54 protein-coding genes and 1 tRNA gene (2 of these 55 running past the window's edge) are annotated in these 57671 nt (G+C 44.3%); 34 read left to right on the top strand and 21 right to left on the bottom strand.

Going from position 1 to position 57671, the window contains the following annotated elements:
* The 9 genes from F8C82_RS11290 to F8C82_RS11250 form a co-directional block, all read left to right on the top strand.
* Positions 1-2609 carry the 3' portion of a CusA/CzcA family heavy metal efflux RND transporter gene (locus F8C82_RS11290; protein WP_151693692.1) on the top strand. It extends 1804 nt beyond the left edge of the window, so only the last 2609 of its 4413 coding nucleotides appear in the window; its start codon lies beyond the left edge, outside the window; its stop codon occupies positions 2607-2609.
* Between the two features lie 27 nt (positions 2610-2636).
* Complete coding sequence (locus tag F8C82_RS11285; RefSeq protein ID WP_151693691.1) at positions 2637-3851, top strand: efflux RND transporter periplasmic adaptor subunit; 1215 nt, start codon at positions 2637-2639, stop codon at positions 3849-3851.
* Between the two features lie 282 nt (positions 3852-4133).
* Positions 4134-4469: a P-II family nitrogen regulator gene (locus tag F8C82_RS11280; protein ID WP_010528133.1), complete on the top strand. Its 336-nt coding sequence runs from the start codon at positions 4134-4136 to the stop codon at positions 4467-4469.
* A gap of 123 nt (positions 4470-4592) precedes the next feature.
* Positions 4593-4949 (top strand): SpoIIAA family protein, encoded by a 357-nt coding sequence (locus F8C82_RS11275; protein WP_151693690.1) that lies wholly within the window; start codon positions 4593-4595, stop codon positions 4947-4949.
* Positions 4934-6310 carry a Na+/H+ antiporter NhaA gene (gene nhaA / locus F8C82_RS11270; RefSeq protein ID WP_151693689.1) on the top strand — a complete coding sequence of 459 codons (1377 nt, stop codon included), beginning with the start codon at positions 4934-4936 and terminating at the stop codon, positions 6308-6310. The genes F8C82_RS11275 and nhaA overlap by 16 nt, the downstream gene beginning before the upstream one ends.
* A 121-nt stretch (positions 6311-6431) precedes the next feature.
* Complete coding sequence (locus tag F8C82_RS11265) at positions 6432-8936, top strand: heavy metal translocating P-type ATPase (protein ID WP_151693688.1); 2505 nt, start codon at positions 6432-6434, stop codon at positions 8934-8936.
* 193 nt (positions 8937-9129) lie between these two features.
* Positions 9130-9507, top strand: coding sequence for a four helix bundle protein (locus tag F8C82_RS11260; RefSeq protein ID WP_151693687.1), 378 nt, complete (start codon positions 9130-9132; stop codon positions 9505-9507).
* A gap of 78 nt (positions 9508-9585) precedes the next feature.
* On the top strand, positions 9586-10380 hold the full coding sequence (locus F8C82_RS11255; RefSeq protein WP_188477385.1) for a cation diffusion facilitator family transporter: 795 nt from the start codon (positions 9586-9588) through the stop codon (positions 10378-10380).
* Between the two features lie 7 nt (positions 10381-10387).
* Positions 10388-10756 carry a SpoIIAA family protein gene (locus tag F8C82_RS11250; RefSeq protein WP_151693686.1) on the top strand — a complete coding sequence of 123 codons (369 nt, stop codon included), beginning with the start codon at positions 10388-10390 and terminating at the stop codon, positions 10754-10756.
* 1052 nt (positions 10757-11808) lie between these two features.
* Here F8C82_RS11250 and F8C82_RS11245 read toward each other — a convergent pair.
* From F8C82_RS11245 to F8C82_RS11230, 4 genes are all read right to left on the bottom strand, one after another.
* Positions 11809-13041 (bottom strand): site-specific integrase, encoded by a 1233-nt coding sequence (locus F8C82_RS11245; RefSeq protein WP_151693685.1) that lies wholly within the window; start codon positions 13039-13041, stop codon positions 11809-11811.
* 298 nt (positions 13042-13339) lie between these two features.
* Positions 13340-13413, bottom strand: a tRNA-Ala gene (locus tag F8C82_RS11240).
* 122 nt (positions 13414-13535) lie between these two features.
* Positions 13536-15224 carry a LamG-like jellyroll fold domain-containing protein gene (locus tag F8C82_RS11235; RefSeq protein WP_151693684.1) on the bottom strand — a complete coding sequence of 563 codons (1689 nt, stop codon included), beginning with the start codon at positions 15222-15224 and terminating at the stop codon, positions 13536-13538.
* A gap of 70 nt (positions 15225-15294) precedes the next feature.
* On the bottom strand, positions 15295-16044 hold the full coding sequence (locus tag F8C82_RS11230) for a penicillin-insensitive murein endopeptidase (protein WP_151693683.1): 750 nt from the start codon (positions 16042-16044) through the stop codon (positions 15295-15297).
* A gap of 882 nt (positions 16045-16926) precedes the next feature.
* On the opposite strand from F8C82_RS11230, the gene F8C82_RS11225 reads away from it, so the two are divergent.
* From F8C82_RS11225 to F8C82_RS11190, 8 genes are all read left to right on the top strand, one after another.
* Complete coding sequence (locus F8C82_RS11225; protein ID WP_151693682.1) at positions 16927-17121, top strand: hypothetical protein; 195 nt, start codon at positions 16927-16929, stop codon at positions 17119-17121.
* A gap of 3 nt (positions 17122-17124) precedes the next feature.
* Positions 17125-17499 carry a hypothetical protein gene (locus F8C82_RS11220; protein ID WP_151693681.1) on the top strand — a complete coding sequence of 125 codons (375 nt, stop codon included), beginning with the start codon at positions 17125-17127 and terminating at the stop codon, positions 17497-17499.
* A gap of 49 nt (positions 17500-17548) precedes the next feature.
* Positions 17549-18202, top strand: a complete 654-nt coding sequence (locus F8C82_RS11215; RefSeq protein WP_151693680.1) for a hypothetical protein — start codon at positions 17549-17551, stop codon at positions 18200-18202.
* A 49-nt stretch (positions 18203-18251) separates the two neighbouring features.
* Entirely contained in the window at positions 18252-18758 is a 507-nt protein-coding gene (locus F8C82_RS11210) for a hypothetical protein (protein WP_151693679.1), read from the top strand.
* Positions 18719-19795 (top strand): RHS repeat-associated core domain-containing protein, encoded by a 1077-nt coding sequence (locus F8C82_RS11205; RefSeq protein ID WP_151693678.1) that lies wholly within the window; start codon positions 18719-18721, stop codon positions 19793-19795. The genes F8C82_RS11210 and F8C82_RS11205 overlap by 40 nt, the downstream gene beginning before the upstream one ends.
* Before the next feature lie 783 nt (positions 19796-20578).
* A complete protein-coding gene (locus F8C82_RS11200) occupies positions 20579-20797 on the top strand; it encodes a hypothetical protein (protein ID WP_151693677.1) in 219 nt (72 codons plus the stop codon).
* Between the two features lie 133 nt (positions 20798-20930).
* Positions 20931-21362 (top strand): hypothetical protein, encoded by a 432-nt coding sequence (locus F8C82_RS11195; RefSeq protein WP_151693676.1) that lies wholly within the window; start codon positions 20931-20933, stop codon positions 21360-21362.
* Positions 21363-21647: 285 nt separating this feature from the next.
* On the top strand, positions 21648-22136 hold the full coding sequence (locus tag F8C82_RS11190; RefSeq protein ID WP_151693675.1) for a T9SS type A sorting domain-containing protein: 489 nt from the start codon (positions 21648-21650) through the stop codon (positions 22134-22136).
* 124 nt (positions 22137-22260) lie between these two features.
* On the opposite strand, the gene F8C82_RS11185 is transcribed toward F8C82_RS11190, so the two are convergent.
* From F8C82_RS11185 to F8C82_RS11155, 7 genes are all read right to left on the bottom strand, one after another.
* On the bottom strand, positions 22261-22788 hold the full coding sequence (locus F8C82_RS11185) for a hypothetical protein (protein ID WP_151693674.1): 528 nt from the start codon (positions 22786-22788) through the stop codon (positions 22261-22263).
* Positions 22752-23273, bottom strand: a complete 522-nt coding sequence (locus F8C82_RS11180) for a hypothetical protein (protein WP_151693673.1) — start codon at positions 23271-23273, stop codon at positions 22752-22754. The genes F8C82_RS11185 and F8C82_RS11180 overlap by 37 nt, the downstream gene beginning before the upstream one ends.
* Before the next feature lie 53 nt (positions 23274-23326).
* Positions 23327-23800: a GNAT family N-acetyltransferase gene (locus F8C82_RS11175; protein WP_151693672.1), complete on the bottom strand. Its 474-nt coding sequence runs from the start codon at positions 23798-23800 to the stop codon at positions 23327-23329.
* 168 nt (positions 23801-23968) lie between these two features.
* A complete protein-coding gene (locus F8C82_RS11170; protein ID WP_151693671.1) occupies positions 23969-26371 on the bottom strand; it encodes a TonB-dependent receptor family protein in 2403 nt (800 codons plus the stop codon).
* The gene (locus F8C82_RS11165) at positions 26361-27686 is read right to left on the bottom strand and encodes an HTTM domain-containing protein (RefSeq protein WP_151693670.1); all 1326 of its coding nucleotides are present in this window, start codon (positions 27684-27686) and stop codon (positions 26361-26363) included. Before F8C82_RS11165 ends, F8C82_RS11170 begins: the two co-directional genes overlap by 11 nt.
* A 5-nt stretch (positions 27687-27691) precedes the next feature.
* Positions 27692-28762, bottom strand: coding sequence for an imelysin family protein (locus F8C82_RS11160; RefSeq protein WP_151693669.1), 1071 nt, complete (start codon positions 28760-28762; stop codon positions 27692-27694).
* 45 nt (positions 28763-28807) lie between these two features.
* Positions 28808-29944: a DUF4856 domain-containing protein gene (locus F8C82_RS11155; RefSeq protein ID WP_170266239.1), complete on the bottom strand. Its 1137-nt coding sequence runs from the start codon at positions 29942-29944 to the stop codon at positions 28808-28810.
* Positions 29945-30095: 151 nt separating this feature from the next.
* On the opposite strand from F8C82_RS11155, the gene F8C82_RS11150 reads away from it, so the two are divergent.
* From F8C82_RS11150 to F8C82_RS11135, 4 genes are read left to right on the top strand one after another with little or no spacing between them, the layout of a single operon-like run.
* On the top strand, positions 30096-31301 hold the full coding sequence (locus F8C82_RS11150; protein ID WP_151693667.1) for a GAF domain-containing sensor histidine kinase: 1206 nt from the start codon (positions 30096-30098) through the stop codon (positions 31299-31301).
* Positions 31302-31308: 7 nt separating this feature from the next.
* Complete coding sequence (locus F8C82_RS11145) at positions 31309-31647, top strand: Hpt domain-containing protein (protein WP_170266238.1); 339 nt, start codon at positions 31309-31311, stop codon at positions 31645-31647.
* On the top strand, positions 31644-32540 hold the full coding sequence (locus F8C82_RS11140) for a lysophospholipid acyltransferase family protein (protein WP_151693665.1): 897 nt from the start codon (positions 31644-31646) through the stop codon (positions 32538-32540). Before F8C82_RS11145 ends, F8C82_RS11140 begins: the two co-directional genes overlap by 4 nt.
* Positions 32541-32598: 58 nt before the next feature.
* Positions 32599-33189 carry an outer membrane beta-barrel protein gene (locus F8C82_RS11135; RefSeq protein ID WP_170266237.1) on the top strand — a complete coding sequence of 197 codons (591 nt, stop codon included), beginning with the start codon at positions 32599-32601 and terminating at the stop codon, positions 33187-33189.
* A gap of 60 nt (positions 33190-33249) precedes the next feature.
* Here the strand turns inward: F8C82_RS11135 and F8C82_RS11130 are convergent, their stop codons facing one another.
* From F8C82_RS11130 to F8C82_RS11105, 6 genes are all read right to left on the bottom strand, one after another.
* Positions 33250-34146: a cupin-like domain-containing protein gene (locus F8C82_RS11130; RefSeq protein ID WP_151693663.1), complete on the bottom strand. Its 897-nt coding sequence runs from the start codon at positions 34144-34146 to the stop codon at positions 33250-33252.
* 43 nt (positions 34147-34189) lie between these two features.
* Positions 34190-35629, bottom strand: coding sequence for an aldehyde dehydrogenase (locus F8C82_RS11125; RefSeq protein WP_151693662.1), 1440 nt, complete (start codon positions 35627-35629; stop codon positions 34190-34192).
* A 71-nt stretch (positions 35630-35700) separates the two neighbouring features.
* On the bottom strand, positions 35701-36174 hold the full coding sequence (locus tag F8C82_RS11120) for a hypothetical protein (protein ID WP_151693661.1): 474 nt from the start codon (positions 36172-36174) through the stop codon (positions 35701-35703).
* 48 nt (positions 36175-36222) lie between these two features.
* A complete protein-coding gene (locus F8C82_RS11115; RefSeq protein ID WP_151693660.1) occupies positions 36223-37011 on the bottom strand; it encodes an SDR family oxidoreductase in 789 nt (262 codons plus the stop codon).
* Positions 37012-37014: 3 nt separating this feature from the next.
* On the bottom strand, positions 37015-37812 hold the full coding sequence (locus F8C82_RS11110; protein WP_151693659.1) for an alpha/beta fold hydrolase: 798 nt from the start codon (positions 37810-37812) through the stop codon (positions 37015-37017).
* A gap of 5 nt (positions 37813-37817) precedes the next feature.
* On the bottom strand, positions 37818-39107 hold the full coding sequence (locus F8C82_RS11105; RefSeq protein ID WP_151693658.1) for an aminopeptidase P family protein: 1290 nt from the start codon (positions 39105-39107) through the stop codon (positions 37818-37820).
* Positions 39108-39222: 115 nt separating this feature from the next.
* On the opposite strand from F8C82_RS11105, the gene F8C82_RS11100 reads away from it, so the two are divergent.
* From F8C82_RS11100 to F8C82_RS11065, 8 genes are all read left to right on the top strand, one after another.
* Entirely contained in the window at positions 39223-39627 is a 405-nt protein-coding gene (locus F8C82_RS11100; RefSeq protein WP_170266236.1) for a response regulator, read from the top strand.
* 112 nt (positions 39628-39739) lie between these two features.
* Positions 39740-40423: a succinate dehydrogenase cytochrome b subunit gene (locus F8C82_RS11095; protein WP_151693656.1), complete on the top strand. Its 684-nt coding sequence runs from the start codon at positions 39740-39742 to the stop codon at positions 40421-40423.
* Positions 40424-40434: 11 nt separating this feature from the next.
* The gene (locus tag F8C82_RS11090) at positions 40435-42435 is read left to right on the top strand and encodes a fumarate reductase/succinate dehydrogenase flavoprotein subunit (protein WP_151693655.1); all 2001 of its coding nucleotides are present in this window, start codon (positions 40435-40437) and stop codon (positions 42433-42435) included.
* Between the two features lie 26 nt (positions 42436-42461).
* Positions 42462-43211, top strand: coding sequence for a succinate dehydrogenase/fumarate reductase iron-sulfur subunit (locus F8C82_RS11085; RefSeq protein ID WP_151693654.1), 750 nt, complete (start codon positions 42462-42464; stop codon positions 43209-43211).
* Positions 43212-43574: 363 nt separating this feature from the next.
* Positions 43575-44966 (top strand): type III PLP-dependent enzyme domain-containing protein, encoded by a 1392-nt coding sequence (locus F8C82_RS11080; protein WP_151693653.1) that lies wholly within the window; start codon positions 43575-43577, stop codon positions 44964-44966.
* Positions 44967-45004: 38 nt separating this feature from the next.
* A complete protein-coding gene (locus F8C82_RS11075; RefSeq protein WP_151693652.1) occupies positions 45005-45985 on the top strand; it encodes a deoxyhypusine synthase family protein in 981 nt (326 codons plus the stop codon).
* 18 nt (positions 45986-46003) lie between these two features.
* Complete coding sequence (locus tag F8C82_RS11070) at positions 46004-46309, top strand: hypothetical protein (protein WP_151693651.1); 306 nt, start codon at positions 46004-46006, stop codon at positions 46307-46309.
* A gap of 9 nt (positions 46310-46318) precedes the next feature.
* Positions 46319-46990: an outer membrane beta-barrel protein gene (locus F8C82_RS11065; protein ID WP_151693650.1), complete on the top strand. Its 672-nt coding sequence runs from the start codon at positions 46319-46321 to the stop codon at positions 46988-46990.
* Here the strand turns inward: F8C82_RS11065 and dprA are convergent.
* A complete protein-coding gene (dprA, locus tag F8C82_RS11060) occupies positions 46985-48073 on the bottom strand; it encodes a DNA-processing protein DprA (protein ID WP_151693649.1) in 1089 nt (362 codons plus the stop codon). The genes F8C82_RS11065 and dprA overlap by 6 nt on opposite strands.
* 398 nt (positions 48074-48471) lie before the next feature.
* Positions 48472-49230: an SDR family NAD(P)-dependent oxidoreductase gene (locus F8C82_RS11055; protein ID WP_151693648.1), complete on the bottom strand. Its 759-nt coding sequence runs from the start codon at positions 49228-49230 to the stop codon at positions 48472-48474.
* A gap of 33 nt (positions 49231-49263) precedes the next feature.
* On the opposite strand from F8C82_RS11055, the gene F8C82_RS11050 reads away from it, so the two are divergent.
* The 5 genes from F8C82_RS11050 to F8C82_RS11030 all read left to right on the top strand — a co-directional run bounded on the left by F8C82_RS11050 (position 49264) and on the right by F8C82_RS11030 (position 54210).
* On the top strand, positions 49264-51570 hold the full coding sequence (locus F8C82_RS11050) for a TonB-dependent receptor (RefSeq protein WP_151693647.1): 2307 nt from the start codon (positions 49264-49266) through the stop codon (positions 51568-51570).
* Between the two features lie 47 nt (positions 51571-51617).
* On the top strand, positions 51618-52265 hold the full coding sequence (locus F8C82_RS11045; protein WP_151693646.1) for a DsbA family protein: 648 nt from the start codon (positions 51618-51620) through the stop codon (positions 52263-52265).
* 124 nt (positions 52266-52389) lie between these two features.
* The gene (locus tag F8C82_RS11040; RefSeq protein ID WP_151693645.1) at positions 52390-53109 is read left to right on the top strand and encodes an HAD family hydrolase; all 720 of its coding nucleotides are present in this window, start codon (positions 52390-52392) and stop codon (positions 53107-53109) included.
* Between the two features lie 32 nt (positions 53110-53141).
* On the top strand, positions 53142-53957 hold the full coding sequence (locus F8C82_RS11035) for an FRG domain-containing protein (protein WP_151693644.1): 816 nt from the start codon (positions 53142-53144) through the stop codon (positions 53955-53957).
* The gene (locus F8C82_RS11030; protein WP_151693643.1) at positions 53935-54210 is read left to right on the top strand and encodes an acylphosphatase; all 276 of its coding nucleotides are present in this window, start codon (positions 53935-53937) and stop codon (positions 54208-54210) included. Before F8C82_RS11035 ends, F8C82_RS11030 begins: the two co-directional genes overlap by 23 nt.
* On the opposite strand, the gene F8C82_RS11025 is transcribed toward F8C82_RS11030, so the two are convergent.
* Positions 54211-55437, bottom strand: coding sequence for a cation:proton antiporter domain-containing protein (locus F8C82_RS11025; RefSeq protein WP_151693642.1), 1227 nt, complete (start codon positions 55435-55437; stop codon positions 54211-54213).
* A gap of 575 nt (positions 55438-56012) precedes the next feature.
* Positions 56013-57671: the 3' portion of a translational GTPase TypA gene (gene typA / locus F8C82_RS11020; RefSeq protein WP_151693641.1), read on the bottom strand. It continues 141 nt past the right edge of the window; only the last 1659 of its 1800 coding nucleotides appear in the window; its start codon lies beyond the right edge, outside the window; its stop codon occupies positions 56013-56015.

Here is a 57671-nt window from a genome sequence, read left to right as displayed (position 1 = left end):
ATAAAATTGAAAACCTCTTACTGGAGAATTTCCCGGAAATCAAAACCGTAACAGCTCGCATAGGTGTGGCCGACATTCCTACCGACCCTATGCCAATGGATATTGCCGATATGTACCTCATTCTGGAAAAAGACCGGGATAAGTGGACTACGGCAGAAACGAAGGAAGGGCTTATTGACGAAATCAAGGAACTGCTTGAAGAGCGGTTGACTGGTGTCAACCTTGTGTTCACACAACCTGTGGAACTTCGATTCAATGAACTTTTGGAGGGAGTGCGCGAAGACATTGCTGTCAAGCTCTATGGTGAAGACCTGGATGTATTGGCTACCAAAGTTCAGGAAATGGCCGATATTATTGAGACCGTGCCGGGTGCAGGTGATGTGAATGCCGAACGAACTTCGGGTTTGCCTCAAATGACCGTGCGCTATAACCGCAAGAAAATGGCACAATACGGGTTGGACATTGAAAAGGTGAACGCCTACATCAGTTCTGCTTTTGCAGGTGGAAAGGCAGGGGTGATTTTTGAAGGCGAAAAACGCTTTGATCTGGTCATCCGTTTTGATGAGGCCCACCGCCAAGGTATAGACGATCTGCGCACCCTGTATATCGACCTTGAGAACGGAACACAAATTCCCATCAAAGAAATAGCTGACATAAGTTACCAACCAGGCCCGATGCAGATTAGCCGCGACAATACCTACCGTAGGACTTACGTAGGTGTAAACGTGCGAGGCAGGGATGTGGAGTCGGTAGTAAATGACATACAGGCTAAATTGGATGATCAATTGGATTTACCATCTGGCTATTATATTACGTATGGTGGCGAATTTGAGAATTTACAGAGTGCCAAAAAACGGCTCACTATTGTAGTGCCCATTGCACTCTTTTTGATTTTCGTGCTGCTCTATTTTGCACTAAAGTCATTTTCGCAATCCATTATGATCTACATGGCCATTCCCCTGGCAGCCATAGGGGGCGTTTTTGCCTTGTGGATGAGAGATATGCCATTTAGTATTTCAGCCGGTGTTGGATTTATCGTGCTGTTTGGTGTAGCTGTATTGAATGGTTTGGTTCTGATCAACCGCTTCAATTCCCTCAAAGAAGAAGGGGTGACCAGCTTAAAGGATCGAATTTTGACCGGTACCAAAGAAAGGATTCGCCCCATCATGCTTACTGCAACCACGGATATATTCGGTTTCCTGCCTATGGCTTTCTCGGCATCTGCCGGAGCGGAAGTGCAACGGCCTTTGGCCACCGTAGTAATTGGTGGAATGCTGTCGGCTACACTTCTTACGCTGGTTGTACTGCCTGTACTCTATACCTTCGTTGAGAAACGCAGGGAAAAGAAAATCGGAAACCAGGGGCATAAAACAGCTCTGAACACCATCGTTCTACTCATTGGTTTAGGTAGTTTTCTTGGCTTTTCCCAATCTGCACACGCACAGGGAATAAACCCGGATACCTTGCAAAGCATTTCCCTTGAAGGTGCCCAAAATCGGGCTGTTGAGTATTTCCCGCAAGTGAAGGCCAAAAGGCTGCAAATAGAAAGTGAGGAAGCCTTGAAGAAAACCGCATGGGATTTTGGGAACACCCAAATTTTCACGGGAGCGGAAGAAGCAAGCAGCAATACTGATGGAGTTTATACGCGGATAGGGGTTCAACAACAAAATATTGATGTTTTTGGAATTGCTCCACGACTGCGCTTGCAAAAGGAACGGGTCGCCCTTGCCGAAAGCGCTCTCGACCTGTCATTAACAGAGCTTAAACGAGAAGTGAAGTTGGCCTGGGGCCAGGTTTACACCGCTAAAAACACCTACCAGGTGTACAACCGTTTGGATTCGCTCTTTACCGATATAGAACGAGCGGCAGATGTGAGGTTGGAAGTAGAAGAAACTTCTAAACTGGCCTATTTGGCCACTAAAAACCAGGCCAATGAAGTGCGCATCCAAAAGGAACAGGCCTATCGCGATTACCTGGGCGCTTTGCAGCGGCTCAACTTATGGCTGGTCAGCGATACCCTTTATACAGTACCGGATGTGCCCAGTGAGCAATTGACCGGGATCCTTAATTATGACTTGGATTCCCTAAGTACTCACCCTTTGCTTAATGTGTATCAACAGCAAATAAAAGTGGCCGATGCTCGAATAAAGGAAAGAAGATCGGAGTTTTTGCCCAAGTTACAAGGACAGTATGGCTGGCAAGAAGTTGGGGGGCAAACCGGGTTTTACACCTACCAAATAGGCATACAAATCCCCTTGTTTTTTGGGCCCGAGCTGGGCCGTACGCAAGAGGCTAAAATCCAGCGCGAAATTGCCACGGAAAATCTCAGGCAGAACCAGCTTCAACTCAATGCCGAGTACCAATCCATGCGGGAAGAATACCTGAAATGGCGTAACTCATGGATTTACTATCGTGACCAGGCATTGCCGCTGGCACGCGAGCAAAGACAAGGTTCGATAACGGCTTACCGAGAAGGCGCAATAGACTATGTAAGTTTTTTGCAAAACATAAGGGACGCTATCCGCATAGAAGTGGATTCATGGAATGCTTTGGGCAATTACCTGGACAGCCGCTATGAACTCGAATACTATTTACAAACAACAAACTAAAACCGGCAACGGATAAAAATAAAAGACATGAAAAATCAGATCATAAAATTATTTGTACTGCTATTTATAGCAGGTTTTGTTTCGGCCTGTGGCAACGAAGGAAATGGTGATGGGCACAATCACGAGGAAGGTGAGCAACACGAACCGTACGAAGGCCACGGTGAAGAAGGAATGGGCGAAGTTCATTTGTCCAACCTGAAATTTAAGAGCCTGGGAATGAAAGTGGACACTATGCCCACTCGCCCCATATCGGGCGTGGTAGAAGCCAATGGCCAGTTGGAAGTGCCACCCCAGCACGAGGCCACAGTTACAGCGATAGTTGGAGGTAACATTACCTCCATCAAGGTGATCGAAGGGGACAAAGTCAACAAAGGCCAGGTGCTGGCATACCTGTCTCATCCTGACCTTATTGAAATTCAAACCAAATACATCACGGCCTACAACCGCAGCGAATACCTGGAGCAGGAATACAACCGGCAAAAGAAGCTGTACGAGGAAGAGGTAGGTTCAGGCAAAACCTTTCAGGAGACCAAGTCTGACTATCAATCCATGAAAGGAGAAGTAAAGGGCTACGAAGCCCAACTGCGCCAGTTGAACCTGAATGTAGAGAAAATCAGGAATGGCGATGTATATGAGCAGGTGCCTGTGGTAAGCCCCATAGATGGTTATATCGAGAACGTTCTGATTCAGGTAGGTCAGTACATTCAGCCGCAAACGGGAATGTTCACAATTGTCAATACCAAACATATTCATGCTGACCTAATGGTATTCGAAAAAGATGTGTACAAAGTGAAAGAAGGGCAGAAAGTTTCTTTTACTGTGGAGTCCGTGCCCGGTTCCCGCCTTACTGCCAAAATTTATTCGGTGGGTAAACAATTTGAACAAAACCCAAAGGCGGTTCACGTCCACGCAGAAATTGAGCAAAAGAAAGAATTCCTGATCCCAGGGATGTACATCAACGGTAAAATCCACACAGAAAGTGAAGCTGTAAAAGCCCTGCCGGAAAGTGCTATTATCGAGGAAGAAGGCAAACCCTATATCTTCATTGCCGAACAGCACAATGAAGACGGTGAGACGGAATGGGCCTTTAAACCGGTGGAAATACGAACCGGTATTGCCGATGAGGGTTGGGTGGAAATAAACCTGTTGGAACCACTGCCCAAAGGAGCTAAAGTAGCCTGGAACAATGCCTATTACCTGATCTCAGAGATGAAGAAAAGCCAGACATCGCATAGTCATTAATTATCTTAAAATTAAATACATACCATTATGAAGACGAGTTTTTTAAAACTGTGGATTGCTTCTTTCATAATAGCCGGAGGCTTTATGGCTACCGGCTGTAACTCGAAGCAACAGGAAGGCACACACCAGCACGAAAATAGCGAGGAGCATGGGGAGTCAGAAGAAAACCATGAAGGCCACGACCATTGAGAAAGCCTCTTGAAATGAATTTAGCAGCGCATTGGCAGCAGGCCAATACCGGTTTTTTGCCAATGCGCTACAATCAATAAAAATAAAGGAATTATGAAAGAAATAAAAGCATTTATCAAGCCCAAGCGGGCACAGGTAGTCATTGAAGCCTTGAGCGAGGCTGGTTTTCAAAGCATGACTATCTCACAGGCAGAGGGTACAGGAGCCCACAAAGCAAAGGGCGCCTCACCCTCTCTTGATTTTCATGTTACCGATAGCCCGGTGGTAAAGCTGGAGCTGGTCTGCCAGAATGAAGAAATGGATAAAGCGGTACAGTTGATAATTGGCAAGGCCAAAACACCTGAGCCGGGAGATGGGATTATATACGTTTCGGAAATTGAGGATGCGTTTCGGATAAAAACGGGTGAGTCGATCCGAAAACAGGTCTAAAGCGATTTTAAGATGTTAATGCGTCCAGTTGAAATGAAACACCGGTATGTGGAGGAGGGACATGCTGCAAACAACAATGATTTGAACATAAACAGACTTAGAAACCCATGAACAATTAGTAAGATGATGCAGATAATGGAAACAAAAGAGGAAAACTTGATTGCCGCTAAAATCAGCGGTAAAATCTCCAAAAAAGACGTGGAAAGATTCCACCCGCTCATCCACAACACTATTGAAAAAGGCCAAAAGGTAGATTTCTACTTTGAACTGGAAGACTTTGACGGCTACGAGTTGGAAGGTTTATGGGAAGATTTAAAAGTAGATACCACACATCTATCAGATTATGGAAAAATGGCATTTGTTGGAGATAAAAAATGGCAGGAGTGGGCGGCCAAAGCCACTGATTTTTTTACGGATTCAGAAGTCAGATTTTTTCACCTTCAGGAGAAGAAAAAGGCAAAAGAATGGATCAGTCAGTAGAAAATAGTAACTCCCAATTAGCATATATCAGAGAGACTGCCCGTAAGTTTCTGGACAGGGAGACCACCGGAGGATTGCTTCTGATTGGCGCAACCATTATTGCCCTGGTGCTGGGCAATTCCCCTTGGGCAGATGCTTACCACCACTATCTTAAAGATGAATTTCTCTTTGAACTATCCGAACATTTTTCTTTTGGTCTGACCATCAAGGAATGGATCAATGACGGGCTGATGGCCATATTCTTTCTGGTGGCCGGCATGGAACTGAAGCGGGAAATAATGGTGGGCGAATTGTCGTCCTTCAAAAAAGCTTCTATGCCGCTCATGGGAGCAATCGGAGGAATGGTTTTACCCGCACTGATTTTCGTAAGTTTTAACTACGGTACCGAAAATATCAATGGCTGGGGAATCCCTATGGCTACCGATATAGCCTATTCTTTGGGCATCATTGGCCTGTTGGGGAAGCGGGTGCCGGCACAGCTTAAAATCTTTCTGGTGGCGCTGGCCATAGCGGATGATTTGGGGGCAATACTCGTTATTGCACTCTTTTACAGCAATGAGCTTAGTGGGCTGTACTTAAGCGCTGGTGGAGGTGTATTCATCCTATTGTTACTGTTAAACCGTTTTGGGGTAAAAAACCTCTTCTGGTACATTGTGGGAGGAGTCGCTTTATGGTATTGCTTCCTGAATTCAGGCATTCACCCGACCATAGCAGGGGTGCTTTTCGCGGTTACCATACCTATAAAACCCAAATTGGACAGTAAGGTATTAAAGGAGCGTACCGCTCATAATATCAAAGAATTAGAAGAAACAGATATTGAAAACCTTGACCCCATGCAGGATAAGCGTCAAGGACAAATACTGAAAACCATTAAAAAAGACACGGAAAACGCCAGACCACCGTTGCTCCGGTTAGAAAACAGATTAATTGATTTTAATGCCTTTTTCATTATCCCAATTTTTGCCATTGCCAATGCAGGTGTAAAACTGGATGTCGGGTTTATGGAAGTGGTTTCGGGCTCTCTTGGACTTGGTATTTTATTAGGGCTTGCCGTGGGTAAAGTTGCCGGTATTGGATTGTTTGCATTTATAGGTCAGAAAATAGGTATTGCAGAACTGCATCCTTCATTGAAATGGCGGCATATTATTGGTATGGGCATGATAGCCGGTATAGGGTTCACTATGTCACTGTTTATTACCAACCTGGCATTTGACAATCCTGAGATTATCAAGGTATCCAAAATCAGTATTTTAATGGCTTCTCTGATTGCTGCTATAGGTGGTGTCATTACTTTGGTAATCGGCACGAAGCAGAATAACTATAAGGAGACTGAAAGTTATAATCATTCTGAAAATGAATAATCCCGATGTTTTCAATGTCCCACTATACCAATCCATGGAAATACTCCGGTATATTCAACATTTAATTGAATTATAGAGATTAAAATGCAAGAATTTCTAAACAGACTATACAAATTCAATCATGAAAAAACTACAAATAAAAATACCCCTTATACTGCCCGAAGTACCGGACGATAAGGATCGATGTGTGCAAAAACTCATTCAACGTCTTGAAGATAAAGAAGGCCTTGAAAAAGTGCATGTAGCAGACGAAACAGACAATGGCATACCTCAACTTTGTTTTCACTACGACCCGGAGTTGATCTCTATAGACCGTATCCAGTCGCTGGCAGAGCAAACCGGGGCGGAAATCACTCAGAAATTCGGACATAAACTCATAGAAGTAGAAGGCATTCGCCATACCCGCCACGCCCGTCATATTGAGCGTGACCTTCGGGGGATAGCCGGTATTTTGGAGGCCTCCGTATCGGCATCCGGCATGGTGCGGGTAGAGTATGATACGGCCAAGGTGGATGAGGCGGAAATCCTGAAAGCCCTGAGAAAAGAGGGACTTGATATACCCGATACACAGGTGAGTGCCGAACGTTTTCTTGATAAAGTAAAAGAAACAAAAAAAGGCGAAGAGCAAAAAAAAGAAGCTGACAAGGGACATGACCATGAGGAAGGTGAAGATGATAAACATTCGCATGGCGGTATTTTCGGTAAAAATACAGAGTTGATCTTTTCCATTATCTGCGGAGCATTATTAGGTATTGGCTTTGGGCTTACTTATATCGAAGCTGTGCCTTCATGGGTAAGTCTTTCACTTTATATCGGAGCTTATTTCTTTGGAGGCTTTTTTACAGCCAAAGAAGCCATTCAAACAGTGGCCAAAGGCGGCTTTGAAATTGATTTCCTGATGCTGGTAGCAGCCATTGGAGCGGCTATTCTTAGCGAATGGGCGGAAGGCGCCTTATTGTTATTCCTGTTCAGCATGGGCCATGCACTGGAACACTTCGCCATGAACAAAGCTCGTAAGTCCATTGCTGCTTTGGCAGAGCTCGCTCCTAAAACGGCATTGCTTAAGAGAAATGGTAAGACCGAAGAAGTCGGTATTGAGGAATTGAGCATCGGTGACATCATCGTGGTGAAGCCCAATAGCAAAATCTCAGCCGATGGTGTGGTTGTCAGCGGATCAAGTAGCGTGAATCAGGCGCCTATCACCGGGGAAAGTGTGCCGGTAGATAAAGAACCGGTGGATAATCCCGATAAAGACTGGTCACAGGAAGATGATATCAAAGATGAGAACCGTGCATTTTCGGGTACCATAAATGGCAACAATACGCTGGAAATCAAAGTGATTAAAGTAGCAAAGGACTCTACGCTCTCCCGTTTGGTAAAATTGGTGAATGAAGCTCAAACCCAGAAATCACCTACACAACGGCTCACCGACAAATTTGAGAAGTATTTTGTCCCGTCCGTATTGGTACTGGTCGTGTTGCTCAATTTCGCTTTTCTGGTCATAGATGAGCCTTTTAGTGTAAGCTTCTACCGAGCAATGGCCGTATTGGTGGCTGCCAGCCCTTGTGCTTTGGCCATTGCCACCCCAAGTGCAGTGCTAAGTGGAGTAGCCCGGGCAGCCAAAAGCGGAGTGCTTATTAAAGGTGGTCGTCCGCTGGAAGACCTGGGTGTACTCACTGCCCTGGCATTTGATAAAACCGGAACGCTAACAGAAGGTAAACCCAAGCTCACCGAAGTAATTGCTTTAGGTGATGTAAACGAGGACGAGCTGTTGAAAATAGCAGTAGCTGTAGAAAACCTCAGCGACCATCCTCTGGCCAAAGCTGTAGTGCGGGATGGGAAAGAGCGATTAAATGGTGCTGATGTGCTTGAAGCGAAAGATCTGGAAGCGGTGCTTGGTAAAGGGATAAAAGCTTCACTGGGAAATAATAAAGTGTACATCGGCAACCTGGACCTGTTTGAATCCCTGGATGATAATAAGCCAGAGAAGGAAATAGAAGAAAAAGTGAAGTCACTGGAATCGGATGGAAATACCACCATGCTGATCCGTCAGAATGACCACTACATTGGCATTATTGCCCTGATGGATACGCCCAGAAAGGAAGCAAAAAATACCCTGGAGCAGCTCAAAAAGATTGGTATCAAGCGTATGATCATGCTAACGGGTGATAACCAGAAAGTAGCCGATGCAGTAGCCAAAGAGATTGGCCTTACAGATGCCTGGGGCAGTTTGTTACCAGAAGAAAAGGTTGAAGCCATTAAAGAACTTAAGGAGAAAGAATCCAAAGTAGCGATGGTAGGTGATGGCGTGAATGATGCCCCGGCCATGGCAAATAGCACAGTAGGCATTGCCATGGGAGCAGCTGGCAGTGATGTAGCCCTGGAAACAGCTGATATTGCCCTGATGGCTGATAAGCTGGAGACCTTGCCTTTTGCAATCGGTTTAAGTAGGAAGGCCAAAGCTATTATCAAACAAAACCTCTGGGTTAGTTTGGGAATAGTAGCATTGTTAATACCTGCCACGGTTTTCGGCTTTGCTAATATCGGTGTTGCGGTACTCATTCATGAAGGGTCAACTCTGGTAGTGGTGTTTAATGCTTTGAGATTGTTGGCTTATAAGAAATAGAATTTTTAAAAGTTGGCACTGGGCAGTTGGCAAAGAGAAAAAAAACAGTTGGCAAGGAAGCTTAACCGCGACAACTTTTGCCAATTGCTATTTGCCTATTGCCAACTTAAAAAGATGGAAAGAAATAAAACAACTAACAATATGAAAGAGATCAAGACATTTATCAGACCAAAGAAAGTAAAGGCAGGTGGTTATGGCAGGTAGTTTTCGTGATTTGACTGTTTTCAAGAAAGCATTTTCGCTGGCGATGGAGGTGTTTGAGGTTACTAAGAAATTTCCATCCGAAGAGAAGTATGCGCTGACTGATCAATTAAGAAGATCTTCACGATCAGTGTGTCGGGCTATTGGCGAAGGATATAGAAAACGTCAATATCCAAAGCACTTCTCAAGTAAAATGAGTGATGCAGATATGGAAAACTCTGAAACTCAGATTTCTCTTGATTTTGCTTTGGCCTGCCAATATATATCGGAAGGAGAGCGAAATGAACTTGTCGTTAAATCAGAAGAGGTAGGTCGAATGCTCAACCATATGATTGAAAACCCCGAAAAATATAAACCAAGAAATAAATGACGGTACCTTTTGCAAACTGCCAACTGCTTTTGCCAACTATTTTTTGCCAACTAAACTAACGGGTAAATAAAAAAACACTTGAAAAAAAGCACATTCATAATAACAAAAATGGACTGCCCATCAGAGGAGCAGATGATCCGCATGAAGCTGGAGCCTTATAGTGAGGTAAAGCAACTTTCATTTGATATTCCCAATCGTAAACTGGAGGTATATCACACGGAAGAAGTAGACAAGATCCATCAGGCCATTCGTGAACTTAAGCTCAATGACCACTTGGAAAGTACGGAATATGAAGCTGAGTTGCCGTTGGCTACTGACGACTCCCAACAGCGAAAAATACTTTGGTGGGTGCTGGGCATCAATTTCGGCTTCTTTGTGATAGAGCTGACTACTGGATGGATTTCCAACTCTATGGGCCTGATAGCCGACTCATTGGATATGCTGGCAGATTCCATCGTTTATGCACTAAGCCTGTTTGCAGTTGGTGGTGCTGTTTCCAGAAAGAAGAAAGTCGCTAAATTCAGCGGTTATTTTCAAATGGGATTGGCGTTCTTAGGATTCTCAGAAGTTTTGCGCAGATTTTTCAGCGAAAGCGAAACACCGCTGTTTCAATGGATGATAGTTATAGCAATTCTGGCCCTTATCGGCAACTTGGTTTCCCTATGGTTGATCAATAAAGCCAAAAGCGATGAAGCGCACATGCAGGCCAGCGCCATATTCACTTCCAACGACATTATTGTTAATGGCGGAGTGATCCTGGCCGGTGTAATGGTTTATTTTCTAAACAGCAAATGGCCTGACCTGTTAATTGGTGGAATCGTGTTCGCCTTTGTGATGCGGGGCGCTATTCGCATTTTGAAACTTTCTAAATAGTAACGACATGATACAGATAGAAGAAAATATAGACAAAATTTACATGGTTGCTACAGGCAAACTTGATGATACCGATTACGATAAAATGTTACCACTACTGTGGCAGAAAATTGAGCAGCACGAACAAATTAGCTGGTACTTTGAGATGCAGGATTTTGAAGGCTGGTCAGCAAGCGCTCTTTGGCGCGATGCGAAGTTTGATCTTAAAAATAAGGAGCATCTTAAAAAAGTAGCCATTGTTGGCCAAAAGAAGTGGCACGAACTCATGACAGATATCATGAAACCTTTTACCGATGCAGACATCCGGTATTTTGATGAGGAAGAAGCTGAGGCGGAGAGAGGGGGACTCGAACCCCCGGTACCTATCCAAAGATAGCATACCATCGATTTACGTTAACTCAATATTCATAGGACTTCGGAATCTCTGTCGATTCCGAGGTGTTACTTCGCAATATTGCGAAGTAAAAAGTTGCGGTCGTTCATCATTGTTCTCACTTTGAGAGGACATTTTAATTCTCTTCAAAATCGTAAAGCAATCTCTCCTTGGCCCTCTAGTAACTTTACACCTGCACTTCTGTGTGAGCCGTCAATTGACGGGCCTAAGGTATCCCTGTTGCCAGCTTTCGCGTTTCTTGAAGTGATTGTACTCCGCTTTGACTTCTGGCCTATCGCCTCATTGTTTAGTGTTTTGATCATTAGCAGTTGTCTATAACCCTTGCTAAGGAATTTAGCGCAGGCCGATTTGTCTTCATTTTGACTTCTCTTGGTGTGTTCTTTCTCATTTCAATTGAGTGCGCGGATGAGCCCTGCTCAGACGCTCCTTCTTGCTTTAATCTTTTATTTAAATAGTTAGAATATACTGGTATGGTTGTCGTTTTTACCGGAATCCCTTCTGAAACGCCCATGTTTTCGTTGCTAATCTAAAAATGGACTTCGGAAATTTTTTCCGCAATGAGAGGTCAAAAAAAATGGGTCGAATAAGGTTGTTTGGATACCTCCTTCGAGGCTATTGAGAGAGCCATAATCTTTCATGATGAAGTCGCTGACGGATGGGGACATTATGGAGATAATTGACGGTTTCGATGTGGTTTCCATTCCAAGATTTGGTTTTGATTATCATTCAATAAAGGAAGTCCGACTCGAGGATGAACTAGTGATAAGATAGTGTCAATTGATCCTCAGAGCCGGGACTTCTCTCGGTGCACTTTCTGCCATGAAAGGCATTGCTTCGTTCTAGTCTTGTCAATCGTTACGCTCAATTGACTATAGCAATTTTAGGGAGGTCTTAGATTAAAGCAAAGCGCAAATTCGTGCATAAGTGGGCAACGGCGAGAAGTACAACTCACTTCGTAATATCTCCCCGAGGTGTCAGGAGAGCCAAATCAGCACCTCGGAATCAACCGAGATGCATCCTGTTGCCAATTGACTCTACCTCGCCAAATTGAACTTTCCGTTAGACGCAAGCCGACTCATGTCTTCCACAAGCTTCTTATCAACTACTCTAGCGTAGTGCTGGGTCGTCTTAATATTTGAATGACCGAGCATCCGACTTACAGACTCAATTGACACTCCATTCTGCAATGTGACCGTGGTGGCAAAAGTGTGTCTGGCCACGTGGAATGTCAGCTTTTTCCGGATACCACAGAAGTCCGCAATTTCCTTCAGGTATGAATTGACCTTCTGATTGGAATAGACCGGGAGCAAACGTTCATCGGGCTTCAATTGAGTCATGTTTACATACTTGTCCAAGATGGCTTTCGCTGGAGCTAGCAGAGGTATCTGACTCTTTTGATTGGTCTTTTGTCTTCTGGTCTTGATCCACCAAACCCCATCGGACGTGCGCTCAATTTCATCGCCTCGAAGCTTGTGTACATCAACATAAGCGAGTCCTGTATAACACGCAAACAAGAAGATATCCTTGATTAAATTGAGTCTATCAATTTCGAATTCTTTGTTGATAATCAATTCGAGCTCCTCTTCCGTCAAGTAAGGTCGATCTACCTCCTCAAAGCTCAGAGAGAAGCCCATGAATGGATCTTTGGCTATCCACCCTTCATAGAGTGACCTGCGGGTAATTTTCTTTAGAAATTGAAGAATCTTTACAGCGGAGTTGTGAACGAGGTTCTTGTCTACTGTGAGGTATGAATAGAACTTGCGGACAAGGGCAGCATTAAGTCTCCGCAGCGGAATATCATCGCATCTGAATTCAATCTTCAGAAATCGCTCAAAGTGTCTTTTAGCCGTGCGGTTTTTCTGCCAAAGTACCTTTGATACTCCTCGACCAATTCGCTTTTCAATTTCATCGTTATGCTCATTCCAGACATCCATCAGCATTCTAGAACTTCCAGATTGCACCCCTTGAAGTGAAGCTCTGACCATTTCTGGAGTAACATCATCGTATTCTTTACTCAATTGAGTGTAGCACTGGTAAGCCTTGTTACGCATGGACTCCATGTATTCGGATAAGTCATCCGTGAATGCGTCCTTGTTTTTAGGCATTCGGGTTTTGTCGTTCCATAAATTGACGGGAATACGTCTACCCAAATTCATGGATGCTTGAGATCCATTGATGGTAATACGCAAAAGGATGGGAGCACCTTCTTGGTTCGCTTTTGATTTGTTCAGAAGGTAGAGTAATCGAAAACTGTTTCTATTAGACATAGATCAACTGTTTTGACTTGCGAGCACCGTTTACAAACACTCGCAATTGATTCTGTCCTCACTTTGAAACAAACATAAAATGCGCATTGAAAAAAGCACTGCGCAAAGTGCTGCATCCTTGAGCAAGTCTGCGAAGGGGAAGCTTGTAGGAAAATCGTAACCCCAAAATAGGGTGGGGTTACGAATAAGCCACCGCAACTTTGCAAGAACTTGCTCAAACCTGCTCCCCTGAAAAACAAAAAAGTCCTGTAAGTTCTCAGACTTTCAGGACTTTGCGCATTTCTGCGATTTTTGATAGTGGAGATAGTCGGATTCGAACCGACGACCCCTTGCATGCCATGCAAGTGCTCTAGCCAACTGAGCTATACCCCCAAGCGGACGACAAATGTAAATTAAAAATTGATGGAGTCAAGCGTGTTATTGGAAGAGAGTGTTTCTTATGCTGAGAGGAGTGGATTGAACATACACGTTGACATTTTGAGCTGAAAGAATCACTACCTCAAAAGCGTAAGCCAGCCTCTTTGAATCTCTGCTTCTGCACTGCCTGATACTTTGTAATGCACCACAAAGGCATAGGCACCTTGGATGGCAGGTTCTCCTGAAGGCATGTTCCCGTACCACTTGAAATTAGGATCTGAACTTTCAAAGATGAGATTGCCCCAGCGGTCGAATATTTGGAACGCAAACTGATCAAATGCCTTATTGGGAACAATGTGAAAAGCATCGTTGATCCGATCGGCATTGGGTGAGAATGAGCTGGGGATGAAGAACGGCGCAAGATCCTCTTCGTTTTGGAAGATACAAGTAGAGTCTTCTGCAATGTGTATGGTATCGGTTCCCATGCCACAATCATTAGAAACGCTCACCCAATAGGTTCCAAAAGAGTTGACCAAAAGGGAAGATCCAGAACTTCCGTTACTCCAAGTAATTGTTCCTGAAGTATTGTCGACTCTTAAGTACACATAATCTCCACTGCACACCAAACGATCTGCTCCTAAATCAGGAGTGGGAGGGTTTGAGGTCCACCGGATAAAGGTTGAATCTCGTGAGGTACAGCCGTCTGAGGTGGCTTCTAAAGTCACCCAGCCGGAGTCGGGATAAGAGACATTTTCAGTGGCGCTAGTTCCACCCGTTGACCATTGGTAAGAATCCGCTTGAATACCCGCATTAATTGTGATGGGTGTTCCAGAAGATGCGCATCCCACAAAGGAGCTGGGAAGTGCTAGGGAAGGAGGTTCTATCCAGCGGACAAACGTACTATCTACAACTGAACAACCATCCGTTGTAACTACGTTCAACACGAACCAGCCTGAATCGGGATAGGGGACAACGATAGAATCAGAAGTAGCTCCGGTAGGACTCCATTGATACGAAGATCCATTCATCAAACTACTCTTGATGACCACACTCCCTTCAGCTCTACATTGTTCTCGCTGGTTGGATCCCAATATAGCAGTAGAAGGACAAGCGCAAAGTGAATCTACCTCCACTTGAGTGAGTGGTCGATTCCATATTCGGTAATTATCTAAGTCGCCCTTATAGAAGTAGTCTCCACTACCAACAACGGTGTCGGTCATTCCAATCAGCCAAGGTTCTGGGCTGACTAGACTGGGATTGAATAGAAAATGGGTAGAGTCGGCGAGTATTCCATCCACGTAAATGCGGGCTTTCCATTTTTCTTTGACCACTACTACACAATGCCAAAGGCCGTCAACTACGGTGGGTGGTTGGTCCCCTGCAATCATAGTTCCAGTGTTCAACGACCTATAGATTGCCAAGAATACATGTCCAGTTGGATTGGTATTGTACTGACTTGAAATGCCAATTTTAAATCCAGGATTGAATTGATACACCGCTTTATCGCCAAGCGGCATAGACCCCCCTGAATCCACACTTCGAACGTACATGGATACGGTGAATTCATCTAGAATTCCGCGCATAGAGGTGCCCAGATCTATATAAGATAGATTCCCGTCAAAATGATATGCACTATTGGGTGAACCATCGTGCCCGTTAACCAATTGCAGGTTGTTACCCATTCCAGTAATGTTGGATGGACTAGAGTCGGTTAGATCTCCATTGAACAAATATTCACCTACGAGCCCATTGGCGAGTTGACCAAATCCATTCAAGCAAATGAGGGAAAAGAATAGGGTGAATATGAGTGGAGAGCGCGTCTTCATTTTGAGACGGCGAAAATAATCAATTTGAGGTCAACAACGAGGTGGTTGGAAGTAGCTCTCGTAACATTAATCATCTCTCCCCAAAATCCACATGGTAATGATCGTCGTGTAAGGCGTTGATGAGGTGAGAGAGGCGATGAACTACATAGATGTTGCTAGATTGGAGTTGTTGACCAAAGGGTGTGCTAAATGACTCATCTTTAAGATGGGTGTTGATGATAACTTTGGTGATTCGGAATCCATGTGTTTTAGCTTGTTGATCGAGGATTAGCAGGTGAAGAGCAACTAGGTCAAAGTCGATGGCAATCTCTGTATCCTCTGCGTATTCTCCCTTGTTGTTGAAGTGAAGAAGGTAATGTTCTTTCCCCAAGTCGTCTAATTCGTAATAAGGTTCACCGTTTTTGATGAGGGGCATCATGAAATCCACACTTAGTCCATTTTGATGCGTGCGATGCGGGTACAACTCTCCGCCGTGTTCATTGGAACATTCCATCACTCTGAACTGTCTGTCTGGTTGTCGCACAGCTAGACTATCATAGGTCTCTAAAACGGTGGCGAGAATGCGGTTGTGCAAGAAAGCTCGACCATTGATGTAACTCAGCGTGTCGAAGTACTGATAGTTGGCACCTGTAAAAGGGAAAAGTTTACCATTCGTCAAAGAACCGTTACCCACCGATCCGTTAGAAATACTCTCTTCTTTGTTTCCTTTGTTTTGCGAGTAATAGTCCTCAATACTGATGGAACCCACCTCGTGCAACGGCGATTGTGCCCACAGTGTTATGCTAAAAACAAGGCCGAGTAAGAGGAAAATGTGTCTCATGAGGTTTAGAACGGGATATTTAAGGGAGTATTTTGGTTTTTAGCACTTAGCAATTGGATGGGCGTGGCAGGACTCAACGGGCACCAAAGACTCCAGTGATCTTGTTGAGTCTGGAAGAGGCTTCGATAACTGCTATTCAAGGATACCCAACGAAGGACTAGTCTGGAACCGTAAAGGTTTCTACGATTCTATCGCTCAATGAAGCCTGCTACTCGATTCCAATCAAAAGTGTGACACAGATGTTGTCTATCCTCATTGAGGAGGGAAGAAGTCCAAGAGTGGTTGTAGTGGAGAATGGACCTAAGTTAACTTCAATGAGATAAATAAGTTTTGACAACAAGAATCATCCACATCAATTTCTCAATGGAATGATTCCGTGGTCTTACAAATAGAGTAAATCTGTGCGAGAAATGGAATCTCATTCTCAAGTATAGAACTGTCTCCAAGCACATGTGGAGCATTAGCTCGAGAGGTTGTCAACTTAATGAAATGATACGACATTAAGGATGCCTGATTTTGTCATTTGCCGTTGGAAACTGTTCATTCAGTGCAATAAAGTATTCGCATCAGGTGAGATTGCGGAAACTTTATTTTTCATATTTCGCATAAAACGAAATAGCATTTGCGTAAATCCGTACAAATGCACCGTTCCTAAGATGAACGGGGGTGATAATTGCGAATATTGCAAAATTCGCTTTTTACACTTGAGTTATTCGCAAATTGAGTTGGGTCATTCTCGATACATTTGGTATTGATAAACAATAGTTGTTGAAGCTTTAGTACCTATACCTAGTTATCACGAAAAGATTAATACCAATTTATTTAGTTGCTCTCTTCATAGTGGTTGTATCATGTAACAAAGCGTCTAAACCCACCACAATAATGGGCCAAGTTAGAACCTACGGAACAGAAGAAGCAGTAAGAAGAGGACCCGTGCGAGTCCAAATTGTTGAACGCCAAGCTACAGGTTGCTTCGGTTGTGGTACTCGGTATCATGTTGTAGCACAAGTTTGGAGCGATGACAATGGCAACTTTCGCTTGAGTCACAACCTCTACGAAGACCTTGAATATTACTGAGCGGTGAATGATGAAGAGCTTCTAAATGATAAGAAGTACATCGCTCCAAGTCATAGCAGTATTGAACGCTCGGAACGAAGAATCCGGCAGATTGGAGGTACTGTGAAAATGAATTACTACCTAACCGCGTACGGCTGGGTGAAGTTTCATTTCTATAGTCCAAATCCTCAGCCCAACGAAATTTATGGCTACAATTTAGGCAGTGGTGCATCTGAGATATTTTATGGCCAAGTTGACGAATACCGGATATGGGACTTTGGAGGAAACCGTACTCATGAAATTGCATTGAATAAGTTTCAAAATGGAGAATGGACGAATTGGCAGGAGCCCATATTGGTTCCCGCTTTTGACACGCTTGATTATGAAGTAACCTTCTAACAGAGAACCTTTCACCATGGAATGAATCTCACACCCTATTTCAGCACCCATGAAAAATTTACTCTCACTTTATATCCTAGCACTTCTCGCTCTTACTTCTTGTAACAAAGCGTCTAAACCTACCACCATAAAAGGCCAAGTTAGAACCTTTGGAACGGAAGAAGCGATAAGAAGAGGCCCCGTACGAGTTCAAATTGTGGAACGCCAAGCTACAGGTTGCTTCGGTTGTGGTACTCGGTATCATGTCGTTGCACAAGTTTGGAGCGATGACAATGGCAACTTTCGCTTGAGTCACAACCTCTATGAAGACCTTGAATATTACTTAGCGGTGAATGATGAAGAGCTTCTAAATGATAAGAAGTACATCGCTCCAAGTCATAGCAGTATTGAACGCTCGGAACGAAGAATCCGGCAGATTGGAGGTGCTGTGAAAATGAATTACTACCTAACCGCGTACGGCTGGGTGAAGTTTCATTTCTATAGTCCAAATCCTCAGCCAGGGGATATTTATTGGTATAGTGTAGGAGGAGGGGGATACGAAGAATTTCCTAATGCAGTTGATGCGTATCGAATCTGGGATTTTGGAGGAAACATTGAATACACCATTTACTATGGCTATAAGCGAAATGGACAGTACATCAACTTTGAATCCAAGGTTACACCAACAGCTTTTGACACACTCGATTACGAAGTAACCTTCTAACAGAGAACCTTTCACCATGGAATGAATCACATACCCTATTTCAGCACCCATGAAAAATTTACTCTCACTTTATATCCTAGCACTTCTCGCTCTTACTTCTTGTAACAAAGCGTCTAAACCTACCACCATAAAAGGCCAAGTTCGAACCTTTGGAACGGAAGAAGCGATAAGAAGAGGCCCCGTACGAGTTCAAATTGTGGAACGCCAAGCTACAGGTTGCTTCGGTTGTGGTACTCGGTATCATGTTGTAGCACAAGTTTGGAGCGATGACAATGGCAACTTTCGCTTAAGTCATAACCTCTATGAAGACCTTGAATACTACCTCACCCTAAATGATGACGATGTATTCAATGATCCCGTTTACATCACTCCTTCCTCTGGTAATATTGAACGCTCAGATCGTAGAATTCGACAGGTTGGAGGTACTGTGAAAATGAATTACTATCTAACCGCGTACGGCTGGCTTCGGTTTACAGCACAACGGGTGGTAATTTGGGTATTTTTTATACAGGAGAAATGGACAATGTTAGTTTGTGGACAAAAGTTCTACCTTTAACGGAAGTTCAATCGATTTACAATACAGGGATCCCAAATCCCACCACCACACTTGACTTGGAGTACTATTTTAAGTTAGACGATTATTCGTATCTTTTAAAAGATGCTACGGGAAAACTTTCAGGGGGAGCAATTGTGAATAAGGGAGCTATACCTGCAACTTTTGTGTCAACTAATGTTCAATTGGCAGCGGATGTGGTACATGCACAAGCGTACTATCCGTTTGGGATGACCATTGCGATTGATGGTAGTGAGGGGTATGGCTACGGGTTTCAAGGTCAAGAAAAAGATGACGAGATATCAGGAAGCGGAAACTCTTATACAGCAATGTATTGGCAATACGATAGCCGTTTAGGTAGGAGATGGAATACTGATCCAGTAGTTAAATATCATGAATCGCCTTACGCTTGTTTTGCAAATAGCCCAATTTGGATTATTGACCCTAATGGTGCTGATTCTGTGAAAGTAGGAGGTGTTTGGAAATGGGAAGTAGAATCTGGTGACACGTATTCAGGTGTTAGTGGAAGAACAGGTGTAAGCGTAGATAATCTCAGGGATTGGACACAGCACCCAGATAAAAAGCTTCAAATAGGTAGTCATATAGAATTATCCTCACCAGAATATGGAGCAGGTGATAAAATAAAAGTTGTAAATGCTACTAATGAAACAGGAGAGCTTAGTGTAGATGTATATACAGATTATTCACCAGCTGGAGGAGGAAGAGGTTTGGATATTGAAGTGGGTTATGTAGATAAAGGGACTGGATATACAGCGTTTAGATGGATTCAAGCAGTTGATACAGATTATCCACATCCAGCAGCTACAAGCGTTCCCTATAATGACCCTGCAAGGAATGATGATCCAGGAGTTCGATTACCATTTTACTGGACAAATGCAGAGATACCAACAAGAGGAACAAAAGCAGGTTATACAAGGTTCTTTTCCGACACACCACAACGTCCTATTCGAGCTGCTGGTACAACTTGGACAGCTGAATTAACATTGGTTGGGAAAGTCGGAACAACAACAGCTTATTAACCAATATTGACATCGTCTTACGGCTTTTCTGTAGATGCTGCTGGAACAGTAACACTACAGAGTGTGACTATTCAACAAGAATCGGCATTTCAAAAAACACAAATCCCAAAATAAGATTGAATATGAAAGTATATCTAATGTTATTTTATTCGTTGTTTCTTATTGGGTGTACAAGTGCACAAACTAATTGTGAGAAATTCATTTCAATAAAGCATATTGGTTGGTCTGACAAACCTATTTCTTCAGTGGTAATTATTACGGATAGTAGTTGTAAAATGACCAATTATGACTATAATCTTATTTATTCAAATTCGTATTTTAAGCAGCTAATATCCTGCTCTCAGAAAGAGTGTAAAGAAACCGAACAAATTGATTTTGGAACCTTCGAGATTAATATAGGAAGTGAGAAATTAATTCTGAATGCTTCAGATACGAAGATTTATTTGGATTGTTTGATTAGTCATCTTAAGAAACAAAAAGCTCCTGATCCTGATATAGAAATATTTGAAACGATAATAAGGAGAATCTCACCGTAATGAATTAAAGTCCTCACAGAAATGTGGGGCTTATTATTTATACCTAGCTGGCGCAAGCGTCCTCGCTTGTGTCCGAATTCTTTGAAGACGTACAACTTACCATATTGAAATTGCAGGTTGCCTATCTTGATAGGAGATGAACTGGTCTTCTGCGCTAGAGAGGAATGATTTAGATTGTAATTACTATTTAGACCATTTTTAGTTCATAGGAACTGTAGACTTCCCTAAAAATGAAGCCTTCTAATCTTTGTTTGAATTCAATAGTGAAACAGGAGAATATAATAAAACAGCAGCTTTTGATGACAGTTACATTTTAATTAGTGGTACTGATCTTGAAATGAATGCGGCTATTCTGGGTGGAATTATGGGTGATAAGCAAAAAGCATTGGATGTCTGGATGATTAGAATGGGAGGTGAGGAAGCTGCTCATTCTTTGCAAGACTACGCCGACTTTGCCGATTGTTAGATAAATCCAAATACGGGAGAACATGTTGAATCAAGCTCCATGTAGGGTACTAAACCATATGAGGACGAAGGCACGAAATAGAGGCAAAAGATGTTGTAAATACAATTGAATCGGAATATAAAGAAGAATAAAGATGCTCAGAACACTACTAGCTATTGCTTTAACATCATACTCTATTGATTCAGAGAGGGATAAGATTGAGTTTATGTGCCCTTTGGAGCATGGATCTATTAGTATGAACTCACCAATTCATCCTTTCTTAATAGCTGACCCTAGTGAATCATTTTTATTTACGGTAGACAAGTTGTCTAATGTTTATCCTGTTTTTTCAGGTGTCGTAGTCAAATTAGATACTATTGAATCTAACTACTTGTTTGTATTAACATCAGATAGCATGTATTCTGCCTATTTCGGAAGATTTGACCCATCTTTAATCGAATTGGGAAAACATTATAATATTGGAGAAACTATAACTAAAGCTGGGAAAGGAACCGAGCTAATTGTAAGTGTTTGGGAGAACGATAAGCAGCTATATAAAGAAGTCGAATTTAATTGCTCAAACTAGCCAACTCAGAAATATTGTCTGTGCAAATCGTAAAACTTAAAGTCCCGCTAATTGTAACTCAATTGTAAATAGTGGTGCATTAACGAATAAGGATAGATAAGTTTGGGTTTCTAATGGACTATAATTTACGGGCAAGAGTTAAGACTTCTCTATAAAGATTTCAATATCTCGGATTTTCAGTTTAACTCGTCTACATTGATGGAGAATGTTAAGTTGAATTTAATAGTGTAGTGAAGACTTCCCTGATATGAGACAGCTCTATACTATCAATTTAAATTCCATTTCTTGAGCATATTTACTCTGTTTATAAGACTATGGACTCATTCGGTATACTTCCCCAAAAGGGGAAGATTTCATTTTTGGGAAAGTTTACCATGTGAGGCAGAAGATGAATTACTTAAAGGGGAGATTGACCAAACCATGTTTGCTGTGCAACAAGGCAACTGCCAGATGTTGCTGGAAAATGGAATGAAGATGATGTCTCAAGAGTACTCACCTAAATCGTCACTCATTGAGTCGATGGCAGGTCAGCTCTTGGTGAAGAGTCTTTTCCCGAACCCAACTACAGGTCGAGTAGTTTTAGAGTTTACGGAGGAAATAGACCATGTTACTTTTCAATTACATGATCTTAATGGAAAAGTGATCAAGTCTGGAGAATGGTCAAACCTTCGTTCAACCTCAGTTGATCTAAGCAAACTAGATCCAGGCATCTACCTTCTCTCTATAATTTCTGATGGAAAGTCTGAAACACAGCAGATAGTTTTAGCCAAATAATTCTTTTGATACTAAGAAGGACATCTTGAGCAAAATGCTTGAGGTGTCCTTTCTTAAATGCGAGGTGGAGCTACATGTGGCCGTATTTTGCGCTATTTTCTTCCGTCTTGTGTCGTTCGCCTAACTACAAATCTAAAATCTCCATCATTTCCCCCTTCTTTTTCTTCTTGTAAAAGAGAAGCGCTGAAAACACACTCCCTGATAGTATCCCAATGATCAAGCCTTTGGAAAAATTTATATCGTTCAAATGAACTCGGATTCTTGAAGAGCCTTCCGTTTGAGTGTAAATGGAGGTGTTGATGAGGTATTCCAAATACAGCCACCAGCCTAGAATGGCAAAGCCAATGATGAGGGTCAAAATTGCTTGAGACTTTCCCTTGAACGTTCGGTTTTGTGTGAATTTCATGGCGACGGCGTGAAGCAATGGAATACTGCATAGCGCGCCAGAGAAGATGAGATTTTGATCGAAATCGAAGCTCAATTTAGGCACCGCAAGATCGAAACCTCTCTTTTGAAAAGTGTGGAATGAAAGGCTCTTGAAATCATCCCAAAGTAGAAAGCTCAGGATGAAGCAAACCAGTATCCATCCGCCATACATTAAAAGTGTTTTCTGGCTCACTGACAATCGCCTTGAAGTGCTTTGTTCTTCCATTGAATCCAATATTCTTCTAAGCCTTCAGGTGTGGTTTTAAGGTCGCTAATGTCTAGCGATTCATCTGGAAGAGTAACGCTGCTCAATTCGCGTTTTCTGCGCTCAAGGGCAGGTGAGTGATTCCAACCTCCACAATGATCAAAAGAGGTATATGCCTCGCATTTTGTCGGGACTTCTATGAATGGAATTACCAAAGCATAGGTGACATTTCCGGAGCCCATGCCTTTGGTTGACATCTTCAATTTGGAAAAATCCACCTTTACATAATGGCCATTGTTGTATTGCTCTTTGAGCTCATCGCCTACGGCAACGGACATGCTGTTGGAAAACTGATGGGCAATGTCCGATCCTTCTATGAATTCAGGCCCTACATATTCGCCCCTACAGCCATTTTCATCACAATGAATAGTGGTGGATGGTTCTGTGGAATTTGATATAAGAACCGCAAGAAGGCTGTGAAGAATAAGGATGGCGACGTTGATCATTTGTGCATTTTTTGGGAAAAGGAGCCAGATTAAAGATCTCTATAGCCTCTTTTCTAAGTCCGTTTTTCCATTTCAACTCTATCTAACGTACTTGAGTAATATCGAGGCTTCACTTGTGTAATCACAAAGCCGTATTTCTCAAAAAAGGGAACGATGTCCTGTGTGGTGGAGAGTGCAATTTTTCGGTCGGGATGATTCTCAGAAATGTGCTGAATGCGGAAATTCAGCAGAGCTTTTCCCCAACCCTTTTTGTGCTTGCTACTGTGTATCATGCCCCAAGCTAAAAAGATTTCATCGGTGTCTTTCACCAAGAGATAACCGCCGCAACCCCAAACACGACCGTCTTCTTCTAAAATAAAATACACCTCTTTTTCAGAGACAGGGTGTTCCAAACGACCTATTTCTTGTGCCTCCAACCATCGGTCAAACATGACTAATTCATCTTCAGCAAAATAAGCTGGGGTATTGCTACGCATCGCCTCCATGCAAGTGTCGTGATCGGTGGCGGTGTACGGACGAATGTTCATGGGAAGGGTTTTGATAAAGATAGGGGTTTGAGGGGTTAATGGGTTTTAGGAGTTTGAGGCGTTTTAGATGTTTGTGGGGTTTGAGGTGTTAATGAGTTAATGGGTTTTGTCATCTCTCATCTCACATGACTCACCTCTCACCTCTCACGACATTCTACTCACCCCTCCTTAAATCCTAACTTGAATTCCCAAGTAGAAACTTCTTCCGGGGGAGGAAATGATGCCCGGGCCGGGGTAGCCGGTTGCTCTTCGTGTGAAGTAGGCTTCGTTGGTGAAGTTGTTGATTCCTCCTTCGAATTGCCATCTTCCCGTGGAATAAGAAGCGCCAAAATCGAATACCATGAAGGAAGGAATGACACCTGTAACTGCTGCTGCGCCTCCGTTGATATCGTTCTTGGCATCAGTGAATTGCTCGCTTAAATAGGTGCATTGAATGCGTCCCCGCCAACTGTCATAGGTGGCTTCCAGTCCACTCTTCAGGTTGATGTGTGGAGCAAATTCAACCTGATTGCCCACGACTTCCGGAAGGGCACTTTTGAGGTAGGTGGAGTTTACAAAAGAGGTGTTCACGAAGATAGAGGCTCCGCGATTCACAGCGTCTGGATGCCAAAAGGCATAACTCACATAACTTTCTAGTCCGTAAATGAGCGCCTGACCAATGTTGGTTCGATAACTGACTATGCGGAAGGTGGAGGTGTCAAACTGAGCGACTTCGCCAATCCTGTTGTTGTAGTTGAGAAGGAAAAGGGAAATGTCGTATTTCCAGTAACTGGCTCCATGCTGACGAATTCCTAGGTCAATGGAGTAGCCCTTCTCATCTTCTATCTTCTCATCTATTTTGAAGCTCGGATTTACGATGTGAATGTCGGAATAAGTGATGGCCCTAAAGTTTTGAGTGGCATTGAAGTAAATCTGCGCTTTGGGCGTTACTTGGTATTCCGTTCCCACCCCGGCAATGACAAAAGCTCGTTCTCTTGAGAGACCACCAGAGTAGGTTTGGTTGAAGATGATGTTACCCGCTAAGTCACGTTGAATTTCACGATAATAGCCATCGGATCTACTGTTGATATACTCGAAACGAACTCCAGGTGTCACCGTCCATTTTTCTCCAAGACTCATCAGCTGTTCAAGGAAGAACGCAACGTTGTCATTTGGATATTTATAGTCCGATTGTAAATTTTCTTCACTTTCAATGAAAGTGAAATCGGCGTCAGAACCTGTGCTGCCAAGTCCTTGCTGACTGGTGTTTCTCGCGGCGTACGCACGAGCTCCAATGAGTGTTGCCCAAGGTCCCATAGCGGTGGAGTAGCGCTGTAAATATCGAGCCTCTAATCCAGCATTGCGGAAATCGCCAGTAATCAACTCTCGTTCGGTTCCGGGGTCTACGGAGGCTGGACGGTAGTTTCGGAATCCAAGAGCTTTCCTATCCGCATTTAGTCCATACAAACGCAGATTGAAATGTCCGTTTTTGAATCGGTGATCAAAGTGTACCGCAAGGATATTCCAATTCAAGCCAAACCAATTTCTATCTCTGTTAGACTGACGAGGATTGCTGTTGAACATGTTGTCATCCAGTCCACCGGGCTGTTGAGCGAGGTAGTTTAAGTAGGTGTATTCCACTTTAACAGAGGATACATCACTGATGTCGAATGCAACTTGGGCAAAGAGATTTCCACTTTCAAATTGCGAATTAGGTCTCCAACCATCGCCTCTCCGATAGTTGCCATAGGCGTAGACGCCCACGCGATTTTTTCGCCATCCCACACTGGTGAATTGATTGAATAGACCGAAGGATCCACCCGTGGTGCGATTCAGTATTTGATACCCTTCCCTTTCAGGTGCTCCTTTCATCTTGAAATTGATGAGCCCGCCAAACTGAGTTCCAAATTGAAGCGATGCTGCCCCTTTAACGATTTCGATGCGCTCTACGGCTTCCGCTGGAGGGGTGTAGTAGCTTTCGGGATATCCCAGTGCATCTGGGCTGATGTCGTATCCATTTTGGCGAACATTGAAGTTCGACGCCCGGTTCGGGTTGAGTCCTCGTCCGCCAATATTGAGTTGAACCCCACTCTCATCCCCTTCCCAAACATTCATTCCAGACACCTTAGAGAAGACTTCTCTAGCGTTGTTCAAAGCGGTATTGACGGGCTGTTCATCAGGACGAATGACTTCCGATTTCTTCCCTGCATAGATATTTACACCTTCAATCTTTCGAAGTTGAGTGAAGTCTTCCTGCTCTCTTTCGGCGGTAACGGTAACTTCCGTCAAATTCCCACTGTTGAGTTTGAGCTGAAGCGTGGCGCTCCCACCTTGTTCAATGGGAAGTAAGGTGTCTAGACTTTGATGGAAGTCGGCCAATACAAACACACGAACGGTCTGTGCACCCAATGGAACTGGAAAGGTAGCTTTTCCAAAAGCATTTGTATAAACGGCAATTCCAGAATGGGGAAGGTCAACGCGAGCGTCGCTTATTGGTGCATTTCCCGCGCCTAAAATCTCAACGGTAAAGCGCGATTGCGCTTGCGCTGAAGCGGAGATCAAAAAGAAGAAAAGTAGAAATCTACCAACCATATATCACACCTTCCCATGGAGTAATCCATGTCTTTGAATTCCAGCCATCTTCAACCTTCATCAAGTCGATGTTTTCTGCAATGATGGGTTGTGCTGGACGAGCGTTCAAAGTTACGGCAGAATGAACATATACCTCGGGTGATTCCACTCCGGCTTCGCGATATTTTTCGCCTAAATAGTGTGCAAATTGCAAGATGAGGTCGGGTTGAAAGACCATTTGTTTCTCTTGCGTCCTGTTGAGATGATAGGAGGGGTCAATCCATACGTATCGATTCGTCTTTGGATCGACAACTTTAAATTCGGCGGCTCCTGATTTTTCCATCAACATGACCCTCCAAGAAAAGCGATATCCCTCTTCTGTCCAGAATAACTCTCCTGGATAAAGTAAGAACCGGAGGGGAAATAAGATTTGAAAGGCTAAGAAGAGGGGGAGAATGAGTTTTGCGAGTGGTGGATTCCAAGGGCGATAAGCGCGATTTTTTCCAGGTGCGGAAGGAAATATCTTTCCCATGATTAATTGGAAAGGAGCATCAAAGAACACGAGTGTAATCACGATCATCACATATGGAAAAACACCAATGGCAGGAAAGAAAGCAGCCGTGAGTAAGTGGAATAAGATAACAGTGATGTATGCGTACTTGCGAGTTTTCTTCCACCACAAGAATATCCAAATTGTGGTATCGTACAGCATGCCGGCCCAAGCAAAGACAAATGGCAACCATGGTTCATCCGCAAAAGCGCCTAAGATCGGAAGGTCGTAGCTCGATGGCAACCACATTTTAAGCGGTTGACCATTCAGTAACCAATCTGAATTCATTTTGGCAATTCCTGCATAGAAGTACAGAATGCTCACTAAGATTCGAGGCAGGGTTAGCGTCCATCGAGGGGCAAAATCAGACGACTTCACTCTTCCAAGCCAGGCGTCCATACTGCCGTACCGCTCCGCAGGAAGCCAGCAAAGGGCAAAGGCGAGTACCGAAACGAAGTAATAGTGGTTCAAGTAATAGGCCACGTCCATCAATTCGATGTACGTGAATGAAAGGGTGAAGAGGATGATGCACAGCCGATAGAAGTATCCCAAGGCAACACCAACCGCAGAGATCATAGCCAACCCCCAGAGGAGGTAGGTCCATTGACCAAAGGGTTTTACCCATTCAAAACCATAAAAGGAAAAGTGGAATTCAGGTTCAATGAAGAGCTCGTACACCCAGCCGTTCAAAAGACTACGTAATAGGGCAATGAACATCAGCACTCCAAAGGAGAAGCGAAGAAGAGCCAGTGGCGCCAAATGGGTGTAGCGGGGGGATTTTGGCATGGCGATTAATCGCCGTCGGAATCTACATAACTAATGGTCACATTCAAGGCAGAAGAGATCTCTGTTTTGATCGTGAATACCATCAATTGATACTGAGCCCAGACGTCATTCAATAATTGTGGGTTAGATTGAGCAATAACGTAAAAGTCGTCATCTAATCCATCAATGGCAAGTTCAATTCCGTCTAGTTGATCTTGTAGCTTGGTTTCCAGAGAAGTACCGTTGCGATTATCCATGTAGGCCACGTAATCCATTACCGAAGGTCCAGCGTTATGATCGGTATGAGACATGCCTAACCAAGCTCTTCGATAAGCTTGGAAAGCTCTCAGCGCTAGTTGCTTGCTGTACACTCGAGCATATCTACACTCCACTTTTGAAGGGTCGGGTTGTCCCGTTCTTTGTCCGCCTGGAATGCCAAACTTGGCTTCGCGTTGGTGAACTTCTAAATAAGGTAAGAATGTGCTGTTAAAAAGCTGACCCAATGCAGAGCCTTGATCGGTTCCTGTAGAGTTGATAAAATCATTCTTAACCGATGCCCATTGGTTGGCGGTGTTGAGAGCTTTATCCTTCATTCTCATAACCACCGCTTCAAAATAGAGAAGGGCATTTGCTTGCGTTAGGTCGAAGTTGCCAAACAACATGTACTCCAAAGCGGGAAAACCTTGAGCATCAATTTGTGCAATACTGTTGAGATCGTATGTTCCGTTGATATTGCTCACAATTTGTGCGGTATCAGTCGGGTAGATGTTCATGGCCGTCATGAGACCTTGAGATTCCGCCGGACCAAAATTCCAAAGTGCGGCGTCTTGCCAAGCGAGGTAGGCATTGAGCCAAGCGGTTTTCAAGGCATCCTTGTTGGACGCTGTGGTTTCATCTTTATACGTAGAAAAGGCACTTTCAAGCGCCATCATTTCATCTATCAAATCTCCATAGGAAGGCAAGATGAGATGGTCCACCGTGTTTTCAATCACTGCTGAACGATCAAAGTTGTCGGGGTTCGATTGTCCACCATCTTTTCCACAAGCAGTGAAAAGAGCAAGGCCAATTGAAAGGAGAATGATTCGTGAAATTCGCATAAGAATAGAAAAAGTCCCACTGGTTTATCCAGTGGGACAAAGGTATTAATATGTGCCGTTAACGATGTCTTCAGAAAGACCCAAGGTATTGCCCATAGAGGTCTTCACTGATTCGATACGTGTTTGAATATCGCCTGACCAGAATCCACTTCCATCGGTAAGGGTTGCAATCCATGCATCACTTTGTGCTGCCGTAACTGATTCACTGGCAATGAAGCGGAGTGAGTAGATGAATCCTACACCTTCTGAAAGAGCGTGGAAACCAACAGCGGCTTCACCCGTGTTGAGTCGTGCAGCACCTTTATTTAAGTAGCTCAGTGCTTTGATATAACAAGCCATTTCCATCTTTTCAGCAATGATGTCAGCTTGAGCATCGCGAACCGAATAGTTCTTTTCTACAATTGCCTGGCGACCTGTACGGAAGGCCAAGTAAACATCAGAGGCCAAGTTGAAGCTTTCTTCCAATTCGAGAAGGTATCCGCCCCAATAACCGCGACTTTGCGATACGCTTGGATCTACGTTGTAGTCTTGAACGATGCTAAAGTATCCATAGGCTTCATCCCAGTGGTGTTCCATTGCGGTGTAGCTTTCTACAGCAGAAGCATCATTGTCTACATTGAGTTTAAGAGGAGTGAGGTAGTTATTTACCATTTGATCCATAAATACAGCACCCATCATTCCCTTTTGGAGAATTTGTGCGTATTCAAGGCCGTTCTCCGCTACTAAGTATTTGCGAGAACCATCGCCATTGCTAATCACACCTGCCACACCATCTGATGCCTGAGAACCAGCGGCACTTGCGTCAGCGGCTGCTTGAAGAATGGTCTTAAAGAAGTTGATGGAAGTTCCCTGATCAAAAACATGAGTAGCAGAAGCAGAAGTCTTTGTGGAAAGTGATTTTCCAGAAGCGTTCAATTCTGCATCTGAGAACGGATTGTTGGCGTTCTCGTACATATCTACCAAGTCTTGGTAGTTGATAGTGCCTTCTGTTCCTGCTTTCACCGCATTGCTCAATTCGCCGAGCATAGCTTGACGTTGGATTTGACCATTGAAGCTTACGGTTGATTCGCCATTTCTTTCAAAAGAATAGGTAGATGGAACGGCTGTTTTGCTCTTTGGATCTTCTTCCTTAGAGCAGGCTGCAAGTGTTAGTACAGCGAGAACTGGGAGTGTGTAGCGCATGGTATTATGATTTAGACTAATTCTAAACAGTGGCAAAAGTAAGGTCGATATTAGTATTGCGCAAGTCATGGTGTTGAACTTTTTTAGCACGGCAGAAAGTGCGAGGGTTTCCCTGTAAAACTTCCTTATATTGAAAGTGAATTTACTCCCCATGATATCACCAATGACCGATCAGGAAAGCAGCAGATTAGCTGCCGTAGAAGAGTATGAAAAACTCAGTAGGGATGAGCGAGATGCCTTGGATGACGTAGCCAATTTAGCTAGTCTGATTTGCAAGGTTCCGATCTCATTGGTCACCTTTATTACCGAGCATGAGCAATTGGTTCGCGGGGCTAAGGGTATTGATTTAGAAAGCACAAAGCGCGAGGTTGCGTTTTGTGCGAATACCATTAAGAGCAGTTCGCTTTTTCAGGTAGAAGACGCCTTTGACGATGAACGCTTTCAGCACAATCCACTGGTAACGGGCGATCCTAATATCCGCTTCTACGCAGGGTTCCCACTTGAAACAAGCGATGGAGAACGCTTGGGTGCCTTGTGTGTCATTGATCGAGAACCCAAAAAGCTGACGAAGGATCAGGTGGAGGCTCTTCGAATTTTGGCGGAACAAGTGATCAAGCGTCTCGAGTTGGGGCGAACCAAACGAGAACTCCAGAGTAACTTTGATACCCTATCTAACATCAATGCGCTTCGAACAAGGCTGATTAATGTGTTGGCTCATGATATTCGAGGGCCAATTTCATCCATGCGCATGGTCATGGATTTATTGGTGGATGGTGACTTATCTGTAGAGGAGCGTGTTGAGTTTGCTCAAATGATGTCGGATGTACTTACGCAAACGGACGACCTACTTCAGAACATTCTTGAATGGGGGAAGGCAATTGGGTTTGAAGAACTCTTCAATTACAGCGAAGTTCCTGTTCACGATATTATTGAAGATGTATGTGAGCTAACGGCAGGTCAAGCGAAGATGAAGAAAGTGAAAGTGAAAGACACCTCAGATGAGGCGCTTACCGTGCTGTTGGACGTGAACGTATTCCGATTGGTCCTGCGAAACTTGGTAGCGAATGCCGTAAAGTATTCCAAGCCGAATACCATGATTGAGATAAGGTCATTCATGGAAAACAACGCCCTTCATCTTGAAGTCATTGACCAAGGAGTGGGAATGACCGATGAGGAAATGGCGAACATGTTTGCTGGTGGAGTTCAGAAGAGCACTAAGGGAACCAAGGGGGAAGTAGGTACAGGATTGGGGTTGATGTTTGTTAAGGATATGATGAGTCGATACAACGGGGATATCTATGTGGAGCGCAATTCAAGCGGAGGCTGTACCTTTGTTTCGATTTTCCCAGTACCTTGAGTCGCTTATGCTAAGAGAAGGAACATATCATAATCTTGCTGCTCTCCAAACAGTTACGGAAGGCGATGCAGAGTTTGAAGCGATATTGATCACCACTTTTGTGAACGAAGCTCCAGGAATTGTCGAGTCAATGGAGTCGGCGTATAACGATGGAGATCTAGAAACCACAGGTCGTCAGGCTCACAGCTTGAAGCCAAATGCCCAAATGTTTGGTATAGACAGTATTCACGAAGATTTGCTCTTCATTGAGGGTTGCGGTAAGGAAGATCGGGACGACGATCAATTACCAGCTCTGATTCAAAGAGTTAAAAATGTTGTGCTTCAGGTTGTGAAAGAGCTGTCATGATTGCCTATTTCTTCTTCCGAATTTTTGATGCTTTCCTGATTATTCTGCCATGGCGTGGTGTGTATGCCGTAGCGGATTTTGCCTATTTCGTCTTGTTCCGAGTGATCAAGTACCGGGTGGATTTAGTGAAGGAGAATTTTCGCCTCTGCTTTCCTGAGAAGGATGACGAATGGGTGAATCAAATGACCAAAACATACTATCGCTATCTCGCGGATATCTTCATTGAGTCGATTAAAGCGATGCATATCCCCATTGAAGATCTGAAAAAGCGCTTTGTTTCTACCTCAAATTCCATCTTATACGAAGAGCCTTACGCTTCCAAGAATGTGATTATCATGGGAAGTCATTATGGAAATTGGGAGTTCATGACGCGTTGTATGCCGAGTATAATGCCTCATGAAGTGGCTGGGGTATATCGTCCTCTCTCGAATACGCGCATTGAAGCCTATATGGCGAAGCATAGAAGTAAGGATGGAATGTGGTTGGTGCCAACACAAGTTGCTAAGCCCGCTTTTGTTGAAGACAGAGGACATCCCGTTGCCTATACCCTATTGGCCGATCAGAACCCTTCCAATCCCAAAAGTTCATTTTGGATTTCATTCTTGAACAGAGAAACGGGATTCACGCCAGGAGGCGAAGTATACGCCAAGCGGTATGATTATCCCATCGTGATCATGTTCTTGAAACGAGTGAAGCGCGGATATTACTCGGTTCACTTTGAAGCCCTAGAGCCTAATCCGTCTGAAATTGAATTTGGAGAGGTGATGCGCAAGTATGCAGCGCTTCTTGAAGATTGGATCCGAGAAGATCCCCCTTACTGGCTGTGGTCCCACCGCCGATGGAAGCACAAGCGACCAGCAGATTTTAACCTCATGCCTCCTATTCGAAAATAAACTCCGACTCTTTTGGCACCATCCTTGTCTTAGAGGATGTGAACTAATTCACAAGACCATGAAAAAGATCCTATTGATGATGGCGATGGTAGTTGCCGGGATGGGACTACACGCACAGGAAGTTGAATGGGGTGTTAAAGGAGGCCTCACTTATAATATGACCGACCTCGGATTGAAGTCGGCCGTGAATACCAGCGGTGAAGTTTTCTCCGGTGAGAGAAGCAATAACGGATGGCACTTAGGGTTAGCCGTTCGCGATGAATTCACAAAGAACTTCTACGTTCAGTTAGATGGATTGTACAATCAATCCAAGTTTACCCTTAGTGGAACTGACGCCAATGGGAACCCTATTCAAACTGAACTGATGCAACAGAGCATACAAACCAATTTGACTCCGGGTATCAAGATGTTCCACTTCTTGCGCGTACAAGTTGGATTAAACGGCAACATATGGTTAGATGATGCTTATGCCGACACCTTTGGACGTTTTGAATTGGGATATCAGTTAGGAGTAGGAGTAGATCTAGGTCCACTTACATTCGATATCGGATACAATGCATCTTTCAAAGACAACCGTGGAGATTGGAACGGAATTCCACTCTCTCAGAACAGAGGAGAACTGTTGATGTCTGTTGGTATCCTGCTATAAATAGAACGCACTGAGTATAAAGAGAAAGTCCCCGTGGTGTAAGCCATGGGGACTTTTGTTTTACGAGGTTCTCAATCGCTCGTCTTCTCGTTCTTGAAGAATCTCACTTGCTCTTTCCATCGCCTTCTTCAGCTTGTAGTCACTCCACTTATTTCCATAGTACTTGTTGAGGTATTCATCAAGCTTGCGAACTACAAAAACGTTGTAAGCACCTTTTAGTTTGTCGATGCTTGAGTCAGCAAGGGCTCTCAGGCTCAGTGAAAAACTACCGTCGATGTATTGAATGTAATGCCAAATTCCGCTAGGCATAAAGAGGGTTTCCCCTGGCTTCAAGTCCGTTTGATAACCTTTTGCATACTTTACAGCAGGGTATTTATCGTAATCGATATTCGACATATCTACCGCACTGTGTGTAGTGAAGGGAAGTTTGTAGAGGTATTTGGATTCCGACTGCTCAAAGAGCGTGATTCGTTTAGTGCCTCCAAATTGGGTGATGAAAACGTGAGATAGGTCGATGTCGTAGTGCAGCCTTACATCACTACCTGCTGCTCCAAAGAACAGGTATGGGAAATCTTCCAAAAAGTGATCAGAGAAGTTGGGGAAAGAGAAGTCCTTTAACAACTCTGGACAATGTTTAAACAGGTTGAAAAGAAAAATCCGAAGATCACTTTTCTCATCTCGTTCCAGCATCTCGAGGTACTCTCGGAAGGGAACTTCCTTTACAGGGGGCATTTCTATTCGCGTAGGCTCATTGTCGAGCCACTTCCCGTAGAGCTTCACGGGATGCTCACCTGCCATCTTCTTGAGGTTCTCGTACGTCCAGTTTTCTTTGGCGCTCCAGCCGTCTGTAAAGTTTTGGAGCACAACGGGTCGTTGAGGTAGAAGGTACTTTTCCTTAAATTCTTCCGGTGAAATATTCGATTCTACCGGAATAGGTCTGATATCGAGTTTATCCATCTTTCTTGGGGTAGGATGCGCGCCCCTGTTTTAGTTGTACGTGTCATAATTTAACGCATACGTTTCTGGTCTCCGTAAAGAAATGAAGGGCTTCAAATCCCCCTTCTCTACCTACGCCGGAATTTTTCATTCCGCCAAACGGAGTTCGCAAATCACGTACGAGCCAGCAGTTGACCCAGATAATTCCAGATTCAACACGAGAAGCAACACGATGAGCTCGCTTAAGGTTCGAAGTCCAAATGGTAGCAGCAAGCCCATAGGTCGTGCTGTTAGCCATGGTTAAAACTTCTTCTTCTGAATCAAAGGGAGTTAGGGTTACAACCGGACCAAAAATTTCTTCTTGATTGGTTCGGCATGTGTATTCTAGTCCTTCAATTACAGTTGGTCTCAAGTAATAGCCATTCGCGTGTTCACCATCGAGTTTAACTCGCTCTCCACCCGTAAGTATGGTTCCACCTTCTTCTTCCGCAAGTTTGATGTAGCTCATCACTTTGTTCAGGTGAGGTTCTGATACTAACGCGCCAATTTGTGAAGAGTCTTCACTAGGCGGTCCTACCTTCAATTTACTCACTTTTTCAATAAAGGCCTGTTTGAACTTTTCATAGATCGGACGTTCGATAAAGATTCTAGATCCGCAAAGGCAAATTTGACCTTGATTGGCAAAGCTGCTTTGAACAGTCGTCTTCAACATGTCATCAAAATCGCAGTCGGCAAAAATGATGTTCGGGTTCTTACCTCCAAGCTCCAACGACAATTTCTTGAACTTTGGTGCGGCGATTCGTGCAATGGCAGCGCCGGTTTGTGTTCCTCCTGTAAATGAAATCACAGGCACATTAGGATGTTCGGTAAGAGGTGTTCCTACTCGTCCGCCCAATCCGTGAATGATATTGAGAACACCTGCAGGCATTCCTGCTTCGTTACAGATTTCTCCTAGAAGTGCTGCTGTAACCGGAGTTACTTCGCTGGGTTTTGCCACTACTGTGTTTCCAGAAGCAAGCGCTGGTGCAATCTTCCAGGTGAATAAGTATAGAGGTAAGTTCCAAGGAGAAATACAGGCCGCAACACCAATCGGTTTGCGAGTGGTGTAGTTGAAGCCGCTTTCGCCCATATCGTGGGTTTCTGCAGAGTCGTGTAAAATAGCCGTCGCGAAGAAGGCGAAATTGTCACGCGCTCTTGGGATGTCCACTCGAGTAGCCAACTTTAAGGGCTTACCGTTGTCTTTCGATTCTGCTGCAGCCAATTCTGGAAGGCGTTTTTCAATGCCTTCAGACACCTTCATAAGGATGGCAGAGCGCTCTTGAATGCTCATGGAAGACCAGATAGGGAAGGCGGCTTGGGCTGCTTGTACTGCGAGCTCTACATCGCGTTCATCACTGTCGGGTATTCTTCCGTAAACCTCACCCGTTGCTGGGTTGATGTTCTCGAGCCAAGCATCACCGATAGGATCTTGGTACTTGCCGTTTATGAAGTTTTGGATATCCATTCTTCGAACTTTGGGAAAGGAGCGTCACACATTGTGCGCTTCGTCCTCCAAAAGTAGAAAATGAACTCCATTCAGAAGAACTTCCCTACAGTCATTCCTAGAATGAATTGGTGATAATTGCTTTGATACACGTGCCATCCAGTAGTGAGGCGAGCACTGTAATCTCCAAAGGATATAGCTCCCCAATTGATATGTGCACCAAAGGACAGTCCAGAGCGAATCAAATCAGGATTGTCTTTTTCTAGTCGGAGGCCATATAGAGAATTGTATCCACCAATGATCTCGAATTCGGCAAACCAATCCATTCCCCGGCGGTAGCCAAACCCAACATAGGAAGATACCATTCCGTTGGTGATTCCTGCGGAGAACAATCCATGAATTTCATTGAAGTGATCCATGTCTAGTGTGCGTCTGTAATTGACGCCTAAACCGAGACTATGACCAAGCAATTCAACATTGAACTCGTTGAACGGACGAATTTGAGCGGGAGCGCGAATACTGGTAGCGAGAATGGCTGCGAGGAAGGTGCAACGTAGGATGTACATGAGAGAGTAAGTGTAGTTATACTCTCTCAATATACAAACTAAATTATCTTATAAACTGCCTGTTCTTCCGCCGTCTACAGGGATATTGATCCCGTTGATGTAGGATGCGGCGGGAGACGCGAGGAAGGCCACAGCATTGGCAACTTCGCCCGGTTTTGCAAATCGTTTCATGGGAACTTCGCCCGTCATTGCAGCCACAACTTCGGCTTCACTTTTACCCGTTTTGGCGGATTTGTTGGAGATGATACTTGTGAGTCTCTCTGTTTCTGTGGCTCCAGGGAGTACGTTGTTGACGGTGATGCCAAATGCACCTAGCTCGTTGGCAAGCGTCTTGCTCCAGTTGGCTACCGCTCCGCGAATGGTATTGGAAACACCAAGGCCGTTCAATGGAATTTTCACAGATGTAGAAATGACATTCACAACTCGGCCATAACCACTTTCTTTCATCCCTGGTAGGAGGAGCTGAACGAGGTTTTGATTATTCACCAAATGCAAGTTGAATGCCGCAACATAGTCTTGAGCATCGGCAAGGTGAGCCGGGCCGGCTGCAGGTCCGCCAGTATTGTTAATGAGAATTTGAATAGGGCCGTTAGCCTCTAGCCAAGACTGTACATTCTTAGCTACCACTTGTGGTTCCGTGTAATCCGCAACGATGTAATCATGAGAAACGCCAGAAACCTGCGGAAGCTCACTCACTCGTGCGCGAAGCTTTTCTTCATTTCTAGCAATGAGTACCACACGTGCACCCATGGAGGCAAGCTCGCAGGCAGATGCCCAACCGATTCCTTGTGTTGATCCTCCAACGAGGGCCGTCTTTCCGTTTAAGTCAAGGTTCATATTCTAATGTCTTTCGATGTCTTCAATAAAATAACTCAGGGTTTCAAGGCAAAGGTCGCGATCCTCGATGAAACCCATGTGACCGTTTTCTGTAATCAGTCGGTCTAACACGCGAGGTGCACGCATTTGTTCCTCCATTTTTTCAATGGGGAGAACCGTATCTTTTTTTCCGGCGATGATGCAGAATGGAATAGGCGATAAATGGAGAAGTGCTTCCCTATCTGGACGTTCCTTCATCCCCTCTAAGGCTGCGATAATGCCTTGAACGGGCATTTTTCTGGCCTCGGCAATCATGTTCGCAATTTGGGCTTTATAGAGTTTGCGCGATTTTGCTCGGAACAGGTTCGGGATAGATACCTTGATGAGTGCATCGGGAGATTTTTTCACCACTTGAATCGCTCGGTCACGATCCACCTTTTTTGCCTCCGAATCGGGATAGGTTGTAGAGTGGAATAGGGTGATGCTCTTCGGGATGTCTGGATAGAGTTCTCCAAAGGCCAAGGCCACATATCCACCCATGCTATGACCTACCATGTGGTACCGCTTTAGGCGGAGGTGATCGGCTACGACCTTTACCGTTTCAGCCATCTCTTCCATGGAATGTACATATCCAAAGCATCCACTTTTGCCATGGCCTGGCAGATCAATGCAAATTACTCGGTACTTATTCGATAGCTCTTGGGCGTAATCGTTCCACATCTGAGTGGATTCCAAGAAACCGTGAAGCAAAATTACGACAGAACCCCTACCGCACTCTGTATAGTGAATAGGGGTTCCTCTATGAGATAGATAGGAGCTCATGATGCTCAACTGTTCATGAAATCTTCAATTTCTTCAACCTCTTTTGGAATACCGCGAGTGAGGTTGATGTGACCATCTTCCGTGATCACAAGGTCGTCTTCAATGCGAATACCGAGGTTTTCTCCAGGAATGTAAATGCCTGGTTCGCTAGTGAAGACATTCCCAACGCGCATGTCATCTGTCCAAAGTCCAACGTCGTGGGTGTCCAAACCAATATAGTGCGAAGTACCGTGCATGAAGTACTTTTTGTAAGCCGGCCATTTTGGATCTTCATTCTTCACGTCTGTTTTGTCCAACAGTCCTAATCCGAGCAATTCACTTGTCATGATTTTACCCACTTCCACATGGTAGTCATTCAGGTTGTTTCCCGGCTTGAGCATGGAGATGGATTCTTTTTGAACGCGAAGCACTGCGTTGTAAATCTCCTTTTGACGATTGGAGAACTTTCCATTAACGGGGAAAACACGCGTTACATCACAAGCGTAGTTGCCATATTCTGCACCTACGTCAAACAAAATGGTGTCGCCATCTTTACACTCTGCGTTGTTTTCAATGTAGTGTAAAACGCAGGCGTTGTAGCCCGATGCGATGATAGGTGTATAGGCAAAACCTCTGGAGCGATTGCGAAGGAACTCATGCATGAATTCAGCCTCGAGTTCGTACTCCATAACACCGGGCTTAATGGCTTTCAATACACGCAAATATCCTGCGGTAGTGATGTCGGCGGCCTTTTGCATCACCTCAATTTCCAAGCTGCTTTTCACCGAGCGGATGCGGTGCATGATTGGAGCTGAGCGGTCGTAGTTATGTGCAGGATATTTGTTCTTGCACCATTCAATAAAGCGGTCTTCGCGAGTTTGAACTGGTGAAGAATTGCGCAGATGTTCGTTTGTGTTAAGGAATACGATTTCTGCTTGAGTCATCATTTCGTTAAATACGCGCTCGAAATCTTGTAGCCAGAAAACGCTTTTAATGCCAGAAACTTCTTCGGCTTTAACCGCATCTAGTTTAGCACCTTCCCAAATGGCGATGTGCTCATTGGTTTCTCGAAGGAAGAGAACCTCGCGGTGTTCTTCCTTGTAAGCGTCTGGGAAAATTACCAAGATGGACTCCTCTTGATCTACACCTGATAGGTGGAAGATATCCTTGTGTTGCATAAATGGAAGGGTGCCATCTGCACTGGTAGGATAGATGTCATTCGAGTTGAAAACGGCAAGCGCACCAGCGGGGAGATGTTGGCGGAAGCGGTCTCTGTTATCGATGAAGATCTGTTTGTTAAGAGGTGTGTATCTCATGGAATAGAATTCTAATGGAACAATAGAAGTTCAAAGGTACGAGGGGCATAAGGATATGCCAATTATTATGGTCACTTCTATTTGCTGTTTCGCAAAGCCGTGTATCTTTGGGAATATGGACAAGAGACCTGCTCTAGTGGTTGTAGACGATGATAAAATCTACCACTTTCTGATTACTCAACTATTAGATTCTGCTCCAAACTTGCCATCAGATGTGGATGTGCACAAATTTTTTTCCGGTAAGGAATCCTTGGAGTTCTTTAGCTCTTCTGGGGAGACTTATGATAAGATTGTGATGTTGCTAGACTTGAACATGCCTGTCTTAACCGGGTTTGATGTACTCAACGCACTCATGAACAAGAAGGAGCTGAAATCTGTTTTGAGCGTATATATTGTGACTTCAAGTGTGAATAAAGCGGACCGTGACCTGGCCCACAAGTACGATTTGGTCAAGGGTTTTCTAGTGAAACCTCTAAAACCAAAGAGTTTACAAGAAGTGCTGGGTGATGAGTTTGGATGATCTATCTGAAAGCGTCATTTAGACAGATTCCAAATAGTAGGGAAACTTGGCTACAGGGCGGTTATGGACTATTTTTGTTCGACTTGAAAAACTGTTCCTAATTTCCAATTTTATGGCAACCGGTAAAGGTTTATTCGGAACGTCCCTCGCCAGAAAGTACTGGATGGCGCTGACGGGCCTGTTTCTATGCACATTCCTTGTGGTTCACCTTGCGGGCAATTTAGTCCTCTTAAAAGGTGATGCTGCTTCCGCAGATTTCAATGCGTATTCACACTTCATGACAACCTTCCCGTTGATCAAGATTGTGTCTTATGTATTGTACGCAAGTATTGTTCTACATGCTATTGATGGAATTGTATTGGCGCGTCAGAACGCTGCTGCACGTCCTGTAAAATATGCGAAGAACAACGCTTCGGCCAATTCTGGCTGGGCTTCACGCAACATGGCTCTTTTGGGCTTGATCACCTTGGTGTTCATCATCATCCACATGAAGTCGTTCTGGTACGAAATGCACTTTGGTAGTGTTTCTTCTACCATGATTGATGGAGAGGAAATCAAAGATCTCTACACAATTACGGTAGCCGCATTCCACGAGTTGTGGTATGTAGCTCTTTATGTTGTGTCGATGACGGCTATCGGTTTCCACTTGTGGCACGGCTTCCAGAGTGCGTTCCAATCTATGGGTTGGAATCACCCTAAGTACACTCCAGCGGTTAAGATTGTAGGTAAGATCTTCGCGGTTGTAGTACCGGGCTTGTTTGCCATCATTCCATTAGCAATCTACTTTACCAAATAAGATCTACTTCTATGAGTTTAGATGCACAAATACCTGGTGGAGCACTTAAAGACAAGTGGACCCAGCACAAGAGTAATGTGAGATTGGTGAGCCCTGCAAACAAGCGTCGCATTGATGTGATTGTTGTAGGTACGGGTTTGGCAGGTAGCTCCGCTGCTGCTTCTCTTGCAGAGTTGGGCTATAACGTTAAAGCATTCGCTTTCCAAGATTCTCCACGTCGTGCGCACTCTATTGCAGCACAAGGGGGGATTAACGCAGCTAAGAATTATCAAAACGACGGTGACTCTACCTACCGTTTGTTCTATGATACTATTAAAGGTGGTGACTACCGTTCTCGCGAAGCAAACGTTTATCGTTTGGCAGAGGTTTCGGCAAACATCATCGACCAGTGTGTAGCTCAAGGTGTTCCTTTTGCACGCGATTACGGTGGACTTCTCGACAACCGTTCATTCGGTGGTGTGCAGGTGAGCCGTACGTTCTATGCGAAAGGTCAAACAGGTCAGCAGCTTCTCCTCGGTGCCTATTCCGCACTTTCTCGTCAAATCGCGAAAGGTCGTGTGAAGATGTACAACCGTCACGAAATGCTTGATCTTGTAACCATTGATGGCAAGGCACGCGGTATCATCGCTCGTAACTTGGTGACAGGTGAGATTGAAAGACACGGTGCTCACGCGGTACTACTTTGTACGGGTGGTTATGGCAACGTTTTCTTCTTGTCTACCAATGCAATGGGATCGAACGTAACCGCCGCTTGGAAAGCACACAAGCGCGGAGCGTACATGGCAAACCCATGTTTCACGCAGATTCACCCTACGTGTATTCCGGTGTCGGGCGACTATCAATCTAAATTGACTTTGATGTCTGAATCTCTCCGTAACGACGGTAGAATTTGGGTGCCAAAGAATATGGATGATGCCATCGCTATTCGCGAAGGCAAGAAGAAGCCAACTGATCTTTCGGAAGAAGAAAGAGATTATTATCTCGAAAGAAGATATCCATCCTTCGGTAACCTCGTTCCTCGTGACGTTGCCTCTCGTGCAGCTAAAGAGCGTTGTGATGCCGGATTTGGTGTAAATAAAACGGGGCAGGCTGTTTACCTCGACTTCTCTAGCGCGATTATTCGCTACGGTAAAGAAGAGGCAAATGTTCAGGGTATTGAAAATCCATCTGAATCCAAGATTAAAGAATTGGGTACAAAGGTGGTAGAGAACAAGTACGGTAACTTGTTCCAGATGTACGAGAAGATTACAGCTGATAATCCATACAAAACTCCAATGATGATTTACCCAGCGGTGCACTACACCATGGGTGGCATTTGGGTAGATTACAACTTGATGACAACCGTTCCTGGTCTATTTGCGCTAGGAGAGGCGAACTTCTCAGATCACGGTGCAAACCGTTTGGGAGCATCTGCTTTGATGCAAGGTTTGGCTGACGGATACTTTGTTGCTCCTTATACTGTAGGTGAGTACTTAGCAGATGATATCCGTACTGGAGCAATCGACACAAACTCTCCAGAGTTTGACGCAGTTGAGAGCGAAGTGACGGGTTGCATCGAGAAGTTGATCAACAATAATGGTTCTCAATCTGTTGATACATTCCACAAGAAGTTGGGTCACATTATGTGGAACAAGTGTGGTATGGCTAGAAACGAGCAGGGATTGAAAGAAGCCATCCAAGAGATTCGCGCTTTGCGTGAAGAGTTCTGGAAGGATGTGAAAGTTCCTGGCACTGCCAATTGCATGAACCCAGAATTAGAGAAAGCGGGTCGTGTGGCCGACTTCCTCGAGTTGGGTGAGCTGATGTGTATGGATGCGTTGAACCGCAACGAATCTTGTGGTGGTCATTTCCGTGAGGAATACCAAACAGAAGAAGGTGAAGCACTTCGCAATGATGCGGACTACACCTATGTAGCTGCTTGGGAATTCAACGAAGATCCGAGTACGCCAAACCTTCACAAAGAGGAGTTGAAATTCGAGAATGTTGAACTTAAGACGCGCAGCTACAAGTAAGCTGACCATCATAAATCCGAGAAACTATGAACCTTACGCTTAAAGTTTGGCGCCAGAACGGAGAGAATGATAAAGGTGGTTTGGTAACCTATCCAATCTCCAATGTATCGGAGGATATGTCCTTCCTCGAAATGATGGACGTTCTTAACGAGCAAATCATCGCTGATGGTGGTGACCCTATCGCATTTGATCACGATTGTCGTGAAGGAATTTGCGGTATGTGTTCACTCTATATTAATGGTGAGGCCCACGGTCCAGGTAGGGGAGTTACTACTTGCCAGCTTCACATGCGTGAATTTAAAGACGGAGATACCATCTTTATTGAGCCGTGGAAGGCAAAAGCATTCCCGGTTATCAAAGACTTGATGGTTGACCGTTCATCTTTTGATGCGATTATCCAAGCAGGTGGTTACGTTTCTGTGAACACCTCGGGTAATACACAAGATGCGAATGCTCTTCCTATTGAAAAGGAGAAGGCAGACGCAGCATTTGATGCCGCTACTTGTATTGGATGTGGTGCTTGTGTAGCAACGTGTAAGAACTCTTCCGCAATGTTGTTCGTATCTGCTAAAGTGTCGCAATTGGCACTACTTCCACAAGGTCGCGTTGAAGCAACCGATCGTGTATTGAACATGGTTCGTCAAATGGACTTAGAGGGCTTTGGTAACTGTACCAATACTGGCGCATGTGAGGTTGAATGTCCTAAGGGAATTTCTCTTGAGAACATCGCTCGTATGAACCGTGAATACCTTGCAGCTAGCTTGACTGGCAAGTAAGCGTATCCTTCTTTAGATATTGAAAGCGACTTCCTTTGGGAGTCGCTTTTTTTTTAGGTCTGTAGCCAGGGCGTGCTTTCTTTTTCAGCAGTGAGGCGTAAGAGAAAGTAAAGCTTCTATGAGACGGTAGGATGTAACTCACTTAAAGTAGGGTCATTCACACTGTTTAACTCACTTAAATCATCTGCGCTGTATCTCTTTAGTAATCAGTGCTTAAAGGGCTTGCTGATTGGTAGGCGATCAACTTAACACAGCTTTAATGCTGTGTTTTCATCCCTCCATTGTAATTTAACTTAGTTAGATGCAAGAAAAGTGTTGCATGTAATTAAGTTGGATTTATATTTGCCCGCCAATTTTAGAAAGATGAAGAACAAGTATACCGACCTAATCGAGCAAACCTTTTACTGGCCTCAAGAGGAGTTCTATGTTGAAGATGACCAGTTGTCCTGGCACGATATCAACTTGATGGATATCATCAAACAGTATGGAACCCCATTGAAAGTAACCTACCTTCCCAAGATCTCTGAGAATATTCAGAAGGCGAAGCGTATGTTCAATGTGGCTATGGCAAAGGTGGATTATCAAGGGTCCTACAATTATTGCTATTGTACAAAGAGTTCACACTTCAGCTTTATCCTTGATGAAGCTTTAAAAAATGATATTCATATTGAGACCTCTAGCGCTTTCGATATCAACATCGTTGAAGATCTAGCCCAGCAAGGCAAGATTACTAAGGAGAACTACATTGTTTGCAATGGCTTCAAGCGTCCTCAGTACGTGGAGAACATCGCACGCCTCATCAATGACGGGTGGAAGAATGTGATTCCGGTAATGGATAACAAGCTCGAGGTAAGCGATCTGAGCTCTCAGCTGAACACCAAGACGAAGATCGGTCTTCGCATTGCCTCAGAAGAAGAGCCAAAGTTTGAATTCTACACCTCTCGATTGGGAATTGGCTACAAGGACATTGTACCGTTCTATGAGAATCATGTGGCGAAGAACGACATGGTTGAATTGAAGATGCTTCACTTCTTCATTAATACCGGGATCAACGATACCGCTTACTACTGGAACGAATTGCTCAAGTGTGTAAACGTGTATATCGCACTTAAGAAGATTTGCCCAACTGTAGACTCCTTGAATATTGGTGGCGGTTTCCCAATCAAGAACAGCCTCAATTTCGATTACGATTACGCGTACATGGCGGAGGAAATCATTGCCCAAATCAAGAGAACGTGTGATCAAGCAGGGATTCCTGAACCGCACATATTCACTGAATTTGGATCCTACACTGTAGGAGAAAGTGGAGCAGCATTCTACAATATTATCGGACAAAAACAGCAGAACGACCGGGAGAAATGGTACATGATTGATTCCTCTTTCATGACGACACTTCCCGATGCATGGGCGATTAACAAGAAGTTTGTCTTGTTGGCCATCAACAAATGGAGCGATCCTTACGAACGTGTATTGTTGGGAGGGCTTACCTGTGACAGTGACGATTACTACAACAGTGAGCAGCATTCCAACGCCATCTTTTTGCCAAAGTACACGAAAGAAGAACCTCTCTATGTGGGATTCTTCAATACCGGTGCTTACCAAGAATCGGTGGGAGGTTATGGAGGTATTCAACACTGCTTACTTCCTGCACCAAAACACGTTGTAATTGATAGAGATGAAAACGGTGAAATCCGCACAAAGCTCTTTGCAAAAGAACAGAGTTATAAATCCATGATGAAGATCTTGGGATATTGATTTTTGTCTAATTTGACCCGACTGAAAGAACATACGAGATGAGTAAAGAAAGAGGACCTATATCGCAGTTTATCGATCATCATTACAAGCACTTTAACGCGGCTGCTTTGATGGATGCTGCTAAAGGGTATGAGACTCACCTTGAAGAAGGTGGAAAGATGATGGTAACCCTTGCGGGAGCCATGAGTACGGCAGAATTGGGACGTTCCTTGGCCGAGATGATCCGTCAGGATAAGATTGCAATCATTTCATGTACTGGTGCAAACCTAGAGGAAGATTTGATGAATCTTGTTGCTCACACTCATTACGAACGTGTACCGCATTATCGTGATTTGACACCAAAGGAAGAGCGTGATTTGCTAGATCGTGGATTGAATCGAGTAACCGATACTTGTATTCCAGAAGAAGAAGCTTTCCGTCGTCTTCAACAACACATTGAAAAGCGTTGGAAGGATGCAGAAGCGGCTGGTGAGCGCTATTTCCCACATGAATACATGTATCAGATGTTGTTGGGTGGTGATCTAGAGCAATACTATGAAATCGATCCGAAGAACTCTTGGATGTTAGCTGCGGCAGAGAAGAACTTGCCAATTGTGGTCCCAGGTTGGGAAGATTCCACTATGGGGAACATTTTTGCTAGCTACTGCATCAAAGGAGAACTTCAGCCTTCTACCGTAAAGAGTGGAATTGAATACATGACCTGGTTGGCTAAGTGGTACACCGAAAACAGCAGTGGAAAAGGCGTTGGATTCTTCCAAATTGGCGGAGGTATTGCTGGTGATTTTCCTATTTGTGTAGTTCCAATGCTCTATCAAGACATGGAAATGGAAGACATTCCTTTCTGGAGCTATTTTTGCCAAATTAGCGACTCTACTACGAGCTATGGCTCGTACTCAGGGGCAGTACCCAATGAGAAAATCACTTGGGGAAAACTCGATATTGACACACCTAAATTTATTGTCGAATCTGACGCAACGATTGTAGCACCATTGATTTTTGCTTGGTTGCTTGAGTGGTAAATTCTATTTTGATTTCGGATGGAAAAGAAGCGAATCATAGTTGATTACAAGAACATCAACCCTGCGTTGATGGAGGTTCTAACCGACATTTATCCTGGCGGTTATGAAGATTATGAAGATGACATCATTACGTACAAGAATGCGGCCGGCGAAACCGTGAAGGCTATTCCATTGGAAACGGATGATACAAAGTATCTCTTCAAAATCTCTTCTGAATTGAAGAAGAAGGTCGAAGCGTACATCGACGATATGGATGAAGATGACGAATCTGAGTCTTCGGAAGATTCTGTTCCTGATGTAGCAGATGAGTCCGACGAAGACTAAATTTGATTTATGAAGAAATTACTGTTCTCATTGCTGTTGCCACTTACTGTATTTGGACAAAATATGTCCGGTCCAGAAGGTAAGTTCATTTATGATTTGACCTACGATTTACTCGTTCCTTCTCAATCAGTTGATGGACTTCAGCAAGAGTGGTATAGCAATGGGCACAGTTTTTCTTTTATGGGTGAAAGAAGCTTTGTGGAGGGCTTCGGTTTTGGCTATGGTTTCGGTTTTAGCATCCATAATCTCCACAACAACTTGGCGTATGTTGAAGTTGATCCCACTTCAGTATCGATGACTCTCCTCAGCGACAGTCTTTTCAACATCAACAAGCAAAATTTGAGTTACTTCGACATTCCGTTGGAGATTCGCTACCGTGGACGCAGCACTCAGAAAGGATGGTTTTTCCGCATGTCGGCTGGAGTCCGTTTAGGGTATCGCTTAACCGGATCAGCGTATCATCGAGCAGATGATCATGCCATTCGACAGTACCGAGTATTTACTACTTCGCCTTACCGAGCAAAAGTATATGCTAGGGTAGGTGCGGGTAAAGTGACCTTGTATGCCGGTTACGACCTGATTCCTATGCTTCAGGATCAGAATCCTCCTCCTAATGTTCCGGGTGATTTTGAAATCACCAAGTTTCGAATGATGTCCGTAGGCTTGAGTATCGTACTATAATAGAGTGTACTGTTTGCCCGGTAAACTCTTCACAAGTCCACGCAATTCTAATGTGGTGATCAGGGCGAAAACCTGAGAAATAGGTCTCCCTGTTGCACTCCCTATCTTATCCACTTGCATCGGTCCATACTGCAGCGCACTGATTATGGAGGCCTCCTCTGTACTCAGATCAATGGGTAGTGATATCTGTTTGGGTTTCGTGTTGCTCTCAGTTTCCCACCCCATTGTTTCCAGTAAATCACTTGGGGATGAAAGCACGCATGCTTCATTCTTCTTTATCAAATTAAGACAACCTGCACTGAGTGTGTCAGATACCCTACCTGGTACGGCGAAAACGTCTCGGTTATAGCTCGCTGCTAGTTGTCCTGTTATAAGGGCGCCTCCTTTTATGGCGGCTTCTACCACCACAGTCGCATCGCTCATGCCGGCCACAATCCGATTTCGTTTGGGGAAATTTGCCGCATCGGGCTTTGAAGTGGATGGGAATTCGGTAAGCAAGGCACCATTTTCTTCAATTTCCGTATAGAGCTTTCTGTTTTGATAGGGATATCGGTATTCGAATCCATGTCCCAAAACAGCGATGGTGGTACAGCCGTATTTCAATGCTGCTCGATGAGCGGTTGCGTCTATGCCAAGTGCTAGACCTGAAATGATAGTAGGTGAGATGGCGCTCCATTCTCGAATCATTTCGGTTGTGATGCTCGCACCATGACTCGTTTGATTCCGTGTACCTACTACGGCAACTGTGTGATTTGGATTGAGGTTGGCTTGGCCCTTCTTGAAGAGCAGAACGGGGCTATCAGCACATCGGAGAAGGCGCCTTGGAAAAGCTTCGTCTTTGTAGAATAGAATTTCAATTCCATGGTCAATGGCATACTTCAATTCCAAATCTGCCTTTACCCGCGGATCGGATTTGAATATGGCTTGGACACGTTCATTTCCAAGTCCTGGAACCTTCTCTAATAGGTGTTTTTTCTCGTTGAAAACAGCCTCTGCGCTACCGCAGAAGTCAACAAGAGCCCTGGCAATGACCGGACCTATTTTATCCACAAAGCACAGGGCCAGTTGGTAATGAACTTCCATTTTTGTGAGGTTTGGGTTATCACAAAAATCGAGGACTCATTTTGGAAAGTGTCCAATCTCAGAGCGCAAAATTTACCAGGGATATGGAATAAGGTTGAGTCTATGATTTTAGGAAGACCCTCATTCCATTTGCAATCGTTTGTATCCGTCTATCCTTTGGTGTGTAGTCAATATTCTTCCGAACTTGAGACTGGGGCTTGCGGGTACGCAGCCCCTTGGGGCGTGGGTTAGCTGCTAGGAACCATGCGCCAGACTTTAGGCCTTGATACACCAGGCCTCGAGCTTCTGTCACCTGTCACCAGGCCACATACACCAAACCTCCGTCACCAGTCACCAAACTTCAGACATCATACATCCCTCAAAGCCCATCTCTCACCTCTCAATGCCAACAGCCACCACTATTCTTCCTTCTTTACCACTATGGCAGAAGCTTGTGCAGTCGGAAGAATGAGCATGTCTGCTACGTTCACATGAGGTGGTCGAGTAACTTGGTAGGCGACGGCATCGGCGATGTCTTCAGCGAGAAGTGGATCAAATCCATGGTATGTTTCATCAGCTTTTTGTTGGTCGCCATCAAAACGGACGAGGGAAAATTCGGTCTCAACCATACCTGGAGCGATTTGTGAAACGCGAATACCATACTCAATCAAGTCAATGCGCATTCCACGAGTTAATGCGTCAACAGCGTGCTTTGTGCCGTTGTAGACATTTCCGCCAGGATAAACTTCTTTACCTGCAATAGAGCCAATGTTGATGATGTGACCTTTTTTACGTGAGGTCATGAATGGAATAATGGCTTTGCTGACGTACAAGAGCCCTTTAACATTGGTGTCAATCATTCGTTCCCAATGGTCTAGGTTGCCTTCTTGAATGGGCCCTTTTCCAGCAGCTAATCCGGCATTATTTACAAGTACATCAATTTTTTTCCACTCATCCGGAAGTCTATTTGCAAAATTCTGAACATCAGATTGAACACGTACATCCAATGGGTATACCATACATTTTCTTCCCTTGGTTTCGATTTTTTCTCGAAGGGTGTTTAATCGGTTCTCCCGTCTTCCTGTTGCAATGATGTCGTATCCTTCATCCGCTAAGCGAAGAGCTGTTGCCTCACCTATTCCTGAAGTTGCGCCTGTAACAAGTGCAATGCCTGCCATGATTCTTCGTACTTTTCTAATTCATTCAAAGCTATGAGAAAACTACTACTCTTTCTCGTTCTTTTCACATCGGTCGCATCATTTGCGCAGATTACTGTGATGGGGACGGTTCGCGATGAATCGGGTCCAGTACCCTCTGTTTTCATCTTCCAAGATGGAGTTCAGCTTGGGATGACCAATAATATTGGTCAGTTTAGAGTGGCTATTGATCCTACCCGTGAATTGGTTTTTCACGGATTAGGATACGAGGAACTGCGCGTAGGAGTCGAGTATTTTACTGAGGACAACCGCAAACAGCCTCTTGATGTAGTGATGCGGAAATCAACCCAAGTCTTGAGTGATGTGGTGATTACTGCGGGACGATTTGAACAAAAGACCGAGGAATCTCCCATTAGTATTGACGTTTTGAAACCATATCTGATTAAGGAGAGGGCACAAACCGAATTGGAACAAACCGTACAGCAAGCCTCTGGGGTAAACGTGACAGATGGTCAAATCAATATTCGAAGCGGAAGTGGGTGGAGTTACGGAGCTGGGACGCGCGTATTAATGCTTCTCGATGAAATGCCGCTCATTAGTCCTGATGCAGGACAAGCGCAATGGAGCCTCATTCCCACGGAGGCTGTGAGTCAGATTGAGGTAGTTAAGGGAGCAGCGTCTTCGTTGTATGGTACTTCGGCAATGAACGGAATCATGAATGTGAGAACGCTAGAGCCCACATATACTGACCATACTGATATTCAATTGTATCAAGGTTTTTACGACCAACCGCGACGTGCAGAGAATAAATGGTGGGACGGCATTCGCGGATGGACGGGAACTCAGTTTAGTCATACTTTTTCCCGAGGGGCAAATAAACAATACGGGTGGGTTATCGCCGGCCAGGCAGAGCATGATGCGGGATATCAATTCGATGTTCCAGATCATCGTGCAAGGTTCCTTACCAAGTTTAAATATGCGAATCCAGAGGCTCCGGAATGGGATTATGAAGTCATGGCCACCGGACTTTGGTCGGAGACAGGTGATGCTCTTCTTTGGAATGGATTCAATGAAGCTTATATCCCATTGGATAGTCTTGCAACGCGAACAACCGGTTTCGATTTTTTCATCGATCCAAAAGTTACTTATCACGGAGGGCTTGGAACGCATGTGTTGAGAGGTCGATTTATGGGCATAAACAACAATGCGAGGACGGAGACAACGAGTTATGAGAATTATAGTCAAATGGGTTTTGCTGAATATCTCTGGCAAGTTCAATTGGGAGACATTTTATTGATTTCTGGCGCTTCTGGTCAACTGGGAGCCAGTAATTCAGAGGTCTTTGACGGGGTTCACCAATTGGGAAATGGTGCCGCTTATGTTCAGGCCGAATATAATATGAACTGGTGGAAGGCCACGGCTGGAGTGCGTTACGAGGCGCTGACATTAGATGATAAATCTTGGAGCCGACCTGTCATGCGATTTGGACTCAATGGAGGATCTCAGTCAACTCGATTTAGAGCTTCCTACGGTGAGGGCTTCCGCTTTCCTACGATGGCAGAGATGTTCACAAGAACGAATGTCGGAGCGCTTCAAGTTTTTCCCAACTACAATCTGGAGCCTGAAAGTGGATCTAGTGTTGAATTTGGCTTGCGTCAACTGTTCAAGTTTGGAGGTTTTCAAGGCTACGCAGATGTGGCTGTATTCCAAATGAACTATCAAAACATGATGGAGTTTTCCTTTGGAAGATGGGGGTCAGGAGGGGCTACAGTGTTTGAAAACTACGGATTCAGAAGTATCAATATTGGAGACACTAAGGTAGAAGGGGTTGAGCTCTCAACGTTTGTGGAATGGGCTTTTTCAGAGTCTTCTTCTCTTAAATGGATGGGTGGCTTCACTTGGATGAATCCGAGTCCAGATGATCCCGATTATGTGTATGCTACTTATCCTGGTCTATTACCTGGTCAGCCAGACACCGAGATGTCTTATCAATCTACGTCTTCAAACCCCGAGAGCAACGTCTTGAAATATCGGTATCAAGTGTTGTTCAAGTCGGATCTACAATGGGATTGGTATCGATGGTCGGCCGGTACGAGTGTTCGCTACAACGATTTCATGCAGAACATCGATCAGATTTTTGTGGACCCTCTCTTTAGTCAGTTTATTCCCGGTGTTGAAGAAGCGCGTACCCATCAATCGAATGGAGATTGGCAAGTAGATGTTCGTTTAAAATACATGGCTAGCAGCGATGTATCCATTACCTTGGTGGTGAATAATCTTTTGAACCGAGAGTACTACCCTCGTCCCGCTTTGGTTGGCGCCCCTCGCAGCTATGTCATGCAACTTCGATATAACATTTAGCGAACATTGGGTTAGTAGTGCTTTCTCAACTTTGATGCAGGTAATAAATGAGAGAGACGCGCAAGTTTATCTATGTTTTTGACCCCCTTTGTGCATGGTGCCATGTTTTTGGAGAGAAGGTGATTGCCCCACTTCAAGAAGCTTATGGTGACTTTGCTCAGATTGACATATTTGCGGGTGGATTATACGTAGGGGATAGAGTAGGACTGTTAGGAAGTATCGCTGCGAATTATCCACAGGCAATTGCTGAAATAGAGGCACATGCGGGGTATGAATTTTCTGACGCGTTTAAAGAGAATGTTCTTTCACGTTTGGATGAATTTGAAATGAATTCAGAGCACTCAGGAGCGGCCTTTGCTTGGCTAAAGCAGCATGTTCCTGAACGGCAAGTGGAGATCGCACATGGGATTCAAAAGCTCTTTTTTGAAGAGGGTTTATCGTTATCTGATGCGTATAGCTACAGAGAATTAGTTGAAGGTTTGGGGTTGAATTTCGAACCGTTTAAGGCGGTTTTCTATTCGCCTGAGACCGTTAATTTGGTTCGGCAACAATACATCTATGCCCATCAATTAGGAGTGCGCTCTTTTCCCTCATTGATTTATGTACATGGATCAAAAGGGGAGCTACTTGCCCAAGGGTTCAGAGAATTCTTACAAATTGATTCGATAATGAAAGAAAACTTTTACAGGATGTAAATTTTTCAACATTTTCTATACAATAAGTTTGTTACTAGTGTAAACAATTGTATAAATTGCTGAAGCAGAATGCTTTTAAGCCTGCGCAAGAGAGACCTATCGACCGCCAACTGAAAATAAGACAATGAACCTCATACTCTTTGACGTATCGGGAACTTTGGTGCATTCAAGTGCTTTTGAAAATAAAGTGCTTTGGAAGACGCTTACTCAAGTTCTTTCTATACCGATGAAATCGGTGTGCGAATTTCGCCCTGAAGAGACAGAGACCGCCTTTGTAAGAAAAGTGTGGAGCTTTGTGAGAGGGAGTGAACCAACTCGGGAAGAGTGGGATGAGATTTATGCCGTTTATCAGCGAATACTGACAGAAACATATCTGCTCGAAAGCGATCGCTTCAAAGCAGTTTTGGGAGCCCCAGAGTTATTGAGACACTTGCAGTCTTCAAAATCTTGGGGCTTTGCTATTGCCACTACCTCGTGGCACGATTTAGCACACATGAGCTTGCGAGGTTCGGGGTTCTACACGCGAAGATTTCACATTGTTACGGGAGAAGGAATCCTCACAAAAGTGGACTTAGTGAACAAGGCTATAGAATCTTCTAAGCGTTGGTATGGCGTTTCTGATTTTGAGAAAGTGACCTACGTGGGAGATGGATCTGTAGACACAAAGGCTTGTCGAGAATTGAACCTGCCGTATTTGGATGTAGCTGAAGTGTCACAGGCAACGGAGAAGTCAATGCCGTGTTACCCGAGCAAAACACAGTTCATTCGACTCGCCCGACGCGCTGTAGTGCCTAGCAGAATTAGAGAAAATAGTTTTGTGAGTTTGATGGGTCTGAAGACCTAAAATTGCACATCCTTTCATACCTTCAAGCTCCCATGCAAACTACCGTAGCACAGAGCTGGAAGGAGCTCCAAGAATTGTTATTCCAAGATTCATTTGACCCGGGAATTGGTCGATACCGATCGCCGTATATCTACCGGGGAATGAATGATTCTGATCATACTCTCAAAACGTCCCTTGCACGATTGGGCGGCCCATACGATAGGTTGGAACGTCACCTATTGCGCAATTTCCGCAAGTATGCTTTGAAATCGGCTATCACTGAAAATTCAGTTTGGAATATTCTGGCCTTGGCGCAGCACCACGGACTTCCAACACGTTTGTTGGACTGGACGTATTCACCTTATGTTGCCCTTCATTTTGCGACAAATGATATTCAGAAATACGACCGAGATGGAATTATTTGGGCTACTAATTACGTGAAGCTCAATCAATTTCTACCCGATCGGTTGAAAGATGTTATCAATCGCGAACAATCGAATACATTCACCGCAGAAATGCTGGATTCTGTGTGTAAGGATCTCGACAGTCTGAAGCGCTTGGACGAGGAGGAATTTTTACTCTTCTTAGAGCCTCCTTCACTCGATGAGCGTATTATCAACCAGTTTGCCCTTTTCTCACTTTTGAGCTCTAGCACGGCTTCTATGGACGAGTGGTTGGAAGATCACGATTCCTTTGTGTATCGAATTGTTATTCCCAAAGAATTAAAATGGGAGATTAGAGATAAACTCGATCAGGCCAATATTACAGAACGTGTATTATTCCCAGGACTCGATGGGTTGTCTATGTGGTTGAAGCGACACTACAGTTCCAAAAATCCAGATCCGGATGACGAAGAGATGGCGCATTAAAGTGCGAGGAAAAGTACAGGGTGTTTTCTACCGCGTGTCTACCGCAGAAAAGGCTACAGCATTAGGCCTTGTGGGGTGGGTTAAGAATGAACCCGATGGATCGGTTCTCCTAGAAGTTGAAGGGGATGATTCGCCTTTAACTGCCTTCGTGAATTGGCTGAGTGAAGGTCCACCGATGGCCGTGGTGATCGGTGTTGATCAATCTGAAATTGCCGTTCTGGGTTCTGAATACAAGTTCGAAGTCAGGTACTGATTAGGTCTCTTCAGAGAGTTTCCCCGACTTTTTCACCTTCCCCGATTTAGGTTCATACGAAATCAAACTCCATGTCATCACCAAACTTGTCGCGATGATGATGTAGAGTAGGATGCCATTATCAAAGGCTTCAATCTCCATTTCAGCAGGAATATTGAAGAAGAGGAGAATGGTGATCAGCCCTCGTGGAGCAATAAACAACTCTGGCTTTGTATCTCGCCCGATGAACACATTCATCCACAAATCTCTCAATACATACATTCCCAATAGGGCGATGGTGGAAAAGGTAAAGACCATTGGAGAGAGTAGGGAAGGCAAATCAATGTACATACCGAACACGATAAAGAAGAAGGTTCGGATGATGAAAGAAGACTCTAAAGTGATGAGGCGGAAGTCCTTTAAGAGACCTTCCATGATAGAATACTTGAGCCATTTCGCGAGTTTTCCTCGGAAGAAGAGTTTCGAATTGTTTAATATCAATCCAAAAATTAGGATGATGAGGAGCGAACTCAAGTGGAATTTTTTCCCAATCGCATAGATCAAGATAAGGACTGCAATAAGGAGAAACAGCTTCACTTCTGTCTTGATGTTCTGAAGGATAAATACCAGTAAGTAACTAGTTATGATAGAGATCACAAAAGAGAAGATGAACGTCCAACTGAACATGAGTGCCAGTTCTCCACCACCTTCGGCTTTGAAGCCTTCTAGGATGAAATAGAACATCATAATTCCCAGGATGTCTGAGAAAGTACTTTGGTAAATCATGAACTCGCGCTTGTTGTGACCCAGGCTCCCAACGGAAGGGATCACAATGGCGGAACTCAGGATAGACAGTGGGATGGCATAGATGATGGACGATTGCCAATTGGCATCCATGGTATAGTGAATGAGCGCGGCCAAAAGAGCTGCGGTACTAGCTAATTCTACTATGGATAAGGTTAAACTTGAATAGATCATATGCCGTTTATCCTTGGTCAATTCCAAATCCAATGCGGCCTCTAAGACAATCATAATCAATCCAACTGTACCCAAGATTTCCAGAATCGGGGTAAGGTCGATGGTCGGAGTGTTCAATGCCTTCATACCATAAGCTATACCTACTCCGGTTCCAATCAGCATCAATACTGATGGAATGCGCGTGAGGCGTGATATGATATTAAAGAAGTAAGATAGAATGACGATTAGAGCCAGCGCTATCAAGTAATCTAATGAAGACGTAAAATCCATGAATCCAAAATAGGGCTTTACGAGCAAATCCCATGAAAGATGGGAGAATTAGTTGTACGTCCTTTTGACAGATTTTGAAGCGTCTAGATTCGCCACTCTTCAAGAGTTTCATGTCCAATATGACAAAGAATACCTCAAGGTGTAAGAGGATGACAACAACATCACCTATGTTATTCTGTATTCCCTCAAAGGCTTAAGAGAGGCATTGGAAAGATTGAAACGGCATTGCGATAGAAAACGGGAGGGGAGGGGTGCTGAGGATAGGATGGAATAAGCGTTGCATTCTTTCGGTTACAATTATCATCAGAAGGATACATTTATTCCAAAAAAGCAGGTCTTGTGACCAAACAAGGGTACTCAAGAGATCATGGAATGGTTAGACAAACCGTTAGTTTTGATCTCCGACTATGGGTGAATGATGGCTTGCTCGAGGAGGAAAGAAAAGGTCTTTTGACTCAAGAATAGGTTCATTCCTAGAGGAGTGGCTTTTGAAGGAGACGATGAAGAAATAGACATGAAAAAAAAGCCGGTTAACAGAATTGCTAACCGGCTTTCAATCGAGTTGTTCAGGTAAATTAAGCTCCGCCTGAGCGCTTGCGATCACTTTCGTTCAAAAGGATCTTACGCAAGCGAATATTTGAAGGAGTAACTTCTACATACTCATCACCTTGGATGTATTCCAATGCTTCTTCCAAACTGAATATAATCGCTGGAGCAATTCGCATTTTATCATCTGCACCCGATGAACGGATGTTGGTGAGGTGTTTTGTTTTAGTGATGTTCACCACCATATCTCCCGCACGTGAGTTCTCACCGATAACTTGACCACCGTAGATGTCTACACCTGGATCAACGAAGAACTTACCGCGATCTTGAAGACGGTTGATGGAGTAAGGAATTGCAGTTCCTTTTTCCATGTTGATCAATGAACCGTTTTGACGACCTGGAATTTCACCTTTATACGGTTGGAACTCCTTGAATCGGTGGTTCATAATCGCCTCACCAGCCGTAGCCGTGAGTAGACCGTTACGTAAACCAATCAATCCTCTAGAAGGAATGTTGAACGTGACAATCATACGGTCGCCTTTTGGTTGCATGTTCAGCATTTCACCTTTGCGAAGTGTAACCATTTCAACCGCAGTACCGCTCTTGTCTTCAGGAAGGTCAACAATCAATTCCTCAATTGGCTCAGACTTCACACCGTCAATTTCCTTCAAGATAACTTGAGGCTGACCAATTTGAAGTTCATATCCCTCACGACGCATGGTTTCGATCAATACAGAAAGGTGCAATACACCTCTACCGTATACTCGGAATGCATCTGCTCTTTCAGTTTCTTCAACCTTAAGTGCGAGGTTTTTCTCCATCTCTTTGTCCAAGCGGTCTTTGATGTGACGTGAAGTCACATACTTTCCTTCTTTACCAAAGAATGGTGAATCGTTAATCGTGAAGAGCATACTCATCGTAGGCTCGTCGATAGAAATGCTAGGAAGGGCTTCAGGATTTTCGAAGTCACAAATAGTGTCTCCAATTTCAAACCCTTCGATGCCAGTTACTGCACAGATATCGCCTGCTTCCACAGTCTCTACCTTGGCCTTTCCCATGCCATCAAACTTGTAAAGCTCTTTTACTTTTGATTTCACAGGGGTTCCATCGCGTTTCACAAGGGTGATTTGCATGTTTTCTGCAAGAGTTCCTCTCTTCAAACGACCAATGGCAATACGACCGGTATACTTGCTGTAGTCAAGGGAAGTGATCAACATTTGAGTTGTTCCTTCTTCTACGGTTGGAGCAGGAACGTACTCGAGTACCATGTCCAATAGCGGAGCAATGGAATCGGTCTTTTCGTTCCAATCTGGACTCATCCAGTTTTCTTTCGCCGAACCGTATACAGTAGGGAAGTCAAGCTGATCTTCGGAAGCGTCGAGGTTGAACATCAAGTCGAATACCGCTTCGTGAGCCGCATCTGGATCACAGTTTGGCTTGTCTACTTTGTTCACCACTACGATTGGCTTCAAACCGAGCTCCAATGCTTTTTGAAGCACGAAACGAGTTTGTGGCATCGGGCCTTCAAAGGCGTCAACCAACAAGAGAACACCATCAGCCATGTTCAATACACGCTCTACCTCTCCACCAAAGTCGGCGTGGCCAGGAGTGTCAATAATGTTGATCTTGGTGCCTTTGTAAGTAACAGAAACGTTCTTAGAAAGAATGGTAATCCCGCGTTCTCTCTC

Source organism: Phaeocystidibacter marisrubri (assembly GCF_008933165.1).
Classification (GTDB): Bacteria; Bacteroidota; Bacteroidia; order Flavobacteriales; family Schleiferiaceae; genus Phaeocystidibacter; species Phaeocystidibacter marisrubri.
This window is presented reverse-complemented; position numbering and strand designations above follow the sequence as displayed.

What these genes read in the sequence shown, in the direction of transcription:
- F8C82_RS11285 (WP_151693691.1), top strand. Translation starts at nt 2,637, where the DNA reads ATGAAAAATCAGATCATAAAATTATTTGTACTGCTATTTATAGCAGGT.
- F8C82_RS11280 (WP_010528133.1), top strand. Translation starts at nt 4,134, where the DNA reads ATGAAAGAAATAAAAGCATTTATCAAGCCCAAGCGGGCACAGGTAGTC.
- F8C82_RS11275 (WP_151693690.1), top strand. Translation starts at nt 4,593, where the DNA reads ATGATGCAGATAATGGAAACAAAAGAGGAAAACTTGATTGCCGCTAAA.
- nhaA (WP_151693689.1), top strand. Translation starts at nt 4,934, where the DNA reads ATGGATCAGTCAGTAGAAAATAGTAACTCCCAATTAGCATATATCAGA.
- F8C82_RS11265 (WP_151693688.1), top strand. Translation starts at nt 6,432, where the DNA reads ATGAAAAAACTACAAATAAAAATACCCCTTATACTGCCCGAAGTACCG.
- F8C82_RS11260 (WP_151693687.1), top strand. Translation starts at nt 9,130, where the DNA reads ATGGCAGGTAGTTTTCGTGATTTGACTGTTTTCAAGAAAGCATTTTCG.
- F8C82_RS11250 (WP_151693686.1), top strand. Translation starts at nt 10,388, where the DNA reads ATGATACAGATAGAAGAAAATATAGACAAAATTTACATGGTTGCTACA.
- F8C82_RS11245 (WP_151693685.1), bottom strand. Translation starts at nt 13,041, where the DNA reads ATGTCTAATAGAAACAGTTTTCGATTACTCTACCTTCTGAACAAATCA.
- F8C82_RS11235 (WP_151693684.1), bottom strand. Translation starts at nt 15,224, where the DNA reads ATGAAGACGCGCTCTCCACTCATATTCACCCTATTCTTTTCCCTCATT.
- F8C82_RS11230 (WP_151693683.1), bottom strand. Translation starts at nt 16,044, where the DNA reads ATGAGACACATTTTCCTCTTACTCGGCCTTGTTTTTAGCATAACACTG.
- F8C82_RS11225 (WP_151693682.1), top strand. Translation starts at nt 16,927, where the DNA reads ATGGGCCAAGTTAGAACCTACGGAACAGAAGAAGCAGTAAGAAGAGGA.
- F8C82_RS11215 (WP_151693680.1), top strand. Translation starts at nt 17,549, where the DNA reads ATGAAAAATTTACTCTCACTTTATATCCTAGCACTTCTCGCTCTTACT.
- F8C82_RS11210 (WP_151693679.1), top strand. Translation starts at nt 18,252, where the DNA reads ATGAAAAATTTACTCTCACTTTATATCCTAGCACTTCTCGCTCTTACT.
- F8C82_RS11205 (WP_151693678.1), top strand. Translation starts at nt 18,719, where the DNA reads ATGGACAATGTTAGTTTGTGGACAAAAGTTCTACCTTTAACGGAAGTT.
- F8C82_RS11195 (WP_151693676.1), top strand. Translation starts at nt 20,931, where the DNA reads ATGCTCAGAACACTACTAGCTATTGCTTTAACATCATACTCTATTGAT.
- F8C82_RS11185 (WP_151693674.1), bottom strand. Translation starts at nt 22,788, where the DNA reads ATGGAAGAACAAAGCACTTCAAGGCGATTGTCAGTGAGCCAGAAAACA.
- F8C82_RS11180 (WP_151693673.1), bottom strand. Translation starts at nt 23,273, where the DNA reads ATGATCAACGTCGCCATCCTTATTCTTCACAGCCTTCTTGCGGTTCTT.
- F8C82_RS11175 (WP_151693672.1), bottom strand. Translation starts at nt 23,800, where the DNA reads ATGAACATTCGTCCGTACACCGCCACCGATCACGACACTTGCATGGAG.
- F8C82_RS11170 (WP_151693671.1), bottom strand. Translation starts at nt 26,371, where the DNA reads ATGGTTGGTAGATTTCTACTTTTCTTCTTTTTGATCTCCGCTTCAGCG.
- F8C82_RS11165 (WP_151693670.1), bottom strand. Translation starts at nt 27,686, where the DNA reads ATGCCAAAATCCCCCCGCTACACCCATTTGGCGCCACTGGCTCTTCTT.
- F8C82_RS11160 (WP_151693669.1), bottom strand. Translation starts at nt 28,762, where the DNA reads ATGCGAATTTCACGAATCATTCTCCTTTCAATTGGCCTTGCTCTTTTC.
- F8C82_RS11155 (WP_170266239.1), bottom strand. Translation starts at nt 29,944, where the DNA reads ATGCGCTACACACTCCCAGTTCTCGCTGTACTAACACTTGCAGCCTGC.
- F8C82_RS11150 (WP_151693667.1), top strand. Translation starts at nt 30,096, where the DNA reads ATGATATCACCAATGACCGATCAGGAAAGCAGCAGATTAGCTGCCGTA.
- F8C82_RS11145 (WP_170266238.1), top strand. Translation starts at nt 31,309, where the DNA reads ATGCTAAGAGAAGGAACATATCATAATCTTGCTGCTCTCCAAACAGTT.
- F8C82_RS11140 (WP_151693665.1), top strand. Translation starts at nt 31,644, where the DNA reads ATGATTGCCTATTTCTTCTTCCGAATTTTTGATGCTTTCCTGATTATT.
- F8C82_RS11135 (WP_170266237.1), top strand. Translation starts at nt 32,599, where the DNA reads ATGAAAAAGATCCTATTGATGATGGCGATGGTAGTTGCCGGGATGGGA.
- F8C82_RS11130 (WP_151693663.1), bottom strand. Translation starts at nt 34,146, where the DNA reads ATGGATAAACTCGATATCAGACCTATTCCGGTAGAATCGAATATTTCA.
- F8C82_RS11125 (WP_151693662.1), bottom strand. Translation starts at nt 35,629, where the DNA reads ATGGATATCCAAAACTTCATAAACGGCAAGTACCAAGATCCTATCGGT.
- F8C82_RS11120 (WP_151693661.1), bottom strand. Translation starts at nt 36,174, where the DNA reads ATGTACATCCTACGTTGCACCTTCCTCGCAGCCATTCTCGCTACCAGT.
- F8C82_RS11115 (WP_151693660.1), bottom strand. Translation starts at nt 37,011, where the DNA reads ATGAACCTTGACTTAAACGGAAAGACGGCCCTCGTTGGAGGATCAACA.
- F8C82_RS11110 (WP_151693659.1), bottom strand. Translation starts at nt 37,812, where the DNA reads ATGAGCTCCTATCTATCTCATAGAGGAACCCCTATTCACTATACAGAG.
- F8C82_RS11105 (WP_151693658.1), bottom strand. Translation starts at nt 39,107, where the DNA reads ATGAGATACACACCTCTTAACAAACAGATCTTCATCGATAACAGAGAC.
- F8C82_RS11100 (WP_170266236.1), top strand. Translation starts at nt 39,223, where the DNA reads ATGGACAAGAGACCTGCTCTAGTGGTTGTAGACGATGATAAAATCTAC.
- F8C82_RS11095 (WP_151693656.1), top strand. Translation starts at nt 39,740, where the DNA reads ATGGCAACCGGTAAAGGTTTATTCGGAACGTCCCTCGCCAGAAAGTAC.
- F8C82_RS11090 (WP_151693655.1), top strand. Translation starts at nt 40,435, where the DNA reads ATGAGTTTAGATGCACAAATACCTGGTGGAGCACTTAAAGACAAGTGG.
- F8C82_RS11085 (WP_151693654.1), top strand. Translation starts at nt 42,462, where the DNA reads ATGAACCTTACGCTTAAAGTTTGGCGCCAGAACGGAGAGAATGATAAA.
- F8C82_RS11080 (WP_151693653.1), top strand. Translation starts at nt 43,575, where the DNA reads ATGAAGAACAAGTATACCGACCTAATCGAGCAAACCTTTTACTGGCCT.
- F8C82_RS11075 (WP_151693652.1), top strand. Translation starts at nt 45,005, where the DNA reads ATGAGTAAAGAAAGAGGACCTATATCGCAGTTTATCGATCATCATTAC.
- F8C82_RS11070 (WP_151693651.1), top strand. Translation starts at nt 46,004, where the DNA reads ATGGAAAAGAAGCGAATCATAGTTGATTACAAGAACATCAACCCTGCG.
- F8C82_RS11065 (WP_151693650.1), top strand. Translation starts at nt 46,319, where the DNA reads ATGAAGAAATTACTGTTCTCATTGCTGTTGCCACTTACTGTATTTGGA.
- dprA (WP_151693649.1), bottom strand. Translation starts at nt 48,073, where the DNA reads ATGGAAGTTCATTACCAACTGGCCCTGTGCTTTGTGGATAAAATAGGT.
- F8C82_RS11055 (WP_151693648.1), bottom strand. Translation starts at nt 49,230, where the DNA reads ATGGCAGGCATTGCACTTGTTACAGGCGCAACTTCAGGAATAGGTGAG.
- F8C82_RS11050 (WP_151693647.1), top strand. Translation starts at nt 49,264, where the DNA reads ATGAGAAAACTACTACTCTTTCTCGTTCTTTTCACATCGGTCGCATCA.
- F8C82_RS11045 (WP_151693646.1), top strand. Translation starts at nt 51,618, where the DNA reads ATGAGAGAGACGCGCAAGTTTATCTATGTTTTTGACCCCCTTTGTGCA.
- F8C82_RS11040 (WP_151693645.1), top strand. Translation starts at nt 52,390, where the DNA reads ATGAACCTCATACTCTTTGACGTATCGGGAACTTTGGTGCATTCAAGT.
- F8C82_RS11035 (WP_151693644.1), top strand. Translation starts at nt 53,142, where the DNA reads ATGCAAACTACCGTAGCACAGAGCTGGAAGGAGCTCCAAGAATTGTTA.
- F8C82_RS11030 (WP_151693643.1), top strand. Translation starts at nt 53,935, where the DNA reads ATGACGAAGAGATGGCGCATTAAAGTGCGAGGAAAAGTACAGGGTGTT.
- F8C82_RS11025 (WP_151693642.1), bottom strand. Translation starts at nt 55,437, where the DNA reads ATGGATTTTACGTCTTCATTAGATTACTTGATAGCGCTGGCTCTAATC.